General features: G+C 66.6%; 50 protein-coding genes, 1 tRNA gene and 1 pseudogene (2 of these 52 cut by a window edge). 20 read left to right on the top strand and 32 right to left on the bottom strand.

The genetic code is table 11. From position 1 onward, the window contains the following. On the bottom strand, positions 1–31 hold the 5' portion of the coding sequence (locus KA383_17340) for a PilZ domain-containing protein (GenBank protein ID MBP7747883.1). The gene continues 407 nt to the left of window position 1, outside the view; 31 of the gene's 438 nt are visible here — the first part of the coding sequence; it begins with the start codon at positions 29–31; its stop codon lies off the left edge, out of view. A 460-nt stretch (positions 32–491) separates the two neighbouring features. On the opposite strand from KA383_17340, the gene KA383_17335 reads away from it, so the two are divergent. The 13 genes from KA383_17335 (at position 492) to KA383_17275 (ending at position 11,206) form a co-directional block, all read left to right on the top strand. Then, a complete protein-coding gene (locus tag KA383_17335; protein MBP7747882.1) occupies positions 492–1,541 on the top strand; it encodes an HDOD domain-containing protein in 1,050 nt (349 codons plus the stop codon). A gap of 132 nt (positions 1,542–1,673) precedes the next feature. Then, a complete protein-coding gene (locus tag KA383_17330) occupies positions 1,674–2,858 on the top strand; it encodes a hypothetical protein (GenBank protein ID MBP7747881.1) in 1,185 nt (394 codons plus the stop codon). Between the two features lie 208 nt (positions 2,859–3,066). Next, a tRNA-Gln gene (locus KA383_17325) sits at positions 3,067–3,138 on the top strand. A gap of 183 nt (positions 3,139–3,321) precedes the next feature. Continuing rightward, the gene (locus KA383_17320) at positions 3,322–4,266 is read left to right on the top strand and encodes a ribose-phosphate pyrophosphokinase (GenBank protein ID MBP7747880.1); all 945 of its coding nucleotides are present in this window, start codon (positions 3,322–3,324) and stop codon (positions 4,264–4,266) included. Positions 4,267–4,325: 59 nt separating this feature from the next. After that, positions 4,326–4,976, top strand: a complete 651-nt coding sequence (locus KA383_17315; protein MBP7747879.1) for a 50S ribosomal protein L25 — start codon at positions 4,326–4,328, stop codon at positions 4,974–4,976. Positions 4,977–4,978: 2 nt separating this feature from the next. Then, on the top strand, positions 4,979–5,608 hold the full coding sequence (locus KA383_17310) for an aminoacyl-tRNA hydrolase (protein ID MBP7747878.1): 630 nt from the start codon (positions 4,979–4,981) through the stop codon (positions 5,606–5,608). Further along, positions 5,605–6,078, top strand: coding sequence for a 30S ribosomal protein S6 (gene rpsF, locus KA383_17305; protein ID MBP7747877.1), 474 nt, complete (start codon positions 5,605–5,607; stop codon positions 6,076–6,078). Before KA383_17310 ends, rpsF begins: the two co-directional genes overlap by 4 nt. Positions 6,079–6,177: 99 nt before the next feature. Then, positions 6,178–6,642: a single-stranded DNA-binding protein gene (gene ssb, locus KA383_17300; GenBank protein MBP7747876.1), complete on the top strand. Its 465-nt coding sequence runs from the start codon at positions 6,178–6,180 to the stop codon at positions 6,640–6,642. Between the two features lie 29 nt (positions 6,643–6,671). Then, positions 6,672–6,932: a 30S ribosomal protein S18 gene (gene rpsR, locus KA383_17295; protein ID MBP7747875.1), complete on the top strand. Its 261-nt coding sequence runs from the start codon at positions 6,672–6,674 to the stop codon at positions 6,930–6,932. A gap of 29 nt (positions 6,933–6,961) precedes the next feature. Continuing rightward, a complete protein-coding gene (gene rplI, locus KA383_17290; GenBank protein MBP7747874.1) occupies positions 6,962–7,498 on the top strand; it encodes a 50S ribosomal protein L9 in 537 nt (178 codons plus the stop codon). Then, positions 7,416–8,933, top strand: coding sequence for a replicative DNA helicase (gene dnaB, locus KA383_17285; protein MBP7747873.1), 1,518 nt, complete (start codon positions 7,416–7,418; stop codon positions 8,931–8,933). The genes rplI and dnaB overlap by 83 nt, the downstream gene beginning before the upstream one ends. 271 nt (positions 8,934–9,204) lie before the next feature. After that, positions 9,205–9,783 carry a hypothetical protein gene (locus KA383_17280; GenBank protein ID MBP7747872.1) on the top strand — a complete coding sequence of 193 codons (579 nt, stop codon included), beginning with the start codon at positions 9,205–9,207 and terminating at the stop codon, positions 9,781–9,783. 46 nt (positions 9,784–9,829) lie between these two features. Next, on the top strand, positions 9,830–11,206 hold the full coding sequence (locus tag KA383_17275; GenBank protein MBP7747871.1) for a diguanylate cyclase: 1,377 nt from the start codon (positions 9,830–9,832) through the stop codon (positions 11,204–11,206). 123 nt (positions 11,207–11,329) lie between these two features. On the opposite strand, the gene rfbA is transcribed toward KA383_17275, so the two are convergent. From rfbA to KA383_17260, 3 genes are all read right to left on the bottom strand, one after another. Then, positions 11,330–12,202, bottom strand: a complete 873-nt coding sequence (gene rfbA / locus KA383_17270) for a glucose-1-phosphate thymidylyltransferase RfbA (protein ID MBP7747870.1) — start codon at positions 12,200–12,202, stop codon at positions 11,330–11,332. Positions 12,203–12,208: 6 nt separating this feature from the next. After that, a complete protein-coding gene (rfbB, locus tag KA383_17265) occupies positions 12,209–13,282 on the bottom strand; it encodes a dTDP-glucose 4,6-dehydratase (protein MBP7747869.1) in 1,074 nt (357 codons plus the stop codon). 231 nt (positions 13,283–13,513) lie between these two features. Further along, entirely contained in the window at positions 13,514–15,817 is a 2,304-nt protein-coding gene (locus tag KA383_17260; GenBank protein MBP7747868.1) for a hypothetical protein, read from the bottom strand. 413 nt (positions 15,818–16,230) lie between these two features. Here KA383_17260 and KA383_17255 point away from each other — a divergent pair, with 413 nt between their 5' ends. After that, on the top strand, positions 16,231–17,340 hold the full coding sequence (locus KA383_17255) for a DUF3616 domain-containing protein (protein MBP7747867.1): 1,110 nt from the start codon (positions 16,231–16,233) through the stop codon (positions 17,338–17,340). A gap of 94 nt (positions 17,341–17,434) precedes the next feature. On the opposite strand, the gene KA383_17250 is transcribed toward KA383_17255, so the two are convergent. From KA383_17250 to KA383_17205, 10 genes and pseudogenes are all read right to left on the bottom strand, one after another. Next, positions 17,435–20,188 (bottom strand): hypothetical protein, encoded by a 2,754-nt coding sequence (locus KA383_17250; GenBank protein ID MBP7747866.1) that lies wholly within the window; start codon positions 20,186–20,188, stop codon positions 17,435–17,437. 224 nt (positions 20,189–20,412) lie between these two features. Then, positions 20,413–21,456, bottom strand: coding sequence for a prepilin-type N-terminal cleavage/methylation domain-containing protein (locus KA383_17245; protein ID MBP7747865.1), 1,044 nt, complete (start codon positions 21,454–21,456; stop codon positions 20,413–20,415). A gap of 297 nt (positions 21,457–21,753) precedes the next feature. Continuing rightward, on the bottom strand, positions 21,754–22,503 hold the full coding sequence (locus KA383_17240) for a hypothetical protein (GenBank protein ID MBP7747864.1): 750 nt from the start codon (positions 22,501–22,503) through the stop codon (positions 21,754–21,756). A gap of 7 nt (positions 22,504–22,510) precedes the next feature. Next, positions 22,511–23,629 (bottom strand): aminopeptidase, encoded by a 1,119-nt coding sequence (locus KA383_17235; GenBank protein MBP7747863.1) that lies wholly within the window; start codon positions 23,627–23,629, stop codon positions 22,511–22,513. A 1,447-nt stretch (positions 23,630–25,076) separates the two neighbouring features. After that, complete coding sequence (locus tag KA383_17230) at positions 25,077–26,378, bottom strand: PhoH family protein (protein ID MBP7747862.1); 1,302 nt, start codon at positions 26,376–26,378, stop codon at positions 25,077–25,079. A 62-nt stretch (positions 26,379–26,440) separates the two neighbouring features. After that, positions 26,441–28,545: pseudogene (locus KA383_17225) on the bottom strand (ABC transporter permease). Further along, positions 28,542–29,666: an HlyD family efflux transporter periplasmic adaptor subunit gene (locus tag KA383_17220; GenBank protein ID MBP7747861.1), complete on the bottom strand. Its 1,125-nt coding sequence runs from the start codon at positions 29,664–29,666 to the stop codon at positions 28,542–28,544. Before KA383_17220 ends, KA383_17225 begins: the two are co-directional and overlap by 4 nt. A gap of 89 nt (positions 29,667–29,755) precedes the next feature. Then, complete coding sequence (locus KA383_17215) at positions 29,756–30,457, bottom strand: tetratricopeptide repeat protein (GenBank protein MBP7747860.1); 702 nt, start codon at positions 30,455–30,457, stop codon at positions 29,756–29,758. 111 nt (positions 30,458–30,568) lie between these two features. After that, on the bottom strand, positions 30,569–31,456 hold the full coding sequence (gene sucD, locus KA383_17210; protein ID MBP7747859.1) for a succinate--CoA ligase subunit alpha: 888 nt from the start codon (positions 31,454–31,456) through the stop codon (positions 30,569–30,571). Positions 31,457–31,511: 55 nt separating this feature from the next. Beyond that, entirely contained in the window at positions 31,512–32,360 is an 849-nt protein-coding gene (locus KA383_17205) for a hypothetical protein (GenBank protein ID MBP7747858.1), read from the bottom strand. 139 nt (positions 32,361–32,499) lie between these two features. On the opposite strand from KA383_17205, the gene KA383_17200 reads away from it, so the two are divergent. Both KA383_17200 and KA383_17195 read left to right on the top strand, forming a co-directional pair. Beyond that, on the top strand, positions 32,500–33,795 hold the full coding sequence (locus KA383_17200; protein ID MBP7747857.1) for a 3-deoxy-D-manno-octulosonic acid transferase: 1,296 nt from the start codon (positions 32,500–32,502) through the stop codon (positions 33,793–33,795). 318 nt (positions 33,796–34,113) lie between these two features. Continuing rightward, positions 34,114–34,548 carry a hypothetical protein gene (locus KA383_17195; protein MBP7747856.1) on the top strand — a complete coding sequence of 145 codons (435 nt, stop codon included), beginning with the start codon at positions 34,114–34,116 and terminating at the stop codon, positions 34,546–34,548. Here KA383_17195 and KA383_17190 read toward each other — a convergent pair. The 14 genes from KA383_17190 to KA383_17125 all read right to left on the bottom strand — a co-directional run bounded on the left by KA383_17190 (position 34,536) and on the right by KA383_17125 (position 49,775). Next, positions 34,536–36,164, bottom strand: coding sequence for an NADH-quinone oxidoreductase subunit N (locus KA383_17190; protein ID MBP7747855.1), 1,629 nt, complete (start codon positions 36,162–36,164; stop codon positions 34,536–34,538). The two genes, KA383_17195 and KA383_17190, sit on opposite strands and share 13 nt — an antisense overlap. Then, positions 36,161–37,831, bottom strand: coding sequence for an NADH-quinone oxidoreductase subunit M (locus KA383_17185; protein MBP7747854.1), 1,671 nt, complete (start codon positions 37,829–37,831; stop codon positions 36,161–36,163). The genes KA383_17190 and KA383_17185 overlap by 4 nt, the downstream gene beginning before the upstream one ends. A gap of 111 nt (positions 37,832–37,942) precedes the next feature. Then, positions 37,943–40,024, bottom strand: a complete 2,082-nt coding sequence (nuoL, locus tag KA383_17180) for an NADH-quinone oxidoreductase subunit L (protein MBP7747853.1) — start codon at positions 40,022–40,024, stop codon at positions 37,943–37,945. Between the two features lie 30 nt (positions 40,025–40,054). Continuing rightward, the gene (nuoK, locus tag KA383_17175; protein MBP7747852.1) at positions 40,055–40,369 is read right to left on the bottom strand and encodes an NADH-quinone oxidoreductase subunit NuoK; all 315 of its coding nucleotides are present in this window, start codon (positions 40,367–40,369) and stop codon (positions 40,055–40,057) included. Then, positions 40,366–41,040: an NADH-quinone oxidoreductase subunit J gene (locus tag KA383_17170; protein ID MBP7747851.1), complete on the bottom strand. Its 675-nt coding sequence runs from the start codon at positions 41,038–41,040 to the stop codon at positions 40,366–40,368. Before KA383_17170 ends, nuoK begins: the two co-directional genes overlap by 4 nt. 114 nt (positions 41,041–41,154) lie before the next feature. Then, positions 41,155–41,757, bottom strand: a complete 603-nt coding sequence (locus tag KA383_17165) for an NADH-quinone oxidoreductase subunit I (protein ID MBP7747850.1) — start codon at positions 41,755–41,757, stop codon at positions 41,155–41,157. A gap of 11 nt (positions 41,758–41,768) precedes the next feature. Beyond that, positions 41,769–43,073, bottom strand: a complete 1,305-nt coding sequence (gene nuoH / locus KA383_17160; protein MBP7747849.1) for an NADH-quinone oxidoreductase subunit NuoH — start codon at positions 43,071–43,073, stop codon at positions 41,769–41,771. A 21-nt stretch (positions 43,074–43,094) separates the two neighbouring features. Next, complete coding sequence (locus KA383_17155) at positions 43,095–44,696, bottom strand: (2Fe-2S)-binding protein (GenBank protein ID MBP7747848.1); 1,602 nt, start codon at positions 44,694–44,696, stop codon at positions 43,095–43,097. Positions 44,697–44,768: 72 nt separating this feature from the next. Next, positions 44,769–46,220 (bottom strand): NADH-quinone oxidoreductase subunit NuoF, encoded by a 1,452-nt coding sequence (nuoF, locus tag KA383_17150; protein MBP7747847.1) that lies wholly within the window; start codon positions 46,218–46,220, stop codon positions 44,769–44,771. 2 nt (positions 46,221–46,222) lie between these two features. Continuing rightward, positions 46,223–46,726 (bottom strand): NAD(P)H-dependent oxidoreductase subunit E, encoded by a 504-nt coding sequence (locus KA383_17145; protein ID MBP7747846.1) that lies wholly within the window; start codon positions 46,724–46,726, stop codon positions 46,223–46,225. A 172-nt stretch (positions 46,727–46,898) separates the two neighbouring features. Then, positions 46,899–48,158 (bottom strand): NADH-quinone oxidoreductase subunit D, encoded by a 1,260-nt coding sequence (locus tag KA383_17140; GenBank protein ID MBP7747845.1) that lies wholly within the window; start codon positions 48,156–48,158, stop codon positions 46,899–46,901. A gap of 63 nt (positions 48,159–48,221) precedes the next feature. After that, entirely contained in the window at positions 48,222–48,755 is a 534-nt protein-coding gene (locus tag KA383_17135) for an NADH-quinone oxidoreductase subunit C (GenBank protein MBP7747844.1), read from the bottom strand. A gap of 4 nt (positions 48,756–48,759) precedes the next feature. Further along, positions 48,760–49,389 carry an NADH-quinone oxidoreductase subunit NuoB gene (nuoB, locus tag KA383_17130; GenBank protein MBP7747843.1) on the bottom strand — a complete coding sequence of 210 codons (630 nt, stop codon included), beginning with the start codon at positions 49,387–49,389 and terminating at the stop codon, positions 48,760–48,762. Then, positions 49,359–49,775 carry an NADH-quinone oxidoreductase subunit A gene (locus KA383_17125; GenBank protein MBP7747842.1) on the bottom strand — a complete coding sequence of 139 codons (417 nt, stop codon included), beginning with the start codon at positions 49,773–49,775 and terminating at the stop codon, positions 49,359–49,361. The genes nuoB and KA383_17125 overlap by 31 nt, the downstream gene beginning before the upstream one ends. A gap of 295 nt (positions 49,776–50,070) precedes the next feature. Between KA383_17125 and KA383_17120 the strand changes: the two genes are divergently transcribed. After that, on the top strand, positions 50,071–50,550 hold the full coding sequence (locus KA383_17120; protein MBP7747841.1) for a hypothetical protein: 480 nt from the start codon (positions 50,071–50,073) through the stop codon (positions 50,548–50,550). An 88-nt stretch (positions 50,551–50,638) separates the two neighbouring features. Next, complete coding sequence (locus KA383_17115; GenBank protein MBP7747840.1) at positions 50,639–50,908, top strand: hypothetical protein; 270 nt, start codon at positions 50,639–50,641, stop codon at positions 50,906–50,908. Between the two features lie 126 nt (positions 50,909–51,034). On the opposite strand, the gene hisA is transcribed toward KA383_17115, so the two are convergent. Together hisA and KA383_17105 are read right to left on the bottom strand one after the other, a co-directional pair. Then, positions 51,035–51,754, bottom strand: coding sequence for a 1-(5-phosphoribosyl)-5-[(5-phosphoribosylamino)methylideneamino]imidazole-4-carboxamide isomerase (gene hisA, locus KA383_17110; GenBank protein ID MBP7747839.1), 720 nt, complete (start codon positions 51,752–51,754; stop codon positions 51,035–51,037). A 126-nt stretch (positions 51,755–51,880) separates the two neighbouring features. Next, positions 51,881–52,597: an OmpA family protein gene (locus tag KA383_17105; GenBank protein MBP7747838.1), complete on the bottom strand. Its 717-nt coding sequence runs from the start codon at positions 52,595–52,597 to the stop codon at positions 51,881–51,883. Between the two features lie 252 nt (positions 52,598–52,849). Here KA383_17105 and KA383_17100 point away from each other — a divergent pair, with 252 nt between their 5' ends. Further along, positions 52,850–54,127 carry a PQQ-binding-like beta-propeller repeat protein gene (locus tag KA383_17100; GenBank protein MBP7747837.1) on the top strand — a complete coding sequence of 426 codons (1,278 nt, stop codon included), beginning with the start codon at positions 52,850–52,852 and terminating at the stop codon, positions 54,125–54,127. A gap of 93 nt (positions 54,128–54,220) precedes the next feature. Continuing rightward, entirely contained in the window at positions 54,221–56,707 is a 2,487-nt protein-coding gene (locus KA383_17095) for a hypothetical protein (GenBank protein MBP7747836.1), read from the top strand. 4 nt (positions 56,708–56,711) lie between these two features. Here KA383_17095 and yacG read toward each other — a convergent pair whose 3' ends face one another. Both yacG and KA383_17085 read right to left on the bottom strand, forming a co-directional pair. Then, complete coding sequence (yacG, locus tag KA383_17090; protein ID MBP7747835.1) at positions 56,712–56,912, bottom strand: DNA gyrase inhibitor YacG; 201 nt, start codon at positions 56,910–56,912, stop codon at positions 56,712–56,714. 101 nt (positions 56,913–57,013) lie between these two features. Further along, positions 57,014–57,671 carry the 3' portion of a sigma-70 family RNA polymerase sigma factor gene (locus KA383_17085; protein ID MBP7747834.1) on the bottom strand. Its footprint extends 239 nt past the window's final position, so only the last 658 of its 897 coding nucleotides appear in the window; the start codon falls outside the window, past its right edge — the gene reads right to left on this strand; its stop codon occupies positions 57,014–57,016.

The raw sequence follows: 57,671 nt of genomic DNA, 5'->3' as shown, positions 1-57,671 counted from the left end.
CGGCATCTTCATCCCGAATCGGCCCAGTCATAATGTGGCCCCTACGTGGCCGCGCCGACGCCCGGCCGCACGCCGTTGCGAAGCCGCCGTGCGAACCCGGGGCGCGAGCAACCCGCCCCAGCACGGCGACCGGCCGAGAGGCACACCCCGCCCGTGCGGCCACGCGTCGCTCTCTATGCATCGGCCAGACGGGTTGCAGACTGGACGTGTTCTATCCTGGCAGGAACGTATGCCAGGTCACCAGCTCGCCTGGGCCCGGGCGCGCGCCCCGCCCGGCGCCAGGCATGATTTCTAAGACGTGACCAAGCTCCGCCACCGCCCTATCAACGGCGCGCATGCAGAATGCCGAGATAACGCATATGCAAGGCCCCCGGGGCAGGGCTTCATGGCGGTATTCCAAGCGCCGCCAGCCGCACGATCTTTGCCGGGGGCCAACGGTGCACGGCGTCATTGAGCGCGCAACATTCGACCGCGGCCGCAGAGGAACCTCTATGTCCCTGCTCGACTGGTTTCGCCGTCCCAGGCAACGTGCCGCCATACGGGCACGCCTGCCGTCGCAGCCTGCGTCGGCGGCCACGGCGGTCGCGGATGTGCCGCCGCCAGCAGCGGACGTGGAACTCGATGAAACCACGGAGCCGGGCTGGTGGGAACCCCGGGGCACACCGGTGTTGGTCGCTCCGCCGCCGCACGACGCACTCACCGCCGACGACATCGCGGTGTGCGCGCACCTCCAGCGTGTCCTCGAAAACGCCGAACTCGATCTGCCGATGCTGCCGCAGATCGCGCAGCGCGCGCTGGTCAAGCTGCAGGACCAGAACGTCGATTTCCGCGAGCTCGCCACGCTGATCGGGGAGGATCAGGCGATTTCCGCCGAAGTGTTGCGGGTCGTGAATTCGGCCGCCTATGCGCGCCTGTTCAAGGTGAACCAGCTCGACGCCGCGTTCACCCGGCTCGGGGCCGCGCAGCTTCGCTCGCTCCTCGTGGCCATGACACTGAAGGGCATGGCCATCCGCATCGGCGGCCCGGTGCGTTCGCTGGGGGAGGAACTATGGCAACGCTCGATCGTCTCCGCGGTGCTCGTCAGTGACCTGAGCCGGACGCGCGGTATTCCGGAGGGCGAAGCGTTTCTGGTCGGCCTGCTGCACGATATCGGCAACCTGGCCATCCTGCGCCTGTTGCACGACTGGCAGCGGACACAGGGTGGCAGCGTGTCGCGCGGCCTCTTCGAACGACTGTCGCACACGTGGCACCAGCCGCTGGGTGCCCGGCTGGCCGAAGCCTGGCGATTGCCCGTGCCCCTTCCTGCCATCGTCGGCGATCATCACCGCGCACCGGCACCGGAGGATCCGCTCGCTGGTCACAGGTTGCTGGTGCAGTTCGCGGACGTCGTGTGCGCGCTGCTCAGCTACGGCCCCTATGTCCCCTATGACTTCTTCGCGCTGCCCTGCACACAGGCCTTGGAAATCACCGACACGCCGCCGACGCGCGCCTGGCTCATCGCGCTGCCAGCGCTAATCGCCGAACGCGCCGGCGTGTTCTAGCCGGCCGCGAAGCGCACTTCTTCCCGGCCGTTCGCCGTTCCACCACCTGGATTCCCTGCTGCGGCGACATCGGTTATGAATGCGGGCGGTGGCGACCGGTGTGGGCGAGTCGTTCATCCTCTGAGGATAAAAATGTTGCGTGTTGCCTCTTATGCGGTCCGCTGCGGCCTGTGCACGTGTCTCACGTTGTGCATCAGCGCGGGCGTCACTGTCCCCGGCTGCACTTCGTCGCTGCGTCCGGCGAACACGCTGGCGTACATCCCCGACGCGGTGCGCGCCAACGACGATTCGAATGCCCGCATCGCCTTCAAGACGTGGGTGCTCTACCCCGGACGCGACGTGCTGACGTTCGACCCGCTGGTCCGACTGCTGTGCGGAGACGAAGCCTGGAACGCCGACATTGACCTGGACCGCGGAACTTCCTTTTGCGTGCCCCGCCCGACGATCCCAGCCACGCCGGCGGAGGTGGCGCGCGGCTCGGGCAGCCAGTCGCCGCAGCCGCCGTTTCGCGTGTTGAGCCGCGGCACGGGCGGCGGATCCAGTGGTTTCGTGGGTCGCGACGCGACGGGTCGCAAGTTCCTCTTCAAACTCGACGATCCGAGCTGGCCGGGCCTGGGCACGTCGGCCGACCTAATCGGTGCTCGCATCCTCGGCGCGCTCGGCTATCGAGTGCCGCCCATACACCTGGTCGCAGTCACCGGCACCGGCGACCCCGAATTGGAAGGTCGCCGGGCGTGCGCCGCCTTGTTCATTGAGAACAGCCGCGGGCATTTCCGGTTCGACTGGTTCCGCTACCGGCGCGAAGTCCGGGCGCTGCGTATCGCCAGCGCGTGGATCAACGACGTGGACCGCGGCGGGCGGAACAACCTCGTGGTGGAAGAGGATGGCCGCGTGGTGTGTTACCTGATCGACTTCAACTCCTGTCTCGGGTCCTGGGAGGGCCGCCCCAAGGAGCCCTGGCGCGGCTGGCAGCACGAGGGCGACCCCCGTTGGACGATCCTGCGGACCGCTTCACTTGGGCTGCTGCATCCCGAGCCGGACCCCCGGCAGCCGATCGTCTCGCCCGCCGTCGGACGTTTCGATGCCGAATTCGACCCGCTCGCCTGGCTGCCTCAGTCGCCGAACACCGCGTTCGACCACCTCACACCGGCCGATCTGCGCTGGATCGCCGACCGTATCCGTGCCCTGGAACGCCCGCACATCGAGGCCATCGTCGCGGCCGCCCACCTTCCCCGGCCCGAGGACGCCGCATATCTAATAGAGACCCTCCTCGCCCGCCGGCAACGGATCCTGGACCTGGCCGACGCCCCGCGTTGACACACCGGCCTATCCCCCGGTAGAGTACCGAATTCCGGCTGTCGCCGCGGCCGGAGGTTTCTGCCCGCTCGCACGGGGCACGCGGCAAACGCCGCAGTGGGCCGCCGAGAACACGGCCGGCGGTTCAGGCTTCCGAGCGGGTCCACGACCGTGCTTTCGAGACCCAGGCGGCGAAGCGGGCATCGGAAAACGGAACCGATCGTCCCGTTACCCGGTGGTGTAATTGGTAACACACCAGGTTTTGGTCCTGGCATTCCTGGTTCGAGTCCAGGCCGGGTAGCTTTTTGACGGAACCCGCGGGCGCGGTTCGGCCGCCTCCCGAACTTCCGTCGGAGCCGTTGATGGACGCCTTGCGGATTGTTGCCGAGTCTCTCGCCGCCGCCCCGGATGCGCCGCGCTGCCACTCCGGCACGCCGCGAAGAACGGCGCGGGCGCCGGGCCCGGCGTTTCCCGGAGTGCTCGCATGACAGATCTGCGCATCTACGCCGGTCGCAGCAATCGTGCCCTCGCGGAGAAGATCTCGCAGTACCTCGGCTATCCGCTCGGCCGCGTGCAGCTCGACGACTTCCCGGACGGCGAGATTTCGCTGAAGCTGCTCGACGATGTGCGCGGCTGTGATGCATTCATCGTCCAGTCGACCTGCCCGCCGGCGAACACGCACCTGGTTGAGCTGCTTATCTTCATCGACTGCCTGAAACGCGCGTCGGCCAAGCGCATCACGGCCGTGATCCCGTACTTCGGCTACGCCCGGCAGGACCGCAAGGACGAGGGCCGCGTGCCCATCACGGCCAAGCTGGTCGCGAACCTGCTGACGACCGCCGGCGCCGACCGCGTCCTCACGCTCGATCTGCACGCCGCCCAGATCCAGGGCTTCTTCGACATTCCGGTGGACAACCTCTCGGCCGAGCCCGTGTTCTCCGCCTATTTCCACTCGCTCGGCTCCGGCCCACCGACGCTGGTCAGCCCCGACGTCGGCAACGTCAAGCGCGCCCGGGTCTACGCCAACCGGCTGGGCGGCGAGCTGGCGATCATCGACAAGCGCCGGGTCAGCGGCTCCGAAATCAAGACCATGGCCATCATCGGCGACGTACACGACAAGGCCGTGCTGATGGTCGACGACATCATTGCCACCGCCGGCACCGTCGTGCGGGCGGGCGAACTCGTGCGCAGGCACGGCGCCCGGCAGGTGATCGTGGCGGCAACGCACGGCGTGCTCTGCGGGCCGGCCGTCGAGCGACTCGCCGAAGCCCAGTTCGACCATCTCGCCGTCACGGACACGATCCCGTTGTCTCCGGCGGTGGTCGCCCGCTTGCCCCAATTGACCGTCCTGACCGTCAGTGAGCTGATGGGTGAGGCGATACGCAGGATTCACCGCAACGAGTCGGTGAGCAGCTTGTTCATGAAGTGAGGTCGACGCCGTCCGCCGCCCTGCGGGTGGCGGCGGCCCGGCGAACCTGGAGTCAGAGGATGGACATCGCAACGATTCAAGGCGAAACGCGGAAGCCCCTGGGCCACCACGGCAACAAACGGCTGCGGGAGCAGGGGCTGATCCCGGCCGTGATCTACGGCCACGGCCAAGCCAATGAGCTGGTGTCGCTCTCGCTGCACGACACGCAGATCGCGCTCCAGCACATGCAGCACGTCGTCAAGCTGCGCCTGGGCGACCACGAGCAGCAGTACCTGATCAAGGCCATTCAGTACGACCACCTGCAGCAGACGCCGATCCACGTCGACCTGATGCGCGTGGACGTGACCGAGCGGGTCCAGGTCAAGGTGGCGATCGAGCTGCGCGGCCGCCCCAAGGGCACGGCCGAAGGCGGCACGCTGGTGTCGGTGCTCACCGAGCTCGACGTCGAGTGCGAGCTGCGGAACATCCCCGAGGGCATCCGCGTCAAGGTGGATCACCTCGGCCTCAACGAGATGCTGAAAGTCCGCGAGCTCGAGGTGCCCCCCGGCGTGAAGGTGCTCAACAACCCCGACGACATCGTCGCCGTCGTGCATCCGCCGCGCGGCACGACCGCCGAGGAGCTGGGTGAGGCGGCCGCCGAGGGTGCGGCCGAGCCGGAGGTCATCGGCAAGGGTCTGAAGGAGGAAGCGGAAGGTGAAGCCGGAGAGTAGCCGTGAAGCTGATCGCCGGTCTGGGCAACCCGGGCCCGCGTTACGCCGACTCGCGTCACAACATCGGATTCCTGGTGTTGGACGAGCTGGCGCGGCGCTGGGGCGCCGACGTGTCGCGCTACGATCGACACTTCGAAGGGCTGCTCGGCGAGGCGACGGTACAGGGCGAGACCGTGCTCCTGCTCAAGCCCGCGACGTACATGAATCTCAGCGGGCGCAGCGTGGCGGCCACGGCGCGCTACTACAAGCTGCCGGCCGAAGCCGTGCTGGTCATTTACGACGACCTGGACCTGCCGGTCGGCCAGCTGCGTGTGCGGGCCGCGGGCTCGTCCGGCGGACATAAAGGCATGGACGACGTGATCCGGCAGTTCGGTACCGACACGCTCCCGCGCATCCGCATCGGGATCGGGAAGGTGGCGCGCGCCGCGACCGTCGATCATGTGCTCAGCCGTTTCGAGCCGGACGAGCGGCCCGCGATCGAAGCCGCCGTCCAGCGCGCCGCGGACGCCGTCGCGTGTTGGCTCCGCCGCGGCCTCGACGCGGCCATGAACGAATTCAACCGCAAGCAAGACGCGGAGTCGCGTCCCCGGCCGCGCCCGGGCGACCCGCCGTCGGAAGGAGACCCATCTTGAAACGCTACGAGGTGATGTTTCTGTTTGACACCGCGGCCGTCCGTGACTGGGCCGGCATCGAGGAAGAGGTCAAGCGCCTCTGCGGGCGCATCGGCGCCGAGCTGCTGGTGTGCGTGAAGTTCGACGAGCGCAAGCTCGCCTACGAAATCGCGCGCCGCAAGCGCGGCACGTACGTCCTGGCGTACATTGATGCCCCATCGGAGCGTATCGGCGACCTCGAGCGCGACATCCAGCTCAGCGAAGTGCTGCTGCGCGGGATGGTCGTGCGCGCCGAGGGTCTGACCGAGGAGCGCCTCGCCGAGTTGCGCGCCCACCCGGTCGACACGCCGCTGATGCCGCTGGCCGGGGATGGCCGCCGGCATGATGACGATCGGCGCGGCCATGACCGGCGCGGCGGACCGCGTGAGGAAGGCGTGCGCGAGCCCGCCGCGCAGGCCCCCGTCGCGACCGAGGACCCGGAGCTGGCGTAGCCGGCGCCCCGCGTCGCAGTGTCGCGCTCATGGCGGCTGCGAGCGCTGGACGGTTGTGCCGGCGAGCGCGCCGCGATCTTTCGGAGACAGGTGAGAAACATGGCCAGCTTCAACAAAGTCATCCTCATGGGCAACCTGACGCGCGACCCGCAGTTGCGCTACCTGCCCAGCAACATGGCGGTCTGTGAGTTCGGCCTGGCCACCAACCGCAAGTGGAAGGACCGCGACGGCAACCAGAAGGAAGAAGTCTGTTTCGTCGACGTGGCCGCCTTCGGGCGCGGCGGCGAGATCATCAACCAGTACATGACCAAGGGCCGCACGCTCCTCGTCGAAGGCTACCTGCGTTTCGAAAGCTGGACCGGCCAGGACGGCCAGAAGCGCTCCAAGCTGCGTGTCATCGTCGACAACTTCCAGTTCGTCGGCGGACGCGGCGACCAGCCGGGCGCGCCCGGCGCCAGCCAGGAGCGCAATGCCCCGCCGGAAGACCGCGGGCACTCCGGGCCCACAGCCGGGCCGCCCGAAGCCGATGAGCTGCCGCCGGCCGGTGACGATATTCCGTTCTGAACCCCGCTCAGCACAGAGAGGAAACCGCGATGAGTGCTCGTTACTTACCGAAACAGAAGCCCCGGAAGCGGAAGACCCGGCGGACCACGGAATCGACGCGGTTCCGGGCGCCGCGGCTGAAGCCCGAGGAAATCGACTACAAGGACGTGGCCATGCTGCAGCGGCTGACCAGCGCCCAGGGCAAGCTGTTCTCGCGCAAGCGGACCGGCCTGGACGCCAAGTGCCAGCGCAAGGTGGCGCTTGCCCTGAAGCGCGCCCGCTTCCTGGCGCTGATGCCCTACGTGACGTGATCTGCAACCCCCGGACGGAGAATTCAGGCATGCGCTTGCTCTTGCTACAAGACGTGCGAAAGCTCGGCCACCTCGGCGACGTCGTCGAGGTCAAGGCTGGTTACGCGCGCAACTACCTGTTGCCTCAGCGGCTGGCGACGGAGCCGACCGAGGAGAACATCCGCGCCATCGAGGACAAACGCCGCGCTGCCGCGGCCGAACGCGCCCTGCGCTTGAAGCAGTACGCCGACCTCGTGGAGCAGCTCAAGGACGTGTCGGTGACCATCGAGGCGGCCGCCAATCCGGAAGGCACGCTGTACGGCTCGGTCAGCGAGAAGGACATCGCGGCGGCCTTGAACGCCCAGGGCTTCCCGGTGCGGCCGGACCACGTTATGCTCGATGGGCACATCCGCACCCTCGACACTCGGATGGTCAAGCTCGAGTTCGCCGACGAGATCACCGCCGAGATCAAGGTCTGGGTCGTGCGGGAAGGAGGCACGCCCGATGGCAGCGACGCCGGCGCAGCAGACACCGACGACCGGGACGCCGACGCCGCCGACCTCGACGACGACGGGGACGGCCGCTAGCCCCAGCCCCGCCCTCGAACGCCTCCTGCCCCAGGACATCGAAGCCGAGCGCGCCGTGCTCGGCGCGATGCTCCTCGAGCGGGAGGCGATCGGCGAGGTGATCAACACCCTCCGCGAGGCCGGCGCGCACGCCTTCAAACTCGAGAAGCACCAGCGGCTCTACGAGGTCCTGGTCAAGCTCTTCGTCGAGGACCGGCCCATCGACGGCGTCGTCATCAAGGACGAACTGGTCCGGGGCGGCCTGTGGGAATCCCTCGGCAAGTTCGACTTCCTCGGCGGGCTGCTCAACGCCGTGCCTTCCGCCCTGCGCGCCACCCATTACGCCGGCATCGTCTACGACAAGTACCTCCTGCGCCAGCTCGTCGGCGCCGCCCACCGCGTCACCGAGAAAGCCCTCGACAACGACCAGATCGCCCGCGAAGTGCTCGACTACGCCGAGAAGGAGATCTTCGGCGTCACCGAGCGGCGCGTGTCGGGTGAAGCGCAGTTGCTCAACGATCTCATCCAGGAGGCTTTCCGCACCATCGAGCGCCGCGGCAAGGACGCACTGACCGGCGCGCCCACCGGCTTCACCGAACTCGACGAGCTGACCTGCGGCTGGCAACCCGGCGAACTGATCATCATTGCCGGGCGGCCCTCGATGGGCAAAACGGCGCTGGGCCTCAACATGGCGGAGCATCTCGCCATCGTCGAGCAGCAGCCGACGCTGTTCTTCTCGCTCGAAATGAGCCGCCAGCAGGTCGCCCAGCGCATCCTGTGCAGCCGGGCGCGGGTCGATTCGCACGCGTTGCGCCGCGGCCGCCACTCCGCCGCCGACCTCCAACGCCTTCAGCAGGTCGCCAGCGACCTCAGCGGCGCCCCACTGCTGGTCGACGACACGTCGGACTTGACGATCCTTGAGCTGCGCGCGCGGGCGCGCATGGCCCTGCGCCATCACAAGGACCTCCGCGCGATCTTCGTCGATTACCTGCAGCTCATGCGCGCCCCCAAGTCCGAGAGCCGCCAGGTCGAGGTCGCCACCGTCTCCCGCGGCCTCAAGGCCCTCGCCAAGGATCTCAAGGTCCCGGTGATCGCCATGGCCCAGCTCAACCGCAGCCCGGAGGACAAGACCCGCCGCGGCAACCGCCCGCGCATGAGCGACCTCCGCGAGTCCGGCGCCATCGAGCAGGACGCCGACGTCGTCGCCCTCCTGCACCGCGAGGCCTACTACCAGACCGGCCAGGCCCGTGTCCGGCTCGGCGATGAGAATGACGCCGGCCCCGCGGCGGACGACCTCGACGACGCTACCGCCGAGCTGATCATCGCCAAGCAGCGCAACGGCCCCGTCGACACGATCAAGCTGCACTGGAACAAGAGCTACACGCGGTTCGACAATCACATGCCCGGCCACGGCGTGGACTACACCCCCGCGGATTCGCACGGCACCCCCTTCTAGAACCGCCGGCGACGTTATTCCGGACGCGCAGGTCCACACCGGATCCGAGCGCCAACGCCCCGGGGCAACCGCCGCGCGCCGCGTCCGATAGAGCGCGGCGGCCGCCGTGGCCGCCGCGTACTAACCTGCCCGCCCCGTTGCGCTTGCGCGATCGGCAGCCGCCCGCCGCCGCGCCGCGACCAGGCCCGTTTTGACATCGCGCTACGTCGCCGAGTAGTATATCGTGAGAGGATGGTGGGAAGTTTCGAGCGGCGTTCCAAAGGAAACATGCGTGCTTGAGGTCCGCAGCGCGATTCACATCCGCACTGGTCAGCGCGCATTGGTCGAGCTGATCGACGCCTGGCTTCTGCGACACGGCGCGCAGACGCTCCCCTTCGCGGACGTGTATGCCGCGTGCGTTCACCTGCTCAAGCATTACGAGGACATACCAGACCTGGTCCTGGTCGGTGCCGACTGGGTCGCGGCGGACGAGTTCAACATCGTCTCGTATGTCCGCCAAACCTGGTCACGCACGCCGATCGTCGTCTACAGCGCGGACCGCGAGACGCCGCTGTTCGACCTGCTGCCCCTGGTGCTGACCTGCCGTGGCGACGTGGCGGTGCAGCGCCTGCTGGCCGCGTCGCCCACGGATCTGGTCCGCCGCCTGTGTGCCGAGTTGGCCCCCGTAACGCTGTACCCGGCGCAGCCGGAACTGCCGCCGGCACGTCCCGCACCGGCGGAAAGTGCGGCCGCCGGCGCGCGGCCCGCGCTGGTGCGCCCCGGCCGCGCAATGCCTCGCACCGATGCTCCGACCTCCATCCTGACGCCAGAAGAATTGTCTGCCTTGCTGGACACGTCCGAAGAGGGGTAGTGCAGCGGTGATTCGCCACTCGGAGTGGTCCAAGGAAGCCGCGGAGATGCGTGCCAATGCACAGATCCTGGTCATCGGCAGCCCTGCGCTGAGCAGTGCCGTCAGCCAGGCCCTCCCGCGCTGCCGCAGTGTCGCCACCGAGGCGCTGCTCAGCGGCGTGTGGACCGCCGGCCACGCGCAGTTCGACGGCGTCGTTCTGTCGCTGGCCGCGGGGCGCGGCGCGCTGCGGGCCATTTCCAGTCTCCGCGAGCTTTCGCCCCAGCTGCGCATCGTCGTCACCTGCCCCGCCGCCGAGGAACCCCGCGCCCGCGCCGCGCTCCAGGCCGGCGCCGACGATTACGTGCTCGAGCCGCTCACTCCCGCGGACCTGGCCACGGCGCTCGGCCTGGCCACCACGGCGCGACCGCTGCCCGTGCCCAGTCCGTCGACCCCTTCTGTGCAGGAAATCGTCCAGCTCAGCGAGGTCCTCAAGCACCTGGGCGAGGGCTTGCAGGCGACGCTCGACCGTCTCGCGACCATGCTTCGGCGCGTGTTCGATGCCGAATCGGTCACGATCCACGTCGACGACCTGATTGCCAGTGACGGTGCGGCCGGCATGCCGGTGCTCCAGGAACCCATCCACCAGCAGGACACCACCGTCGGCAGCGTCGCGCTCGGGGCGCGTCCGCATGGGACCTACAGCACCGCCGACGCGAGCCGCCTGGCCGACTACGTGCGTTTGATCGAGACGATCGTCGCCCAGGCGCGCGAGCAGGCCCACTGGCAGGAGCTCGCCTGGCGCGACGATCTCAGCGGACTGCGCAACCGGCGTTACTTCGAGCTGGCGCTCGACAAGCTGCTCGCGCGGGCGGCCGCCGAACGGCTGCGCGTCACCGTCGTGCTCTTCGACATCGACGACTTCAAGTCCTACAACGATGCGTACGGGCATGACACGGGCGATGCGCTGATCACCGAGGTGGCGCAGCTCCTGACGCGCTGCTCGCGCGAAGAAGACCTCGTGGCCCGCTACGGCGGCGACGAGTTCGCGGTCGTTTTGTGGGACGCCGAGCAGCCGCGCGTGCCGGGCTCGCAGCACCCCACCGACCCGCTCGCGCTGGCCGAACGGTTCCAGGCCGTGATCCGCCAGCATTCCTTCAAGTGCCTCGGCCCCGGTGCGCCCGGCCCCGTGACGATCAGCGGCGGCCTCGCGTGTTTCCCCTGGGACGGCAAGGAGCGTGCGGAAATCCTGCGCGCGGCCGATGCCGCCTTGCTGGCCGCCAAGCGCGGCGGCAAGAACCACATCGTGCTAGCGGATCGGCGGGCGCCCGAGCCCGCACCACCCGCGGGGGACAGCCAAGCCCCCGCTCAGCCGCCGCACGAGGGTTTCGCGCGCGAGGGCGAAACGCCAGCCGCGCCCGAAGACCAGAGTCCCGCGTCGCCGTGATCCGAAGCGCACGCGCGCCATCCGCGACCGCCGTTCTGCGTCTCTGAGCTCCGCCGTCTGGTTTCCCGTCCTGACGCGGCATCGCGCGCGGCTGCGGAAGTGAACCCCGACCCCGTTGATCCCTCAATGGCTCGCGGTACGCACGAGATAGCGGAGATAGTCAGCGTAGCTGTCGGAAAGCTCGTCAATCAGCGCGGTGAGATGTGGCAGCGTGATGAAGCCCATCCGATACGCGATTTCCTCGGGGCATGCGATCATCAGCCCCTGCCGCTCCTCGACCGCCTGCACGAAATTCGACGCCTGCAACAGCGACTCGTGCGTCCCCGCGTCGAGCCACGCCGTCCCGCGGCCGAAAACCTCCACGCGCAGCTCGCCCCGCTCGAGGTACATCCGGTTCAGATCCGTGATTTCAAGCTCGCCCCGCGGCGACGGCTGCAATTCGGCCGCCAGCCGGCAGACCTTGCGGTCATAGAAGTACATGCCCGGGACCGCGAAGTTGCTGCGCGGCTGCTTGGGCTTCTCGACCAGGCTGATCGCGCGGCGCGACTCGTCGAACTCGACAACGCCGAACCGCTCCGGATCGCGCACCGGATAGGCGAAGATCACCGCGCCTTCGGTAACGGACGCCGCCCGGCGCAGCGTGTCCAGCAGGCCCGTGCCATAGAAGATATTATCGCCCAGCACGAGCGCCGCCGGTTCGTCATTCACGAAGTCGCGGCCGATGCGAAATGCATCCGCCAGTCCGCGCGGGTGCGTCTGCGCGACATACTCGAAGTGCAGCCCCCACTGCCGGCCATCGCGCAGCAGCCGGCGATACAGCGGCAAGTCCTCCGGCGTGCTGATGATCAGGATCTCGCGGATGCTGGCGAACATCAACACCGACAGAGGGTAGTAGACCATCGGCTTGTTGTAGACCGGCAGCAGTTGCTTGCTGACGGCGCGCGTCAGCGGAAACAGCCGCGTCCCACGACCGCCCGCCAGGATAATGCCCTTCATCGCCACCTACCCTCGCTGCGCGTAGTTCTGCGTGATCCAGGATTGATAGTCGCCCTGTGAATGAATCGCCGTCAGCCAGTCCGCATGCCCGACGTACCAGTCGATCGTCTGCCGCAGTCCCTCGGCCAGCGTGAACCGCGGCGTCCAGCCGAGTTCGCGGCGGATCTTGCTCGTGTCCATCGCGTAGCGGCGGTCGTGTCCCGGCCGGTCCTTGACGAACTGGATGAGCTGCGCATGCGGGCGGTGCGGCGCATTGGGAAAACGCGCGTCGAGCAGGGCACAGATCTCGTGCACGATCTCCAGGTTCGCCGGCTGATTGTCGCCGCCGATGTTGTACGTCTCGCCCGGCCGGCCCGACCGCAGCACGCGCAGGATCGCCGCGCAGTGGTCGAGCACGTGGAGCCAGTCACGCACCTGCTGGCCGTCGCCGTACACCGGCAGCGGCTTGCCACCGAGCGCGTTCAGGATCATCAGCGGAATGAGCTTCTCCGGGAACTGGTATGGGCCATAGTTGTTCGAGCAATTGCTGATCGTCACCGGCAGGCCGTAAGTGTGAAAGTACGCCCGCACCAGATGGTCGCTCGCGGCCTTGGACGCGGAATACGGCGAGTGCGGATCGTAGGCCGTCGTCTCGCGGAACGCGGGATCGCCGGGCCCGAGCGAGCCGAACACCTCGTCCGTCGAGACGTGGTGGAAGCGCACGCCGTCGGCACTGTGCTGTCCGCCCAGCCAGTGCTGGCGCACCGCCTCGAGTAGTGTGAAGGTCCCAGTGATGTTGGTCTCGATGAACGCCGCGGGGCCGGTGATGGAACGGTCAACGTGGGATTCGGCCGCGAAGTGTACGACCGTGTCGATGTCGTGCTCGCGCAGCAGACGGTCGACCAGCGGGCGATCGCAGATGCTGCCCTGCACGAAGGTGTGCCGCGTGGCGTCGGGGAGGTCACGCAGGTTCTCAAGGCTGCCGGCGTACGTCAGTGCATCCAGGTTGACGACACGCACCTGCTTGTCCTGCTCCAGCAGGCAGCGGACGAAATTCGAGCCAATGAACCCCGCGCCGCCGGTGACCAGCACGTTCCGCATCGAGTGTCCCTCGCTGTCGGGCCCGACGTGGCCCGGAATCGACGCGGAGTATACGGGTTGCGCACAAGAATGGATAGAAGCGTGGCACGGTCAGGCGCAGCCAGACCGTGGGCGCGCTATACCCCGGCCGGGCAGACGCCGGTGCCACCGGGCCCGGCACCGCCACCCCAGGTTCGGACCGCTGCGTTCGCGCGCGCCCTAACGCCGAGGGCCCGTTCCGACCCGCGCAGGCTACTGTGCCGTCAGCAGCGCCACGAACGGGTTGATGTCGCCGAAGCTAACCGTGCCGTCGTCGTTGACATCCGCCAGGTTGATATCGCAATCCGGATACATCGCAGTGTACGTATCTGGGTTGGCCAGCGCGAGCACGAACGGGTTGATATCGCCGAAGCCCACGACGCCGTCGCAATTGAGATCGCCTAGCAACTCCGGGCAGCCGGACGGGTCGGCCGCCCAGATCTGCACATCGTCGACGTTCCAGCCGCAATAGCGCCAACCACCGTCGGTCGTACCCATCGTCCAGCGAAGGTACACGGTCGCCTGGTTGTTGGCCTGCGCGGAAATGTCGAACTCCTGGTACACCCACGCCCCGTCGTCCACCGTCGCCGTGTTTTGCCACAAGTTGGTCCAGGCAAGACCGTTGGTGCTGATCCGCAGGTAAGCGTGATCGTACAACGGCTGCTCGACGCCGAGCCAGCGATAGAATCCCAACCGCGGCCCCGTCACCCCGGAGCAGTCGATCGCCGGCGTGGTGATGCTCATCTCGGCCAGGTTGTTGGCGTAGTCGCCGGCGAGGTTGTAGCCGACGACGTTCGTGCCGGTGAAGCCGACGTTGGGATCGTTGGAGCCGTACTCGCCGCCGCCGCCGGTCGGATCACCCCAGGCCCACTGGTTCGCCGCCGTGTTGGGCGATTTCGTCCAGCCCGGGTTGCTGTCCATGTTCGCGCTGTAAATCGTGACGATCGGCTCCGCCGCCGCATTGTACGTCGTCTCTGGTGCATCCGCCGGCGAGTAGTTCACGATGCCGGTCGTCGTCGCGGCCGACAAGTAGTAGTACCGTGTGAGACCGCACGTCGTCGCCGGCAGCGTCGCCTCATACAGACCGCTGCCGAGCGACGTCAGTGTGTACTCCGTGAACGCGCCGCTGCTGCCGACGCGCGTGAACAAGCGCGGCGAAGCCGTGTCGAGCGTCGCCCCCACCGCCACGATGCGTACCGGCACCGTCTCCGGCGTGTCCGGTGTGAGACGCGTCGGCAGCCCATTCGGGAAGCCGATCTTCACGGGGCTGGCGGCCCATTCCGCGAGATACACCGCCGCCGGGAAGTTCTCCTCGCAAGTCGGAATGATCTGCTCCGGCGGAAGCTCGAACTGGTAGGTGCCGGTATCGCGCAGCTCGATGGTGAACGAGAAGATGCCCTGCGTCGCGTAGTACCAGTCGACGTCGCCACCGCTCGCCTGGTAGATCGTCGAGTAGATCGGCCCGTAGCCGTACTCCATGCCGTGCACCGCCTTGATCAGGTCGTGCTGCCCCTCGTTGAGCTCCATGAACAGCGACTGGTCCGGCTCGGGCGGCAGGGCGCTGGTGTAGCCGTACGGTGACATGATGAGTTGGGAGTAGCTGTGATAGCTCTGCGTCACGACGATCTGCGGGTTGGCAATCGTGAAGTCGCGCATGGCCGCGGTCTCCGGCTCGGAAAACGCCGCCGTGCCGCGATACAAGTCACTGCAAGGGTCGCTGCTGGAACCGCCCCCGCCCCAGCCGGTCGCGTAGTTGCGATTGTCATCCACCCCGTAGCAGCCGCCGCTGTTGAGGCGCCGGTTCTTCCGCCAGAGTCGATTGTTCGTCCAGCAGTACACGTACCCGTCGAGATTGACGACGGGGATGACGAAGAACTCGACGCGATTGACCAGGGACTGGATCGTGGGATCAGTTTCGTACGTATAGACGAGCTTGTCCGCGATCCACATGGGCACCATCACCGAGATCCATTCGCGGGCGTGGTGGCAGCCGTTGAACAGGATGGCGGGCTTGTTCGTGCCCGGCCCGCTGATCCGGACGCCGTAGATGTGGCGGCCCTGCAGCGTGGTGCCGACGTCGATCAATGAAACGAGGTCGGGCCGGTCAGCAACCATGGCGTTGAGCTTGGCATTGACCGCGTCGAGGTTCTTGTAGTCACTGAACCACGCCGGGTCGCGCTCGTCGACCGCCGGCGCACGCGCCAGGCGCTCGCGCTCGGCATCGATGTCCTTTTGAATGTTGTCGTTGAGCACCTTGAACGGCACGCCCAGGGCCTGCAGGCCCGGCATGGACTCGGGCGGGATGACGTAGTCCACGAGGCCGGGCCCTTCCGCGTCACTCATCAGCAGCGCCCGCAGGTCGCGCAGTTGGGCCACCTGCTCGGTCGTGGTCGTGTAGACGCGGACCAGTTTGTGCTGGTCGTAGCGCACGACGGTGTCATCCTCCTGGCCCCATGCGACACACGACAACACGAGCACACCGAGAGCGACCCCAAGCATCCTCTGCCAAGACGACATTGCTCGCGACCTCCTGGTTGTGAGACCATCAGCGCACAAGGAACGTGGCACCGGCTACCATTCTAACCGGCCAGTGAGCAGCCACGGCAGGCAAATCGACCGTTAAGCGACAGGAATCGCCGGGGTGTTATCGGACGCTTCCCTCCGGTTGAATCATTGAACCGTCATGGGGTTGCGCAGCCTCCCATCCACCCTGCCCACCACCCGAGGCGGTCGCGCGCAGCGCGCGGGGTCTGGACAAGGACCCGAGACACACAAACGCACCCTGTCGCAGGACCCTGCGGCGGCAGACTACAACCCTCCCGCGACCCTGAGCGGACGGTGATGTCAATACGCTTGACGATCTGGCGTGTTGCGGCACACACTGCGAGCTCAGGCGACCTGTCGCCTACTGCGCGCCGAAGACGATCGAGATGCGAATCGGTTGGTCTGCGTTGGTCTTGCTGCTGTTCGCCGGGGCTTCATTCCCCCAGGTCACGACCGCGCCAGGCGTGCTCACCGAGCCACTTCTGTTTCGCGGCTCATGCGATGCTTCCGCCGCCGTCGCGTTGACCGACGATTCGCTGGTTGTCGCCGACGACGAGAACAACACACTGCGCGTGTACCGATTCGTGGATCGCGCGACGCCGAGCCGCGCGTTTGACCTCAGCGCGCATCTAGCCGTCGAAGCCGGGCATCCCGAGGCGGACATCGAAGGCGCCGCCCGCGCCGGCGACCGCATCTACTGGATCACCTCCCACGGCCGCAACAAGGACGGCAAGCTGCGGCCCAATCGCTATCGCTTGTTCGCCACGCAGCTCGAAATCCAGGGCGATGACCTGTCGCTTCGACCTGTCGGCCGACCGTGCCTGACACTTGTCCAAACGCTGCTGACGACGCCCCTTGGCCGAAAACTCGCCCTAGACGAGGCCACGCGCTTCGGCGAGCGCTTGTCCAAGAAGGAACGCGAGAGACTCGCCCCCAAGAAAGCCGGCCTCAACATTGAAGCCCTCGCTGCCTCGGCCGACGGCAACACGCTCTACATCGGGTTTCGCAATCCCCTGCTCGTCGGCCCGTCGTCCAAGCGCGCCATCGTCATCCCTTTGAACAACGCTGCGGACGTTCTTGAGCGGTCGCAGACCCCGCAATTCGGCAGGCCGCTGCTCTGGGACCTGCATGACAGGGGCCTGCGCAGCATGGAGTACTGCCCCCGACGCAAGGCGTTTCTACTGATCGCCGGCGGCACCGACGAAGGGGGTGATTTCGCGCTCTACCGCTGGTCTGGCGATCCCATTGAACCGCCGACACTCGTCCAGACCATCCACGTCGATCTGCCGAGCTTCAAGCCGGAGGCCCTCGTCCCGTTCGCTACTCGCGATGACGTGCTCATCCTCAGTGATGACGGCAGCATCCGGGTTGCAGTCACCGGCCCCAGTGACTGCATCGACCCAGTTGAATACGATGCGGATGATCGCACTTGTGAGCAGAAATACCTCCGCGACCAGTCCCGCAAGACCTTCCGTGCCATTCGGTTGCCGCCATAAGTCGCGCGACGGTTGCTGCGCCAGCGCAAAGATTCGGCCGGACGGCGGTCAGCGCGGCCGTGGGATCAAGGCAGCCGCGTGCCGCGAGTGGAAGCTAATTGCACTGGATCGGCAGTGCGCTCGTGCTGAGCAGCGACACGAACGGATTAATGTCGCTGAACGCCGGGTAGGCGCCATCTTCGTTGACGTCACCGTTCTGTGGATTGCAGCCGGCGTAGGTGCTCACCCACGTCGCGTTGTTCGACAGGTAGAGCACAAACGGGTTGATGTCCGCGAAGCTCACCTGCCCGTCGCAGTTCAGATCGCCCACGCAGGCGCCACAGTTCTGTACGCCCGGACAGGCGCAACCCATCAGCGTCTCGATCCGAGCGAGATCGTCGCAATCCACGCGCCGATCGTTCGTCAGATCGCTGCTCAGGTCGATCGCGACGGCGTCGCTGAGGTTCAGCCAGTCGCCGAAGTTCATGTCGATGTACTCGGCATCGTCGCAGTTCACGGCACAGTCATATCCGCCCGGTGTGGCCCCTGGGGCGGTGTACGGCATGCCCGCGACATCGGCGGCGGACGCGCCGCGCACCCACGGACGCACGTGGCCGCCGCAATCGTAGATCGTCGTGTTGAAGAAATTGTCGTCGCCGGTGAGCGCGAACCAGGCGTCATCAACCGCCACGAATGCGTCCCAGCGGTGCAGGCCGCAGCTGTCGCCGCTGACGAGCGCCAGACCGTCGCAGAAATACCGCACGTCGCGGCAGTCAAAATTGCCGTCGCCATTGAAGTCGCCGATGATGTCGAGGCACAGCGTGGTCGCGGCCGACGGGACCGCTGCGCGATACGTCGTCCAGGGGAAGCCCTGGCCACTGGCGTTCGGGGTCACCGCGTTTGGGTCACTGCCATCCCACAGGGGATCCAGCACGTAGCGGTCGTAGATCGCAGCCATCATGGCTGGGATGTCGTTGATGTTGCGCTGACCATCCTGGTTGAAATCACCCGCCAGCCGGTTCGGCTGCGGGAGCGGACTGGCGACCGTCGTGCCGCCGAGATTGCGATAGCTGCTACCATCGCCGCCATCGCTGTAGCGGCCGTCCGGCGGGTAGTTGCAATCACAACCGCGGAAATCGGCGTCGCCGGCCTTTGGCCACACCAGTCCGGGGGGATTGAAATCCGGCAGCGTGTAGTCGCTGGCCTTGGCGCGCACCGGGCGTACATACATGTTGCTGTACGCGCCGTACGTTGGGCAGTCGCCGCCGACGCCCAGACCATTGTTCTGCAGTGTCCACTGTCGCAGGGTCGGCAACAGACCAGGGTTCGTCTGGAGACTGCACGGATCTGTCGCCTGCGGTAGGCAGGTCAATGCCGGACGAAGGAAGTAGTCCTTCGCGAGCAGTTCGCCCGGCATGAAGTAGCTGTCCGAGCCGCCGGGCACCGCCTCGGTTGCGGCGATGCTGGCCAGGATGTTCTGCAGGTAATCGGCCGCCGCCTGGTTGCTCATGTACGCCGGGCTACTGGGGTCCGTTTCCAGCGGATCCCCGACCGTTGCAAAGGTCTCATCGCCGCCGATCGGATAGCCGCTGTTCACGTCGCAGTTGTAGAGCACGTTCTGAATCGTCGGACGCACACATTGCGTGCCGCCGCGCTCGTCGAAGACCAGGCCGAGGATCTCATACTTGCCCGCGATAGCGTCGCCGACCGCGCGGCTGCTGCCCGCGAGGCCCGTGTAGCCGATCGCCAACCGGCTGTTCTTTACGACGTCTTCCATAATGCCCGACCCGCCCGCGTTGCCCACGCGGAAGTGCGGCCCCAGCAGCGTCAGCTTGCCGTTCTCATGCTTGGCGCCGCAGTTGTCACCGCGGCCCCAGCTCGGGTCGATGCACAGGCTGTTCATCGCGCCGTTGCGGGTACCGGAGCCGGCATCGCGCGCCAGGGCGACGAGGTTCTCACCGGTCGGCATGCGGCCCGTCAGGAACAGGTGCTTCAGCTCACTTTCCTGGATGCAGCCGTGGGGCGGGCAGGCCGTATCGCTCTGAATGGCGCCGGGGTTGGCGATGAACGCAATAGGCACCCAGGCAATCGGCGTATCAAAGACGGTGAGCGCGTCCGGGCTCGCCGTATTGAGGTTGAGGCACAGGCTCGGATTTGTACTGTCGCACAGGCTCTTGAGCTTGTTGCTGCTGGTCGCGCCGCAACACGCCCATGAAGTGGTCGGATTCAGCCCATAGCCCGCCTCGGTCGGCTTGCGATCGTATGCCGGTGTCCCCGGTTGCGTCACAAACCAGGTCGTCGGCACGTCCATGACGGCAATGTCGATCGACGTCTGGGCATATAGAAGCGGCGTGCAGTTCGGGTGCGTCTCGCCGCAGCCCGCGATGCTGACGCAGCCGACACCCGTGTCGGCGTACTTCACCGTGTTGATAAAACCGTAGTCCGACGGCGTCGTTTGCGGGATCAACCCCTTGAGCGCGAAGTCACGCAGTTCCGCCAGGCCGTTGCCGGAGCCGACGCCGCGCGCGTTGACAATCCACACCGTGCTCGCCGGAAAGACACAACTCCCCGCGGGATCGAACGCCGGGGCCAGTTGATCGACATACGACGCGAAGTCGCAAGGATACATGTGGTAGCCTGCGAACGGCGCCGCCTGGCAGTCGTCGAAAACGTATGGGCTGGTGACGTCCGCCAGGATCTGGTCGCTATCGACATTGATGTAGTCGTTGGTCGACGCCGGCTTGGTGAAGAAGTCCCTGAACAGCGTCGCGCCGCTGATGTTGACCTGCATCGGGTCGGCCAGCGCGGCCGACGTGAGCACTACAAGCGCGCACATGGCGCTGCAAACGATGCTACGCATGCTTCTCATACTCTGATTCCTCCTTCGTCGTCGCGTTCTTGCTGGATCTCGCTTTGGTCTTGCTGACATTCACTTGCATCGTGCACAACGCTGCTTCCTGCCCTCCGGGAGTCTCCGGTGCATTCGACGCTTCAAGCCGGGCCTGCGTTTGGCGACACGGTTCCTGGCGCGACACAGCCTGTCCCGTGTTGCGTTGTGTGCAGCCAGCGTGGGTCTGGTCGGGCGCCGCGGACTTACTGACCGATCAGGACTTCAGTGTTCGAGCCGGTCAGGCTGTAGTAGGCCAGGCCCCATTCACGCCGCTTCATCGTCTCCAGGATCGTGCGCCGGGCCACGCTGCCGTCGGTGAACAGGAAATTCGTGGTGCCGCCCAGTGCATCTCCGCCCGGGTGATGGCGCCCGACCGCGTTGATCTCTGGGCCACCAACGCCGTCGATGACGCCGTACATGTCTTCCAGCGCCGCCGTCGGCAACAGCCCGTAGTTAACGACGCCGGGCTTGCCGTACGTAAACCCGCCCGCCACGGAGGCGTCGTATTCGTCCGCGCCGCTGCCGATGTTCCAGAACGCGGAAACCGGCCGGTGGCTCTTGCTCAGGAAGCCGCCGCCCTCCTGCACCGCGGACAACTTCCAGTTCTTGTTCAGCTCGGTGGCCAGAACCACGCTGCGGCCGCCCTTGATGCGGCTCTCGTTGACGCATTGATTGCGGCGCTCCTGGTTGCCGGACAGCGTCGCCGTGAACTTGTTGCGCGGGACGATCGCCGCATTCGCCGTATACGCCATCCGGCGGGCCTGCTTGTCGGTGATCGCGCCGGGCGGCCCGCCGCCGTCTTGGTCCGACTGCCCGCTCTCCCAGTCGGCGGCTTCCGCGCCGGGGTTCGTCCGGGGCGCGCCGCCGTTGGGAATATCCGGGCAGGTGAACAAGCTTTCCTTCACAGCGCCGCGGTTGTAGAGGAACCACGACCAGTGCGAGTAGCCGTAGGGATGGGCCTGCGTCTGCAGCGTCGGCGACCAGGCGCCATCGGTGTCGTGGGGGTAGACGTACGCCGGCGGGTAGATCCCGCCGTTGTCGGTGAGGTAGCCCGCAAAAGCGATCCCCACGTCGCGCATGTTGGCCGCGCATTTCACGGCCCGCGCCTGCTTGCGCGCGCCGCTGAGCGATGGCAGCAGAATTGAGATCAAGAGGGCGATGATCGCCACCACCACGAGCAGTTCGATGAGCGTGAAACCGTGCCGCTTTCCCGTCCTGCGTCCGTCGCGTGACCTCTGAGCATCCATCTCGCTGGCCTCCACTCTGGCTCCCGGGCTGAGCCGCCTTTGTAGCCCCCAATGGTTAGAACACGCCGCGCTATCGTGTGAATTTACGATTCGATCGCTGTCCTTGCGGCGGTCCGGCCGTGGCCGGCAGGGAACCCACCGTGGCTTCACGGCGAACACCCCACCGCGGCAACACGTCCGCGTCGTTGTGTGCGGTGTCACCCCCGAGTGTTAAGGCTGAATGCCGCGCGCGCTAAATGGACGAGAGAATCCTGTTAAGCGCACTTCGATCCTTCAACATGACGGCCGCAGCAGCGGCTAAAAGCCTTCGATCCACGCGTACCACGGCCCGGCGATGTGGTCGTAGTAGTCCTCCCCGACGACCGGCGGAGCCTGCCCGGGCGAATACGCGAAGCCCCCGGTGTGCAAAAAGCCCGTGCCGCGGACGAGGAAGCGCATGCCGCCCGGCAGTCGCTCAACCCGCTCGACAGGATACGTGCCGACCCAGTGCCCAGCGACATCGTTCGGGTCGACCGTTCCGCTGACGACGCGAGCCGCCAGGCGGTCCAGCGCACCGCGCGATAACTCGAACCGCAGACGCAACGGCACGCGGGCGCGTACCAGCACGATGACAACCGCAATGGCAACCGGAACAACCGCCCAGCGCCAGGCACGCACCATTGCGTGACGGTAATACACGGCCGCCGCTATCGCGAGCACAAGCCGCATCAGCCACACGAGGCCCAACACGGCTAGGCCAAAGTAAGCCAACAAATCGAACAAAGAATAGCCGCCGGGCACACTCACACTCACGAGCGTAAGCAGGGCGAGCAGCGTCAGGCAGGCCAGCATCGGCCAGCCCGGCGGTCGCAGCAGCCGCTGCGCGAACCAGCCCGGCACGCGCCCCAGGTACATGGTGCGCGGGTCCGCCGGATCGAAGCCCCTCCCGCACTCCGGGCAACGCGGCTCCGTCAATCCGCGGAGCGGGTACATGCACGCGCGACAGCGGGCCGGCGAGTCTTCCGGCAACACGGCGGGCGCGCTATTCTCCCGCTCAAGGTCCGTCACCGTGAGTTCACTTTAGTGCGTCAGGATTGAGCCCCTGCAGATCCGGCGTGACGAACAGCCCGTCGCGGCGTACCAGCTCGCCGTCGAAGTACATCTCGCCGCCGCCGCGCTCCGGCGTCTGGATCAGCACCATGTCCCAGTGGATTTCACTCTTGTTGCCGTTCGGGGCCTCGTCGTACGAATTGCCCGGCGTCAGATGTATGCTGCCCGCGATCTTCTCGTCAAACAGAATGTCCTTCATCGGCCTGGTGATGTACGGGTTCAGACCAATCGCGAATTCGCCGACGTAGCGCGCGCCCTCGTCGGCATCGAGTACTTCGTTCAGCTTCGTCGTGTTCGAGCTGGTGGCCTCGACGACCTTGCCCTGCTTGAAGACGAGACGGATGTTCTCGTGCGTCTCGCCGCGGTAGAGCGTCGGTGCATTGAAATGAATGACGCCGTTGATGCTGTCGCGGACGGGCGCGGTGAAGACCTCGCCGTCGGGAATGTTGAGCTTGCCGTCGCAGGGAATCGCCGGGATACCCTTGATCGAGAAGGTCAGGTCCGTGTCGCGCGGGCCTTTCAGGCGGACGACGTCGGTCGCCTCCATGCGCTGCTTCAGCGCCTGCATCGCGCAGCCCATGCGCGCGTAGTCCATCGTGCACACGTCGAAATAGAAGTCCTCGAACCCCTCGGTCGACAGGCCGGCGAGCTGGGCCATGCTCGGGTGCGGCCAGCGCAGCACGACCCAGCGCGTCTTCGGCACGCGCACCTCCAGGTGGACGCGTTTCCAGACCGTGCGCTCGTAAACCTTCTGCTTCTCGGCCGGCACGTCGGACAGCTCCGAGACGTTTTCGTTGCCGCGTGCCCCGATGTAGCACTGCACGCTCTCCATCTGGTGCCGCTCGATGTCGGCCATCAGGCCGAATTGCAACTCCGTGGCGGCGTTCATCAGGGCGCGATTGATCCGGTTGCTCTTGAGCATCACGAGCGGGTCGGCGCCGGCCGCGCGCGCGAGCCGCACGCATTCAATCGCGAACTCATGCGGAACATCGATGGCTTCGATCAGGATCTTGTCGCCGGGCTTGACGGCACAGGAGTAGTTGACGAGCACATTGGCCAGCTTCGTGATGCGCGGGTCGGTCATTATGACTCCTCGTTGCATTCAATGGAGGTTGAATTGGCGCGTAAGAGGACGCCCACGGGGCCATTATGCCGTTCTGCGGCAATGCTGGCCACCCTGGCAGCGCGCTTCTTGTCCGCGCAGCTCGATGGCGTGGGGTAGATGCGATCGGCGTGGGTTCCGCGACCAGGGCGCATGAAAAACGCGACGTGAGGCCGGGGGGTGCTCGTGCTGCCCTTCAGAGTATTCGGTTGCGTTGCTCGCTGCGGGACGTTGCCGCCGCCGCTGCGTCCTCTCGGAATTAGCTGCTCGTTCAGAGTTCTGAGCCCGCCGAAGTATCGCGGTTATTGGTTTCGCGATCCCACTTTGCCGTTGGCCGTTTCCTCGGCTGTGTGGTTTTCCTTCACCGGGCCGCGCTGACCACGTTAAGCGACCAGTGCACCCTCTCTTCGAGTTTCGCCTTCCTCCAGAGTCTTGCCCAACACAACCTAGCCCGCCAGCCGCAGCCGGCAAGCTCCTCTCATGGGCTTCTGCTCCCTGCAGCACTCGAAGGTTCGGAGGTCCACTGTCCGCGGGCGTTGCCGGCGCCCGCTACGTTCCGCCCTCAGGGTTTGGTTACCCTCTCGGCGGCTTACTCCCTCCGAGCCCGTGCCGGCTTTCTTTCGCGCCGGCGGCGCTCTTGGGATTCGCCCTTCGGAGCTTTCTCCTCGCGGAAGGTATCCCACGCGTTTCCGCATGGAAGGACCCACATACCGTTTGACCAGTCGGTGCTCCCGCCGCCGAAGCGATGGGCCGGCCCAACAGGCCCCGGTTTCTGGGCTTTGCCCCTTCCGAGAGTCCCTGGCGACCGACGCAGGATTAGTACGCCGACCGCTGGATGCTCCCTTGGGCTTCGCCCTTCTAGGGTATGCCGGCGGGAACCTTGCCCGGGATTTCGCCCGGACTCCTCCCACGCGCTTCGCCGTTCCGGCCTCGCAGCCGACCCGGCCGGCGCCCCGGAGTCTCGCGGACTCCCGCTTGGCCCCACCCGACTCCCCGGCAAGCCAGGGGACGGACGGGACAACCCTTCTAGGGTTCTCGCACCAGCACGATCCCGAACGTTCAAGCGAGCAGCCACCCGGGCTATTCGATTCACCTTGCGCCGCGCCGCACATTGCTGCCGGCCGCCGACGCGCTTTGAGTGGCCCTGCCTCGCTCTACCGGAGTCGCTCGGGATACGCCTGAGGTGCCGAGCATCTCGCGACCTCAACGTCGCACAGTAAATATAGCACGGACCTCGTTTTGCGTCAACAAAAAGCCGCGCGCACGGCGTCGTGACACCCTGTGAATTGCAACTTACGAACGGCTGATAACCAGTAAGTGCTTGCAAGAATTGCGCTAGGAATCGCCAGCGCGCGCACAAATTCTTTCGCTAAAACGACGTCCTCAACAAGTTGTGCACGGAGTGTGCACCGTGTTGTCCACCGCGAAATCACAGCAGATTCGCCGCTAATTCCGCCAGTGTGCTCCGCTCTCCCTTCCGCAACTCGACATGTGCCGCAACCGCTTCATGCGCAAACCGGTTGATCAGGTAAGTGAAACCGTTGCTGTTGCGATCGACGTACGGATTGTCGATCTGCCACGGATCACCCGTCAGCACGATCTTGGCAGCCTGGCCGATACGCGTGATCACCGTCTTGATTTCCAGCGGCGTCAGGTTCTGTGCCTCATCGATCACCACAAAACGCTTCGCGATGTTGCGCCCGCGGATGTACGTAAGCGGTTGTATCTCAATCAGCCCGGCGCGCGTCAGGCTGGCGGCATCTGCATGCCCCTTCATCGGGCCGCCCACATCCAGCAAAAACTCGATCGTATCCGTGACCGGTTTCATCCACGGCGCCAGCTTGCTCCCGATGTCCCCCGGTAGATACCCCAGGTCACGCCCCACCGGGACGATCGGCCGGCACACCAGGATGCCGCGATACAACTTCTTCTTGAATGCGAGATGCATCGCCGCCGCGAGCGCGAGCAGCGTCTTGCCGGTGCCGGCCTTGCCCATCAGCGACACAAGGCAAATGTCGTCATTTACCAGGGCGTCGATGGCGTAATACTGCTCCTTGTTCCGCGGACGCACCCCCCATAGCCCACCTGACGGATCATGGAGGGCCACGATCTGTTCTGCGCTCGGGTCCTTGCGCGCCAGCGCGGTCCCCTTCTCGCCGCCAGCCACCCGCAGCAACAGATATTCATTCGGCTGCAGCGTCGTGCCCGGCAGCGCGAGCCGCCCATCACGCCGAAACGCTTCCATCTGCTCCGGCGTAACCGTCATTTCCTCATCACCGGTGGGCACGTCGGTCAGCAGGACGTGATCGGATTCGTAATCCTCAGCGCGCAGGCCGGCGGCATCCGCGCGTATCCGGAGGTTGATGTCCTTCGTGACGATGACGACCGGCGTGCCCGGTTCCGCCTCATGAACGGAACGCGCGACGCGGAGAATCTCGAGGTCTGCCGGTCCGGTGCTGCCCTCGAGTACCCGGTCCGGCTCGCAGTAGACGCGGAGCCGGCCGCCATTGTCCAACTGCACGCCGGTCGCCAGGCTCTGCCCGTTCCGCAGGCCGTCGAGCAGGCGAACGACGGCGCGGGCGCTGAAGCCGCGGTCGGTGGGTTCCTTCTTGAAGCGGTCGAGCTCGCTGATGACGCCGACGGGGATGATGACGGTGTTGTCGGCGAACTGGAATATCGAGTGTGGATCGTGAATAAGAATATTCGCGTCCAGGATGTAGTTCTTTCGCATAGCGCCAGTTTAACGACCGACCCCTTGATTACAAGAAACCGGACCGCCGGAACTGTGTCGTCCTAGTCGAGGTGCTTCTGGAAGCGTGCCACGCTCACGGTCAGGATGACGGAGCTGCAGACCAGCAGACCCAGCACGTGCGTCCACAGGTCGGCGAGGCTGGCCGAACGCAGGATGATGCCGCGCAGGATTTCGATGAAGTACGTCACTGGAATCACGAAACTGATCCAGTAGATCGGCGCCGGCATGGCTTGCCGCGGAAACACGAAGCCCGACAGCAGGATCGACGGCAGCATGATGATGAACGCGAACTGAATTGCCTGGAGCTGCGTGCGCGCCAGCGTGGAGACCAGCAACCCCAGGCCCAGTGCCGTGACCAGGAACAGCAGCGACAGCACCAGCAAGAGCAGCAGGTCACCGCGGATCGGCACAGCGAACACGAAGACCATCACGCACAGTACGATCAGCGTCTCGATGATGCCGATCAACGCGTAGGGCACCAGCTTGCCCAGCATGAGCCCGGCCCGCCCGACGGGTGTGACGAAGAGCTGCTCCAGCGTGCCCAGTTCGCGCTCGCGCACGACCGCGAACGACGTCAGGAACAGCGTCACCAGTTGCATGATGATGCCGATTAACCCGGGAACGAAGAAGTGCGAGCTGCGCAGGTCCGGGTTGTACAGCAGGCGGGGACGAATCTCGATCGGCAGCGCCATCCGCCCGCTGGGATCGCGCGCCGCCGCCAGTTGCAGGTTCTCCGCGAAGGCCGTCCCACGCCGCAGCGACATGTTCAGACCCAGCAGGGCCGCACCGTTCTGCGCCGTCGTCGCGATCTGCGAGTCGCTGCCGTCGATCAGCACCTGTACCAAGGCCTGCTGACCGCGCAGGAGGCAGTCGGTATAGTCCGGCGGAATCCGGATCCCAACCTTGGCCTGGCCCGACGCGAGCGCATAATCGAAGGCATCCTCGTCGTGGACGTCGCCGACGATCTTGAACTTGCGCGAGTTCGCAAACGCCGCGATCAGCTCGCGACTGTCGCTGCGCCCGTCGAGGTTGTAGACCACGCTCGGGATGTCGTCGATCGTCGTCTGAATTGCATAGCCGAAAACCGTGAGCTGGAACACCGGGATGACGAAGGCGAAGAACAGCGTGAGCGGCTCGCGGCGGATATGCGCGAACTCCTTGAGCAGGATCGCGACAAAGCCGTTCACGACGCCCTCCGCCGGGCTTCCTGCCGGCTCAGCGTGACGAAGACGTCCTCGAGCGTGGGCGCGATCGACCGCAGCTCCACGGCCGCGCGTGCTTGCCCCGTGGCCGCAACGAGCTGGGCATCCGAAGCTTCGTTGCCCACGAGGACGTGTACCGTGTCGCCGACGAGCGTCGCGTCGTGCACACTCGGCACCGCCCGGATGCGCGGCAGCACGACCGTGGGCTGCTGACAAATCAGCTCAAGCCGGCGCGTCCCCGCCGGGGTCACGTCCGCGAGCTGCTTCAGCTCCGCCGGTCTGCCGCCGACGATCAACCGCGACATGTAGATGTAGCCCACGTGCGTGCAGCGCTCCGCCTCGTCCATGTAGTGCGTCGTGACAAAGAGCGTCGCACCCCGGCCGGACAGCTCAAAGAGCAGGTCCCACAGCTCGCGGCGCGCGACCGGATCGATACCGGCGGTGGGCTCGTCGAGGAACAGCACGTCGGGCTCGTGAACCAGCGCACAGGCGAGCGCGAGGCGCTGCTTCCAGCCGCCCGACAGCGTGCCCGCGATCTGCCGCGCGAACGGCCCGATGCCGCACAGCGCGAACAGCTCGGCGATCCGCGCACGGATCTTCTCGCGCGACAGCCCGTAGATGCGACCGTAGAATTCCAGGTTCTCCGTGACGCTCAGGTCGGCATACAGGCTGAACTTCTGCGACATGTAGCCGATCCGGCGTTTGACGGCTTCCGCCTGGTGCGCCACGTCGAAGCCCAGCACGCTGCCACGCCCGGCCGAGGGGCGCAGCACGCCGCACAGCATGCGGATGACGGTCGACTTCCCGCTGCCGTTCGGCCCCAGGAACCCGTAGATCGCGGCCCGCGGGACGGCGAAGTTGACTTCATGCACGGCGACGAACTCGCCGAACTTGCGCGTCAGCGCGTCGGCGACGATGACCGGCCGGTCGGCCGCGGCGTTCATCGTTCCGGCTCCAGGAACACGTCTGCCGACATCCCCGCCCGCAGTACGTCACGGCCCTCGTCCAGCACGACCTTCACGCGGAAGACCTGCTTGCTGCGCTCTTCCGGCGTCTGCACGTTGGAAGGCGTGAACTCGGCCGCGCGCGAGATATACGAAATGTGGCCCGCGAAGCGGCGCTGCGGAAATGAATCCACGCGCACCGCCAGCTTCTGCCCGAGCTGCAAATCCAGCCGGTCCTCCGGCACGAACGCGCGCACCCACAGCTCCGAACTGTCGGTGAGAGCAATCACCGGCGCATTCGCGCCCACCAGGTCGCCCGGCCGCAGGTCTACCGCCTCCACCACGCACTCGACCGGCGCCGTCACGATCAGCTCGAGGCGCTGCTGCTCGATGACCGCCACCGCCGCCTGCGCCGCCGCCACCTGCGCCTCGGCCTCGGCGATGTCCTCGGTCCGCGACCCGGCTTCGAGCAACGCCAGCGTTTGCGCCGCCTCGGCCAGGCGCGCCTGGGCCTCGGCCACATCTTCAGCCCGGGTGCCTTCTTCGAGCAGCCCCAGCTCGTCGCGCGCCCGAGCCGCGCTGGCCTCCGTCACCGCGAGCCGGCGAGTGACTTCATCCATTTCTTCCTCGGCGGCCTGGCCCTGGTCAAACAGCTTCTTCACGCGCGCGAAGTCCTTCTGCGCCTTTGTCAGCTCCGCCTCCGCCTGCGCGACGACGTCACGCGCAATGCTCAGTTCCAGTGGCCGCGGACCGGCCACTGCCTTGTCCACCACGGCCTGCGCGCGATCGCGGGCCGCACGGGCCTGCCCGATTTCCTCCGCCCGCGCACCGGCCCGCAAGCGCTGCAGCCGGGCCTCCTGCGCCGCCAGCGCTGCCCGCGCCTGTCCCAACCGGGCGTCGAGGTCGTACGGCTCCAACTCCATGAGCGCCGTGCCGCGTGCGACCTGCTGCCCCTCAACGACGTGCACCGCCCGCACGCGCCCGCCGACCCGCGAGCCCACCCTGATCTGGTGCGACTCGATGAACCCCGAGACAAAGAACGGCGCCGCGCGCTGCTGGCTCCAAACCAGCGCGACCAGGGCCACAACGGCGATTGGAATGACAAGCAAGAGCCGCTTCATGGCACAGATGATACGCGCGCGCCCCTGAATGTCAAACCGCGGCGCAGGCCCTGCATTGGCCGTCCCGCCGGCAACCGGCTGCGGCCCGGCTATGGGGGTTGGACAGACTGCCGCTCTCCGCACGCCGCCCCACACTCAGGGCAGCGTCCGCTCGTGTTGCCCGTCAGGTCATACCGGCAGTGCACACACTGCCCAGGCGCGACGGAGATCCCAGCGCCTTCCACGCGTGCAAATGCGCCCGCGACGCGCTGCATCAGGCTCCGGCTGTCGCGCTCGTCGTAGCCGCGGCGCCGCGCTTCTTCCAACAGTCGCCCGGCTTCCCCCAGGTCCCCGGTTTGCTCGGCCACCCGCGCCAAGTTGTAGTACGGTACGGCATACTCCGCATCAACCGCCAACGCTTCCAGGAACGCCTCGCGCGCCTCAGCGCGGCGGCCGGCGCTGAGGTGTGCCACCCCCAGATTGTTCAAAGCCATAGCCTCGATATCCAGCGTGTGCGCGCCCCACTGCATCGAGATCACGCGCTTGCGCGTCGGATCCCGGCGAACCTGCCCGAGAAAACGCGCGAAATGGGCCGCCGCCGCGTCCCACTCGCCGCGCCCCAGCAGCCGGCGGCCACGGTAGAAGTCACGCCAGCGATGCGACTGGATCCGGCTGGGCAGCAACAGCAGCGCGGCTGCGACCAGCGCGGCAATCAGCGAGAAGTCGGTAATGTAAACGATCCCCACGTACACCGCGGCGACGATCAGCGCCGCGACCAGCCGTGCGACTCTTCCGCGAGTACGCCTGGACATGCCCACGGCCAGCCTCACCCTGCGGAGCCCGTCCCATGGCCACCGCGCCCGCCGCGTCCTCGGCCGGACGACACCAAACGCGGCTCGGCTTCCTTGGCCCAGGCAAGGACGCTACGACAACACCTTCGCCACCGCTTCGCCGATCGTCGCCGGGCTGTCGCTGACCGTCACGCCCGCTTCGCGCAGCGCCGCGATCTTGGACTTCGCCGTGCCTTCGCCGCCGGAGATGATCGCGCCCGCATGACCCATCCGCCGGCCGGGCGGCGCGGTCTGGCCGGCGATGAAGGCAATCACGGGCTTGCGGATGCGCGCGCGGATGTGTGCCGCGGCCTTCTCCTCGTCCGTCCCGCCGATCTCGCCGATCATGACGATCGCGTGCGTCTCGGGATCCGCCTCGAACAGGTCGAGCAGCTCGATGAAATTCAGACCTTTCACGGGGTCGCCGCCGATGCCGACGCAGGTCGTCTGCGCAAATCCGCGCTCGCTGCACTGCCACACCGCCTCATACGTGAGCGTGCCGCTGCGCGAGATGATCCCGACGTTGCGCGAGCCCGGCGTCGGCGCCTGGTGGATGTAGCCCGGCATGATCCCGACCTTGCACTGGCCCGGCGTGATGATGCCCGGGCAGTTCGGCCCGATCAGCAGTGTGCCCTGGTCGTCCAGGTACTTGCGGGCCTTCACCATGTCGAGCGTCGGAATGCCTTCGGTGATCAGCACCACCAGCTTGATGCCCGCGTCCGCCGCTTCCATCGCCGCCTCGGCCGCGGCCGGCGCGGGCACGAAGATCATCGTCGCGTCGGCACCGGTCGCATCGACGGCGGCATGGCACGTATCAAACACCGGCAAACCGTGCTCGGACTTCGTGCCGCCCTTCCCGGGCGTGCAACCGCCCACGATCTGCGTGCCATACTCCAGGCACTGCGCCGTGTGAAACGCCCCCGCCTTGCCGGTGATGCCCTGGCAGATCAACCGCGTCTGCTTATCGACGAGAATGCTCATATCAACTCTCTATGCGACTCCGCTGCGATTCACCCACCGGCCGCGCAGCAGCCGATCACGAGCCACCCGGCGTGCCGGGCGGAGGCGGCGGCGCAATCGGCTGCAGCGTCTCAATCGTTTCGGTGTAACCCGGGGGCACCTTGATCTCGAAGATACTGCCGCTGAAGCCCTGATTGAGCTGTGCGTCGGTGAACGTGATCGTGATGTACGAGTCCACCTTGCCGGTGCCATCGAGTTTGGCGACGCGCACCTTCGTGGGCAGCCCGGCCGTCAACCCCGCGCGATCCACCCAGAAATCAAGCTGCTTGTAGCTCTGCCCCGTGTTCGTCCCCGCCCGCGGCACCAGGAACAGGTGATCCGTACCCGGCGGGTCCTTGTCCGCCGGGGGCAGCAGGCGAACGTCAAATTCGTTCAGAATGTCCGCTTTCTTCTGTCCGAACGGCAGCGGGAAGTAGCCCTGCCCGACCTTGTACGGATTGCCGGGGTCATTCGGCCGGCGGATTTCATGGCGCTGCACGGTCTTGGTGCGCGACTGCAGTTCGACGTACCAGAACCCGTCGAACAGGTGCTGCTCGTCGAGCTTGTCCCGCCGTGTCCCGGAGACCTTCTCGGTGAAGCGGATCATGAACTTGGCCACCGGCTGCGCTTTCTGGTACCAGATCTCGCCGCGCTTGACCACCCAATCCTCTTCGGGGTCTTTCGCGTATTCCTGGCGCCACGCCAGATTCGCGTGGAGATCCGCGACCTCCCGCTCCTCCAGGCGCGTCAGGATCCGATCCAGCGCCGGGTCCAGCGCGGCCGGTTCGGTCGGCGAGGTGCCGCCACTTTGCGCGCTGGCCGCGACGCCGGACAGCAGACCGAGTATGATGACAGCCCAGTTGGCGCGTTTCGAGCGTACGGACATATACGACTGACTCCTGTAGCAACGGCGATGGATTCTACGGCCGCGCCGCCGCCGGGGAAAGCGGCCCGCAGCGCCGGGCGCCGCCTCCGTCGCCCGGCACAGAGGAGCCCGAGTTGACGATTCCGGGGTGACAGAGTTGATGCCACTGCTACTCGATCTGCTGTACGGTCTGCTGGCGCTGGTGCTCGGCGGCCCGTACCTGCTGTATCGCCGGCTGACGCGCGGACCGGGATCCGTCCCGCTGCGCGAGTACTTCGGCCGGGTGCCCGCGCGACCCGTCTCGGCATACTGCGTGTGGATCCACGCGGTCTCGCTGGGCGAGGTCAACGCGACCCGCACGATCGTCGCCGAGCTGCACCAGCGCTCGCCCGACACGGTGGTCGTCATCAGCAGCACCACGCAGACCGGCCGCGACCGCGCGCGGGCGCTGTACCCCAACCTGGTGACCTTTCGCTACCCGCTCGATTTCTCCTGGGCCGTCCGCCAGACGCTCACGCGCGTCCGCCCGTCGGTCATCGTCCTCATGGAGCTGGAGGTCTGGCCCAACCTGATCGAGCTCGCCACGGCCCGCGACATCCCCGTGATCATCGCCAACGGCCGCATCACGGCCGAACGCAGCGTCCGGCGCTTCAATCATCCCGCGGTCCGCTGGCTGGCCCGCCGGATGTTCCGCAAGCTGCGCTGGGTCGGCGTTCAGGACGGCACGTACCGCGCGCGATTCGTCGAGCTGGGCGTCGAGCCGGAACGCGTCGAGATCACCGGCTCGGTGAAGTACGACGCCGCCGATGTCAGCGATCACATCGACGGCCAGGACGAGCTGGCCCAGGCCATGGGGATCATCGTCACGCGGCCGTTGTGGGTGTGCGGTAGCACCGGCCCCGGCGAAGAGGCCATGATTCTTGAGGCCTACGCCAAGCTCAACGCCCAGTTCCCCGACCTGCAACTGGCGATCATTCCGCGCAAGCCCGAGCGGTTCGACGAAGTCGCGCAGCTCATCGTGCAGCGCGGCTATGCCTGCCTGCGCCGCAGCACCGGCGCGCCCCTGCTGCCCGCCGGCGTCACCGAGCCGCGCCCGGTGTTCCTCGGCGACACCATGGGCGAATTGCGGAAGTTCTACGCGCTGGCCACCCTCGTATTCGTCGGCCGCAGCCTCGTGCCGATGGGCGGGTCCGATGTGATGGAGGCGGCGGGCCTGGCCCGGGCGATCCTGGTTGGGCCGCATACCGGCAATTTCGCCGAAGCCGTGAACCTGCTCATCTCCGAAGGGGCTTGCCGCCGACTGAGCGGGCCGGACGGTCTGGCACCGGCGGTGTCCGATCTACTCCGGCATCCGGACCGGCGCAAGCAGATGGGGACGGCGGGCCGGGCGGCGATCCTCAGCCGGCGTGGGGCCACGACGCGGACCGTAGACCAGATCCTAGCGCTGCTCCCGTAACATGTAGACCGCCCTGCGGGCGCGCAAAAAGTAGGGCTGAACAGGCGGCCCGGGCAGGCCCGCTCGTCCAACCCTGGTCCCCCGCTTCCTCCTCCGGAGAAAGCAAGGATGCCCTGCGCGGATGGCGCGCAACCATCCGCGACAGGGCGACTCCTCCTCACTGACACTCGAATATTGTGGCCACGTTCGACCGCCGTGATTTGTCCCGGCAGTCGCAAAACATTGTAGGCCCCGCTTTCTAGCAATGCAACCGCGCACGCTGCATAATGTGGGCGCGCCGCAACTTACCGCGGTGCGGAACGTATGATACGAGCGACGATGACCATTGCACGACCCAACCCGGTTCCGATAACGCTGCTCACCGCACACCGACTACAAACGCGGCGACTCGGCCCGATACTCTGCGCCAGCGCACTGCTGCTGAGTCTCGCGCTGCAATTCGGCTGCCGGCCATCACCCGCCGTGGAACGCCGCATCCAAATGCGCCGCGACCGCGTGGCCGGCACGGCGCAGGCGTTTGGTCAGAGCGAGGCGCGGCGTCCGGAGAAGGTGGCAACGGCGGCGGCGGACGTGCCGATGAGTCTCGAGCGCAGCACCACGCGCCTGCGGCGCAACGCACAGTGGTTCGTGGAGTGGCAGCGGCGCGACGTCCGGCGCTTCCAGGACCGCGGCCCTACCTATCGCGACGAAGCCGGCCGAATGCTCTGGGGCAAGCCCGAGCGGCTGGAGCCAATGTCCGCTTACTTCTTCTGACGCTCTGCGAGCGCCGTCGACGCGTCCATCAGCGGGGCGGCGAGTGTGGCGTCCCACGCGTCCGCGCTCGTCGCCGGCGACGCCGCGACCGCGTGCGTGAGTTCGCGCGTCGCATTCAACCCGGCTGACAGCAACCCGCTGGGGTACAGCGCGAAGATCAGCAGGAGGAAGCCGCAGAGCAGCGCGCCGATGTGCTGCGCTTCGCCCGACACGGCATGCGCCGGTTGCTCGTTCTCATACAGCAGCACCGCGGCGATCACGCGCAGGTAGTACGCTGCCGCCAGCGCGGAATTCAGCACGGCAATGACCACCAGCGCGATCAGCCACGCATCGTGCCCCGGAATGCCGGTCGCGCGCGCCGCAGCCAAGGCACTGCCGAACAGACTCAACTTGCCCCAGAAACCCGGGGTCGGCGGCAGGCCCATCAGCGTGAACAGCGCCAGCACCAGGAGCAGCGCCAACCCCGGATGACGGCGGACCACGCCGGCCACGTCGCGCAGCGTTTCGCAGGCGGCCCCACGCACCCGCAGCACCGCGAGCACGGCGAAGGCTCCCAGGTTGGCGACCCCATACACGACGACGTAGTACAGCGCCGCCGCGGTCCCGTCGCCCATGGTGCCGTAGCCCGTGTCGCCCGCCAGCGGTCCAGCGAGCACACCCACCAGCATGTACCCCGCGTGTGCGATGCCCGAGTAGCCGAGCAACCGCTTGATGTTCGTCTGCCGCAGCGCCAGCACGTTGCCCACCGTCATGCTCACCGCCGCCACGATCCACAGCAGCCAGAACACTGGCGTACCGCTTGTGCTCCATTCGCCGGTCAGCGCCAGAATCTTGATGATCGCCACCAGACCCGCCAGCTTCGGCACAAACCCGAGCAGTCCGGCGACCGGACTGGCCGCCCCCTGGTACACGTCGGCGATGTAGAAGTGCATCGGGACGGCGGCGATCTTGAAAAGCAGCCCACCCAGCGCGAGGACGACGCCCACCGTGGCCAATCCACCAGCGAGCGTACCGGGCTGCCGTAGCGCGTCGGCGACCGCGTTCAGCGTCCCGCTGAGTGACGCCGTGCCCGAGACGCCGTACAGGAAGCTGAAGCCGTAGGCCATGAGTGCGGCGGAGACCGCCCCCAGGTAGAAGTACTTCGTGCCGGCCTCCAGGGCACCTGCGCGGGTGCGGCTGAGCACAACCATGATGTAGGTCGGCACGCTGACCAACTCCAGCGCCAAGAAGAGCATGAGCAGGTTGTCGGCCGGCCCCACGAGCAGCAGGCCGGTGAGCGAGAAAAGCATCAGCGCGAGGAATTCACCCCGCTCGGCTTCGCGCGCTCCGGTCCAGTTCACCAGCGTCAGCAGGATGCCCAGTTCGAGGGCGCTCAGCCGCACAAACATGGCCAGCGAGCCGTAGGCGAGACCGTTGCCCACCGCGTCGGCCGTCCAGCGCGGCAGCCCCAGCACCAGCACCAGCCCGAGCACCAAAACCGACAGCGTGCACCAGGGCGCCAGGCGCCGGCGCGCGTCGCGCGTGGACTGCCCGAGCAGTAACACGATGCAGCCGCCGACGAGCAGCAGGATTTCCGGCCCGAGCGCTGCGAGCGGAATGGGCGGTCCGGCGATCATGGCCGCCCTCCTTCCGGCTCAGGCCCGACGAACACCAGCTCCGCAACCGACGGTGCGGCCGACTCCGGCGCGCTGGCGATCTTGGCCTCTTGCACCCGGTCCAGGATCTGCACCTGTAGCGCCGGGTCGAGCGTGTCCGTAACGACGCGCGGCGCCACGCCGAGCACAATCACGAGCGCGGCAATCGGCGACAGGATGGCGATCTCGCGACCAGTCAGATCCCTCTTCAAACCCGCGGACAGATCGGGCGTGCCGGCCGGCTCGACAACCGGGCCGAACAGCACCTTGCCCGTCGCGTACAGCATGTAGATCGCGCCAAGCAGTATGCCGGTCGCGCCCAGCACGCCGTACCAGCGGCCGAGCACATCCGAGTTGAACGCCGCGAACAGGACGGTGAATTCACTGACGAAGCCGTTGAGGCCCGGGAGGCCGATGCTGGATAGAACGAAGAGCACGAAGAAGAACGCCATCACCGGCATCTGCCGGGCGAGGCCGCCGATCTGGTCGAGGTCGCGCGTGTGGTAACGCTCATAGATCATGCCGACGACAAGGAACAGCGCCCCGGTGCTGAGGCCGTGATTGACCATGTAGAGCACCGAGCCGCTCAGGCCCACGGGCAGCAGGCTGAACATGCCGAGCATGCAGAAGCCCAGGTGTGACACGGACGAATACGCGACCAGCTTCTTCACGTCGCGCTGCACCCAGCAGCACAGCGCCCCGTAGATGATGCCGGCGATCGCCAGGCCACCCATGACCTGCGCCCACGCCAGCGCCCCCTGTGGCACCATCGGCAGGCTGAAGCGCAAAAAGCCGTACGTGCCGAGCTTCAGCAGAACGCCGGCCAGCAGCACGCTGCCGGCGGTCGGCGCCTCGGTGTGCGCCAGCGGCAGCCACGTGTGCAGCGGGAACAGCGGGACCTTGATCGCGAAGCCGCAGAAGAAGGCGATGAACAGCAGCGACTGTTCCGTCGCGCTGAGTTGCCCCAGGGCCAGCGACGAAAGCCGCATGAGATCAAAATCCAGCACGTCGCTGTGCGCGATCTGCGCCGCCCGCAGCGCGAGATACATGATGCCCGCGAACGTCAACACGCTACCGACGAACGTGAACAGGAAGAACTTGTTGGCCGCGTACCGCCGCTGCGGTCCGCCCCAAATGCCGATCAGGAAATACAGCGGCACCAGCGTGAACTCGAAGAACACGTAAAACAGCAGCACGTCGCGGGCGGCGAACACGCCGAACATGCCGGCGGTCAGCGCCAGCAGCCACGCGTAGTACTCGCGCACCCGCGTACGAATCGCCGCGAAGCTGCACCAGATGGATAGCGGCACCAGCAGGCCGGTCAGTGCGACCAGCGGCATGCTGATGGCGTCCAGGCCGATGTGATAGCGCAACAGCACGCCGCTGAGCAGGTCGCCGCCGGCGTCGCTGCGCGTGCCCACCGCAATCCATTCGGCCTTCGTTTCGCCGATCAGTGCCCGCCCGCCGTCCGCGCCGCGCAGCGCCGCCGGCATCTCCACGAACAGCCCCGCCGCGATCAGCAGCGTCACAAACCCGACCGCCAGGGACAGCTTCGGCGCGACCCCCGCGCGCCGCTCCGGCAGCGCCCACACGGCGACCGCCGCCAGCAGCGGGAGGAAGATCAGCAGGTTGAGTCCCAAAGCCGCCATGCGCGTTACGTCATTCTCCGCCCGGATGAGTGGTACGGGGCTCCGGCCAGTTCTGCCGACGGGCGGGACGCCCGTACCATCCTGCACAACACATCACCGTCATACACGATGTCAGCTCACCCAAGTCCATATCAGCAGCAGCACGACCACACCGAGGGCCATGCCGACCGCGTACGTCTGCAGCATGCCGCGCTGTATGAAATGCAGCCCGAACGCCAGCCCGCGCGGCACCGCCGCCACGAACCACACTATGCCGTCCACCCCGTAGTTGTCCGTGCCGAAGAACAACCGCCCCAGGTTGCGGAGCGGCCGCACGAACACGGCGTCATAAATCTCATCCACGTAGTACTTCGCGTTCCACAGGTTCCACACCCGCCCGAGCAACTGCTGGTCGGGTTCGGTCTGCGGCGCGGAGCCGAAGCGCAGCCACGCCAAGCCGATGCCGGCCAGCGCCACAACCGCTGACAAGTACATCAGCCACATTCCGCCATGGCCGTGCTCCGGGTGGCCGATTGTGCTGTGCCCCAGATACGCGTGGAAGAAGCCGTGCGGCTGGAACACGCCCAGAAAGGCTTCGCCCGACCCTGGCGCGAGCATCACGCCGAGATAACCCGCGCACACCGCGCCGACGGCCAGCAGCATCAGCGGTACCGTCATGACCCCGGGCGACTCGTGCACATGCGCCCCCGCCTCGTCCGGCAGGCGCAGCTTGCCGTGGAAGCACAGGAAGAACATGCGGAACGTGTAATACGCAGTCAGGCCGGCGGTCAGCAGCATGATGACGCCGACGACCGTGTGACGCTCGAACGCCGCGTGGACGATCTCGTCCTTGCTCCAGAACCCCGCCAGCAGCGGGAAGCCCGCCAGCGCCAGGCAGCCAACCAGCATCGTCCCGTACGTGCGGGGCAACACGTGCCGCAGGCCGCTGAACCGGCGCACGTCGATCACGCCGCCCATCGCGTGCATCACGCTGCCGGCTCCCAGGAACAGCAGCGCCTTGAACCACGCGTGCGTGAAGACGTGAAAGACGGCCGAATCCGGCACACGACAGCCCAGCGCGACGAACATGAACGCGAGCTGGCTGATAGTTGAGTACGCCAGGATGCGCTTCATGTCGTGCTGCGCCAGCGCCATCGTCGCCGTCAGCACCGCCCCGATCACCCCCAGCGTCAGCACCACGTCGAGCGCGACCGCCGACTGCGCGAAGATCGGCGTGCAGCGGGCCACCATGTAGATGCCCGCGGTCACCATCGTCGCGGCGTGGATCAGGGCCGACACCGGCGTCGGGCCTTCCATCGCATCGGGTAGCCACACGTACAGCGGGAACTGGGCACTCTTACCCACCGCGCCGCACATCAACAGCAGCGAAACCAGCGTCGCCTGCGACATGCCCGCGACCTGGTGCTCAGCCAGGTGGCGCGCGTACTTGAAGACCACCGCGTAATCCAGCGGGTTCTCCCCCGATTGCACATGGCCCTTCAGGAACCAGTACAGCGCGAAGATGCCCAGCGCGAAACCGAAGTCACCGATACGGTTGACGATGAACGCTTTCTTCGCGGCGGCGGCGGCCGATGGCTTGCCGTAGTAGAAGCCGATCAGCAAATAGCTGCACAGGCCAACGAGCTCCCAGCCGAGGTAGAGCAGCACGAAGTTCCCGGCCATCACCAGCGTGATCATCGAGAACACGAACAGGCCAAGAAACGCAAAGAATCGCTCGTAGCCACGCTCGGGGTGCCCATGATGATCGCGCATGTAGCCGATCGAGTAGATGACGATGATAAGGGAGACCACCGTGACGAACAGCAGCATGATGCCCGTCAGGCCGTCGCCGTAGAAATTAACGCTGATCCAATGGCCGCTCTGCAGGCTTTCCCGATCGCCGAGGCTGATCCAGTGGTAGAGCGTGTACGCGAAGCCGGGACGGGGCACTGCGTCACGCGTCGGTTCCGCGACGACAAACGCGGGCGCGGCCGCGGCTGCCCGGACTCCTGGCTCGCCGCCCGAGAGGGAGGGTTGGGTGTGCTGGCCCAGGTCGAGAAACAGGGTCACGCCCAGCACCGCGGACACCGCCACCCCCAGCACGACCGGCCAGTGCGCCCGCTCCGGCCTCTGCCGCAGCGCGACCAACAAGCCGGCGAGAATCGCGCCCAGCAACGGCCAGAACGGCAGCGTCGCGTAGAGCTTGGCGGGCAGCCAGTGTGTTTCAGCCAGCAGCACCGTGTCTCACTCGTCCTTCAGGGCCGACCACGCACCCGCATCCAGCGTCCCACGATACCGATACAAGAGCACAACCAGCGCCAGGCCCAGCGCCGCCTCCGCCGCCGCGACGGCGATCAGGAACAGCGCGAAGACCTGACCGTCCAGCGTCGGCTGGCCGTGCAGCGGATAACGCCCGAGCGCCACCAGGTTGACGATGATGCCCTGAAACATCATTTCCGTGCACAGGAACATGATGATCAGGTTGCGGCGCGTCACGAAGCCGATCAGCCCCAGGCTGAACAGCACCGCGCCGAGCAGTAGGTATGGAACCAGCATCATTCATCCCCCTCTGGCAACGTTTCATTCGCCGGCCGCCGGCGGGCAATCGCGATCGCCCCCACCAGCGCCGCCAGCAGGAGCAGCCCGGCCAGTTGAATCCCGATTACGTACTCGGTCAGCAGTCGCGTCCCAACCCCCTCCACCGTCCCGGCCAGCACCGTCGCCGGCATCGCCGCCGTGCCACTGAACAGCCGCACCGCGAGCAGCGCCAGCAGCGCAAACCCCGCCAAGCAGCCCCAGAACGGCTCACGGGCCTTCGCGTCGTACGGCGCCGGCCGCGACTGCTGTGCCAGCATGATGACGAAGATGTACGTCACGAGGATTGCGCCGGCGTAGATGATGATCAACGCCGCCGCCAGGAATTCCGCGTCCATCAGCAGCAGCAGCGCCGCCACCGCCACGACCAGCAGTACGAAATACAAGGCGCTGTAGACCGGCCGCTTGTGCGTGATCACCCGAACCGCCGCGAACAACGCCACCAGCGCGCAGCCCGCAAAGAGGCCGCGCCCGTCCTGCCCCGCACACAGCCCCACCGCCCCCGCCGCCAGCGCCCCGCCCGCCGCCGCCAGCGTCACCAGCCCCACCCGCGCGCGGCCCGTCCGCCCGCCCGGCATGACCAGGAACAGGCCGATCGCACCCAGCACCAGCGACAGAATCAGCAGGCTCGGCATACTCTCCGGTTTCCACTCGCTGACGGCATCACCCGCGCCGTCATTCGCGGCCCACGCCGCATGAGCCCTTGCTTCTACCCGATCGGCGTGGCCACGGCCAGCACCGGCCGTGCGCTACACCTTCGAATGTGTGTTCGGCTGCGCCACGTCCCTGCTCTGGCCACCGGTCAGGCCGTAATCCGTGATCGGCGGGTTCTTGCGCGGCTTGGACGCCTTCGTCTCCTCGTAAACCTGCAGCAGCTTCTCCTTGTCGAAGATCATCTCCGCTCGCGTGCGGCCCACCAATTCATAATGCGGCGTCAGCTCGATCGCATCGACCGGGCAGGCTTCCTCGCACATCCCGCAATAGATGCACCGCAACTCGTCGATCTCGAACTTGACCGGGTACTTCTCGCGGTCTGGCCACGGCGATTCGCCGGCCTCGATGTGGATACACTGCGCCGGGCAGGCCGTGCTGCACATGAAGCACGCCACGCACGCCACGCGACCATCGGGGTCCTTGTTGAGCCGGTGCACGCCGCGGTAGTTTGCGATGCGCAGGGTGCCGCGGTCCTGGCGCGTGTCCTCGGGATACTGGTGCACGACCGCGCCGCGCCGGCGCAGCATGAACATGTGCCGCAGCGTCGTGCACATGCCGTCCAGAATCTGCGGCAGGTACAGGCGCTCGGCCGGCGTCAGCTTCGGCTCCTGCAGCACGATGATGTCTTCGTCACGCATAGGCACTCACATCACGCCGGACGCACGTCGATGTCCGGCAAGTCGTCCTGCCGGCCGGTCACGGGGCGGCGCGTCCGCGCGGCCGACCACAACATGACCGCCAGCGTCAGGAGGTTCACCAGCAGGCACGCCCACAGGTTGCGCTGCAGCCCCAGCGCCGCCAGCAGGGCCAGCGCGGCGACCAGTCCCACGCCGACCGGCACCAGGGACTGCCACGCCAGCCGCATCAACTGGTCGAAGCGGAACCGCGGGATGGTCCAGCGCACCAGCATGAACACGCCGATGAAGAGCGCGACCTTCGCGAGATAGGCGCCCAGCTTGATCAGCATGGCCCACCACGCGGTGCTGTCGGCCAGCCAGCCCGTGAACGGCAGCGGCGCCCAGCCGCCGAAGAACAGCGCCACCATCACCGCGCTGCCCGTGATGATGTGCGCATACTCGGCGAGGAAGAACATCGCGAATTTCATCGAGCTGTACTCGGTGTGGAAGCCGCCGACCAGCTCCTGCTCCGCCTCCGCCAGGTCGAACGGCGCGCGGTTCGTCTCGGCGAACGAACTGACCAGAATCAGCAGAAACGGCAGCGGGTGCATGAACACGTACCACACGCCGCCCTGCGCCTGCTGCGCCACGATCTCCTCCAGGCGCAGGCTGCCGGTCGTCAGCAACAGGCAGACCAGCCCCAGCCCGAGCGGCAATTCGTAGCTGATCATCTGCGCGGCCGCGCGGATGCCGCCGTAGAACGAGTACTTGTTGTTGCTGGCATAGCCCGCGAGCACCACGCCGTACACGCCCAGCGCACCGACCGCCAGGATGTACAGAATGCCCACATTCAGGCGCGCGACCTGCGTCGAGACGGTCACGTCCGGCGCCCACGGCCAGCGCACGTCGCCGGCCCACGGGATGATCGCGAAGCCGATCAGCGACACGATCAGCGAGACGCACGGCGCCAGCAGAAACAACGGCTTGTCCACGTACCGCGGGATAATGTCCTCCTTGAAGAAGAACTTCATCCCGTCCGCGATCGGCTGCAGCAACCCCCAGAACCCCACGCGGTTCGGCCCGCGCCGGTCCTGCGTGAAGCTCGCGATCTTCCGCTCGGCCAGGATACACACCGCGGTGCTGTTCAGGATCAGGAACAGAATCACCGCCATGACGATGATCGGGAACCAGAACGGATCGGACAGCAAGTCGCGATAGAGCGGGAACGCCGCCACCAGCGCCGCCGCCAGCAGCACGGTCAGCACCGTGGCCCCGCCGATGAAGACCACCGGGTTCCGCAGCAGGCTCTCGATGCGATGGACGGTCGGGTCGATCATGGCTTCCGCTTCATCCGGCGCTCAATGCGCATGCTCCGGCAGCACGCGCGGCGTAAACGCTTCCCCGAATTGCGGCAGCGCGCGGGCCATGGCCGCCCGCACCTTCGCCGCGTTGAACAGTCCGCTCTGCCCGGCCAGCTCGTAGAAGAACTGCCCATCGGCTTTCACGCCTTCCAGCGGGACCAGCGCCCGCGCGAACGGCTGGAGCAGCCCGTCACAATTCATGAATGTCCCCTCGCGCTCGGCCCACGTCGCGGCCGGGATCTGCACATCGGCGCTGGCGTCAAGCGGCGTCGGGAACAGGTCGTGCACGATCAGGAATTCCACCTTGGCGAGCGCCGCCGCGATGTCATCCGTCACCCATGCGTCCGGGTAACCACCTACGACGTACGCGGCCTTGAAGCGCCCTTCGACCGCCTGGCCCAGCAGCGTGTGAAAATCGCACGTCCGTCCGCCGTAATGCTGGATGATAGTCTCGACGCCTCGTCGATTCGGGCATTTCTCCGCCTTGATGACGAAGCCCTTCGGGAACGTCCGGTCGGTACCGACGACGGGCACGTAACCGAGCGCCAACGTCGCCTGCGGCGCGATCGACCGGACGAACTGCGCCAGCAGCCACGCTTCCTCGCAGCTCATCATCGGGCTGAGCACCGCTGCAACCGCCGCCCCCCCGTTCTGGCGGGCCGCCTCGGAGAGACTGGTGCGCAGGATTTCCGGCATCGCCTCCCACGGCTCCGGCCGCAGGCTGTTGATAACGCAGACCCGCGGCTGATTCAGCCGGTCCGGACGATGGACGTGCTTCCAGCCGAAGCGGGCCTCATCGCTGATCCACCACTCGTTCACCCGCTCATTGAAGCGCGGGCGGATGCGGTGAATGCCCTGCTCATTGTGGTCGATCCAGATGGTCTGGCCGCGGCTGTCAACGGGGCTGATCGAGGGCGTCGACTTGAGCAGCCACACGCGCTGCTTGAACAGAAACCCCTTGTCGAGCAGCGCCCCCACCGGGCACAGGTCGACCACGTTGCCCTGCAACGGGTTCGCCAGCGGCTGCCCCGGAAATACGTCGATCTCGCCGCGACTGCCGCGATTCACCACGGCCAGCTCGTGCGCCCCCGCGATCTCGTCCACGAAGCGCACGCAGCGCGTGCAAAGCACGCAGCGGTCCTGGTACAGCAGCGTGTGCGGGCCGATGTCCTTCTTCGGGTTCTTCTGCTTGTCCTCGACCATCCGCGAGGACCCCGGCCCCACCGTCTCCGTGTAGTCCTGCAGGTAACACTCGCCGGCCTTGTCACACACCGGGCAGTCCAGCGGGTGATTGAGCAGGTAGTACTCCATCACGTGCTTCTGGTTTTCGCGGACCGCCTCCGAGTTGAACCGCACCTCCATGCCGTCCCTGACCGGCGTCTGGCACGACGGGAAGAGCTTCGGGGCCCAGACCAGCTCCTGCGTCTTCGGGTGCGGCAGCTTCATCTCCATCAGGCACAGCCGGCAGCTCGCAACCACGCTCAGCCCCGGGTGATAGCAGTAGTGCGGGATGTTCAGGCCCGCTTCGAGCGCGGCTTGCAGGACGGGAATGCCCGCCCGGCATTCGATCGGCTGGCCATCGATGATGATCTTCGGCATCTCTCTCAGCCTTTTGGGGGACAGGCCTCCGGCCTGTCGTCGGACCGACCAGAGGTCGGTCCCCCCACACCGCTAACTTCCCGGGCGCGCCACATCCAGCGGCGTGTGGAACGTCCCGCCCTCATGCCGCGTCGCCCGGCCTTCCAAAACCGGCAACTCATACGCCGCCGCGTTCGTCGCCCGAATCCGCCGCATGGCGGCATCCGGCGGCTGCGCCGCGATGCGCTGCTCAAACTCCCGCCGGAACTTCTGCACCAGCGTCCGCAGCGGCCACGCGGCCCCATCGGGCAGGCCGCAGATGCTCATGCCTGGCATCATGCCCATGTTCTGCGACACTTCCACGATCAGGTCCAAATCCACCACGCGGCCGGCGTCGGCGCGGATGCGCTGCGCGATCTTGTACGCCCACGCGGTCCCTTCGCGGCAGTGCGTGCACTGCCCGCAGGATTCCATCCCGTAAAACCGCGCCACGTTCACCAGCACGTCGCGGATGTCCACGTCCTCCGGCACCACAACCGCCGCCGCCGTGCCGAGCCCGATCAGGTCATAGCGCCGCACGTCGTCAAAATCGAGCCGGCAATCCAGCTCGTCGTAGTCCTGTGTCGGATCGACTGTGTCCGTCGGCGGCTTCGGAAAGACGTCGCCCCGCAAGGCTCCCATCGACAACCCACCGGGAAAGACCGCCTTCACTTTCCGTCCGCCGCGCATCCCGCCGCCGAACTCCGGGGCATAGATCAGATCGCGGACGCGCAGACCCAGCGGCGCCTCGTAGCAACCCGGCCGATTCACCGGGCCGCTGATGCAGTACATCTTCGGCCCTTTCGAGTTCGTCGTCCCCAGCGCCAGCCACCACTCGAGCCCGCGCGTCAGAATGTGCGGCAGACACGCCAGCGTCTCGACGTTGTTCACCACCGTCGGCTTGCGGAACGCCCCTTCGACCGCCGGAAACGGTGGCTTGATCCGCGGCCAGCCGCGCTTGCCTTCGAGGCTCTCGATCAGGCCGGTTTCCTCGCCGCAGACATACGCCCCGGCGCCGCGGTGGATGTAGCACTCCAGGTCATACCCGCTGCCAAGGATGTTCTGGCCGAAGAACCCGGCCGCGTACGCCTCGTCCAGCGCCCGCTGCAGCGTGTGAAATTGCTCCGTGAATTCACCGCGCATGTAGATGTACGCGACCGTCGTCCGGGTGGCGTAGCCGGCGATCAGGATGCCTTCGAGCAGCATGTGCGGATCGTGGTCGATCAGTACCCGGTTGCAGAACGTCGGCGGCTCGGACTCGTCCGCATTCACGCACAGGTACGTCACCTGCCGGTCCTTTGGCAGAAAGCTCCACTTCATGCCCGCCGGGAAGCCGGCCCCACCGCGCCCGCGCAGGTTGGCCTTCTGCACCAGCTCGACGACCTCGTCGGGCTTCATCCGGAGCGCCCGCGCCGCCCCTTCGTACCCGCCCGCGGCACGGTAGACCGCCAGCGCCGTGCTGTTCGGCACGCCGACATGTCGCATGAGTACCGGTTCAAACGCCATCGTCACGCTTCCCTCGGCGCGTCGTACAGCGCGCTCCGCGGCATCGGGAGCTTGTCGTTCTCCGGGTCCGCCAGAATCCGGTCCAGATCCTCCACCCGCACGCACTTGTGCATCCGTTCGTTGATCTGCATGCACGGCGCATGCTCGCACGCCGCCAGGCATTCCTCGGTCATCAGCGACCATTCGCCGTCCGGCGTCGTCTCGTGTTCGCGGATGCCGAGCTTCTGTTGCAGGGCCTCCAGGACAGCCTTGCCGCCCATCAGCTCGCACGTCAGCGACCGGCACAGCACGATCGTCTTGCGGCCCCGCGGGTGCGTCCAGAAATGCGTGTAGAAGCTGACCACGTCCATCACCGCCGCCGGTGAAAGCTCCAGCAGCTCCGCAATCTCGCGCATCGCCCGCAGCGAGACGTAGCCCAATGCATCCTGCGCAATGTGCAGCGCCGGCAGCAGCACGGCCCGCCGCGTCGGATACCGCGGGAAAAACGCGCGGATCTTCGCCTTCACGGCCTCGCTCAGCCCGGGCCCAAGCTCATCCGCCGCCACCTTCGTTCTGTCAACCGTCCGCCACGCCAACCGTGCGCTCCGCCTTCTGATTTCTCACCACCAAGACACAAAGGCACCAGGGAGTGAATCCAACTTGGGTCTTCTCAGTGCCTTAGTGTCTTGGTGGTTCTCTTCACCGATCCAATTCCGCCGCGATGACGTTCAGACTGTTCAGCACCGCCGGCACATCGCTGATCTGGTGCCCGATCAGCAGCTTCGGGAACACCTGGTAATTGATGAAGCTGGGTGGTCGTGTCCGCGCCCGCCACGGCGAGCGGCCGCCATCGCTCACGATGTAGTAACCCAGCTCGCCGTTCGACGTTTCGTTCGCCGCATACGCCTCGCCCACCGGCGGCGTCAGCCCACGATTCGTCATCACTTTCTCAAAGTGATGAATCAGCCCCTCGATCGAGAAATACACCTCGCGCTTGTCTGGCAGGACAACGCGCTCGTCCGGGACGACATTGATCGGTCCTTGCGGCAGCCGCTCCGCCAACTGCTCGATGATCCGGCACGCCTGGCGAATCTCTTCCAGCCGCACGAGAAACCGCGCGTACACGTCCCCGCCATACGCAATCGGCACCTTGAAATCCACCGCCGGCGCGCCCTGCCCATCCCAGTTGTCGGCGTAACACAGGTACGGCTCGTCCTTACGCAAATCGCGCTGCACGCCGCTCGCCCGCGCCACCGGCCCGGTCAGTGACCAGTTGATCGCATCGTCGTGACTGATGACACCGATGCCCTTCGTGCGCTCGATGAAGATGCGGTTGCGCAGGAGCAGCGTCTCGACGTCGCGAATCGCTGGCGGCACGGTGTTCCGCACGAACGCGAGCACCTTGTCCGTCCACCCCGGCGGCGCGTCCTGCGCCAACCCGCCAACGCGCGTATAGCTCGGGTGGAACCGCGAGCCGCTGATCGCCTCGACCAGGTCGTAGATGATCTCGCGCTCGTTGAACCCGTACAGAAACGCGGTGAAGCCGCCCAAGTCCAGCCCGCTCACGCCGACGTTCAGCAAGTGATCCTGCAGCCGCCCCAGTTCCGCCAGGATCGTGCGAATCGCCTTGCAGCGCGGCGTGAGCTCGATGCCCATCAGCTTCTCCGCCGCCATGTGCCAGACGATGTCGTTCGAGACCGGGCAGACGTAGTTCATCCGCTCGACGACGGTGACGTACTGGTTGTAGTCGTGGTGCTCGCCCAGTTTCTCGAAACCGCTATGCAGGAACCCGATATCGGGAATGCAGTTGACGATGCGCTCACCGTCCAACTCGAGCACAAGCCGCAGGGTCGTGTGCGTGCACGGGTGCTGCGGACCGAAGTTCAGCGTCCAACGGTCCTCAGCGCCCTCCTCACGCTCCAGCGAAGTGGGCCGCGCTAAGTCGTAACTCACCGCCATGTTCTGCCTGCCCGAATTCCTGACTCAGGTCTTCCTAGTGCCTTCGTGCTCTGGTGGTGATCCTCAAGCCGTATCCCGTCGCACAACCTCGAAATCCTCGCGTTCGCCTTTCCCCGTCAACGGATAGTCCTTCCGCAGCGGAAAGTCCTCAAAGTTCTGCGGCATCAGGATTCTCCGCAGGTCCGGATGACCGCTGAAGCGGATGCCGAACATGTCGTACACTTCGCGCTCCGGCCACTCCGCCCCGCGCCAGATCGACGTCACCGACGGCAGCTCCGGGTGCGGGTCGTTCACAAACACCTTCACCCACAGCCGGTGATTGTGCGTCAGGCTCAGCAGCGCATACACGACGCCGAACCGGTCCTCGGCGCCCGGGTAGTTCAAGTAATCCACGCACGTCAGATCGCAGAGCTGCTCGAACTTCGTCCGCGAATCTCGATACAGGAACCGCAGCACATCGAGCATCCGCTCCGCCGGTACGCGCACGCAGAGCTGGTCCGATTCCCGTCCGTCGCGATATGTCACGAGCGGCCGGGCCACCAGATTCAACTCGGGGAAACTCGCCTGCAGCGCCTGCACAGCCTCCGCGGTCGCCATGCGCTTAGCTCCCCCCTCCAAAGCCCGCCCCCAGCTCGACTCGTTGCCGCGGCGGCTGCACCGTCAGCCCCAACCCCCGCCCGCGCTCCCGACTCGTCTTCACGCCGTCCTCCGTCACGATCTGCTGGATGAGCATGATACCCTCCAGCAGCGTCTCCGGCCGCGGCGGACAACCGGGCACGTACACATCCACCGGCAGGAATTGGTCAATGCCCTGCACCACCGCGTACGTGTCGAACACGCCGCCGGTCGAGGCACACGCCCCCATCGAGATCACCCACTTCGGCTCGGTCATCTGCACGTAGATCTTCTGCAGTACCGGCATCATCTTCATCACGACCCGCCCGGCACAAATCAGTAAATCGCACTGCCGCGGCGTAAACCGCATGGCCTCGGAGCCGAAGCGCGCCACGTCATACCGACTGGCCCCGGTTGCCATCAGTTCGATCCCGCAGCATGCGGTCGCGAACGGCATGGGCCACAGGCTGTTCCGCCGGACCCAGTTCAGGCCGTAGCGCTTGATGCCGTCCACGAGGTAATCCAGACGCGTCACGGCGAAATCAGGCCCGCCGGTCGCCACGCTGGTCACCTCGGCGGTCCGTTTCAATTCCACCTGAACACCCCCCTTCGCCATTCGTAGATGAAGCCGACGAGCAGGAGGGCGAAGAAGACGCCGATCGCGCCGAGCAGGTACGCCGGCGTGTAACCGGCGTCCAGCAGCGGCTGGGCCCATTCCTGGTGTTCCGGGCCGCGCAGCCGCGGAAAGAGGATCGCCCACGGATACAGGAACACGATTTCGACGTCGAAGATGAGGAACAGAACGGCAATGAGGTAGAACCGCACGTTGAACCGCCGGCGTGTGTCGCCGATCGGTTCCATGCCCGATTCATACGTGGCGTCTTTGACGGGGCCGCGCCGCTTGGGCCCGATCAGGTGTGTGAGCACGAGGATCGCGAGTGCGATCCCCGTCGCCACGATCAGCAGCCACCCGACCGTGGTGAAGTCGCTCTGGGCCAGCATGGATGGGCACGCCGGAAGTCTCATGATCAACTCTGAGTGTAGCCGCGCATTTCGCGCCCGCAACGTGCGCGCCGCATGTGCGCCCCAATCATCGCCTTGAACTACGTTTATCGCAACCCGCCCCAAGGTGATACGGGCATCTTGCCCGTCAAACAGACAGGCGGGGCGCCCGTACCACCCCGTCTCCGTACCACCCCTCCTCCCAAGCACCCGCCTCCAGGCCACCCTCTTCCGACCCACCTTCACCCAACCCCCCTATTCCCGTGCTACTATATGACTTCGCACGGAGGAGCGCATGCGTTGTTGCACCCGCACGGCACCCTTGGCCGGCGTCCTGTTGCCGGCCATCCTTCTCGCCGGTTGCGGCGGCTCGGATCCGGGCACCCTCTCGCGCCAGACGCTCGTTGGAACCTGGCGCGAGGACCCCGCCCTCCTTCAGGCCCGCCCCGGCTCGCCTTCCCTCGTCACGACTGCCCCCCTCCGCCGCGAGCTGACGCTCAGCGCAGACCGCACGTTCCGCCTCTCGGTCTCCGACCCCGACGGCACACCCGTCGAGCCGGCGGAGTTCGCCACCGGCACCTGGCGACTCAGCGGCGCCACGGTGCTCTTCGAGTCCCGGCAGGTCGAGCTGGCCCCGGAGCACGCCCGCTGGCTTCCGCAGCGGTTGCTGGCCTGGCGTCCCGGCCAGGCGGGCCAGCCGGACGTGATCGAGCTGCGCGGCAAGGATGGCCAGCGCGTGGCCTACGGGCGCGTGGTGCCGCCGCCCGGCGAATAGTATTTCTAGACGTTCTTGACTTCAGCCCCCGGCGCGGGTACACTTCGCTTGGCGGACCGCGCCACCGGCCGCTCCGGAGGGAAATCCCATGACCGAAATCGCCCAGGAACTCATGACCCCCGACGAAGCCGCGCGCTGGTTTCGCCGCTCCCTGTCCTGGCTCCGCCAACAAAAAGGCCTGATCCGCCTCGCCGGTCCCGGCGGCCAGCCGCTCTACCACGTCCGGGTCTGCCGGGCATACATCCTCGGCCGCATGCGTAACCTCGCCAGTGAACCCCTGCGCGAAATCCAGCTCGCCGCCCTGGCCAGCGCCTGCGGCCTGGACAACCCGCGCGAAGGCGCCCTGCCCGCGGCCTGACCGCCTTGGTCGGAGCCTTCCGCCCCGCGCTCGGGGGACCGATCTCCGCTCGGCCGAGTCGGAAGACGCTCGACCGGAGGTCGGTCCTCCAATCACGGCGCAGCTTGGCCCCTGTGCTGCCCCCGACTACCCCGCCGCCGCGAAGGCTTCCTTCAGGTCGATCGCGTGCTCGTAAATCGCCCGCCCGATGACGATGCCGGCGAGCTTCATCTGTGCCAGCCGCCGGACGTCCTCCAGGTCGGATACGCCGCCCGACGCGATCACCACCGACGGCGACGCCGCCGCCAGTTTCTCGATCGCCTGCAGGTTCGGCCCCAGCAGCAGCCCGTCATACGCGATGTCCGTGTAGACGAGCGCGGCCAGCGGCCAGCCCGCCGTCGCCCGGGCCACATCGACCGCCGTTTGCTCCGTTTCGTGGGTCCACGCATGCACGGCCAGCTTGCCCAAGCGGGCGTCCAGCCCCAGCGCGATCCGCCGCGCGTACTCTGGATGGTGCACGACCGCTTCGAACCAGTTCCAGTCCTCCAGCGCCCGGGTGCCAACGATGACGCGCTGGGCTCCGGCGCGCAGCGCCGCGTTGATCGCGAATTCGTCGCGCACCCCGCCGCCGAACTGCACGTGGGCGCCGGTCTCCTTGACGATCTGCTCCAGAATGGCGAGGTTTTCGATTCGCCCGTTGCGCGCCCCGTCCAGGTCGACCACGTGCAGCCACTGCGCCCCCGCGCTGCGAAACTGCCGTGCCACTTCCAGCGGATCGCTCTCGTAGTCGATCACGCGGTCATAGCGCCCCTGCACCAGGCGCACACACTTGCCACCCAACAGATCGATGGCGGGCAGAACGTCCATACCGCACACCCCGCAACGCGCCGGCGGCGCGAGAACCCGCTCGCACAGACGAGCGGGCTTCTCACGCCGCGGCGCTGCAACGCCCGGAACACGCCCGGACGCGAAGACGATCCGGTTCGGCGCCGGCTATGGAGTCGTGCTGTCGAACGGGGTCACCGTGCCGCCCGTCTCAGGCGCGCCACGCGGCGGGACCGCGATGATTTCGACGCGGCGATTCTGCTGCTTGCCGGCCCGCGTCGAGTTCGTGGCAATCGGGAAGTACTCACCCTGGCCACCGGCCATCATGCGGCTGGGGCTGATACCCAGGTTCATCAGCTCGCGATAAACCGTCATGCCGCGGTTGCAGCTCAGATCCAGGTTGTCCGTCCAGAGATTCTTGGTCTGTTTGATCGGGTCGGTGTCCGTGTGACCAAGCACCCAGATGGCATCGTTCGGGAACCGCGCATTGATGTCGTTCACGACCTGCTGCAGCTTCGCCCGCGCGGCCGACCGCAACGTCGCCTTGCCCGAATCGAACAGGAAATCCGTGCTCAACTCGGTCCAGGCATACGGACCGGATCGCTTCCAGTCATCTGGCAACTCGACCGCCGGCGGCTTGGACGCCAACTGGGCGCGCAAGTCCGCGTTTTCACGCTCCAGGGCCGCGACGCGGTTCCGCGCCTGGTCACGCTCGCTGATCGCCTGCGCCAACCGCGACCGCAGGTCGTCGTTCTCCTGCTGCAGCTTTCCAATCTGCTCCTGCAACGCCTGGATCCGCAACGCATCGGGGTTTTGGCACCCCGCCACCAGCAGCAACACCACGAGCCCGCCCACCCCGACCGTCATCCGCCGCGCCATCGTCATCGTCTTCTCCTTTTCTGCCTGAAGCAGGCCACCATGCCTTGCGCTCGCCACCCGGAGGTCCGGGCGCGGGTCGGGCTCCGCCCGATGGGGTGCAGAATAAAACGCCCCTCCCCGCGACGCAAGCCATCCCGCTCGCCCGTTGACGGAATCCCCCCTCCCGACTACGCTGCCCGCGGTTGTTACCTTGCGCGACGAGGGCGCCAACCGGTGGGCGCCCGCCCGCGTTGGCGACCGTAGTTCTGGGATACCCCCATGCAGCGTATCCAGTTCTGTCTTTGGACGTTGGCCATCCTGCCCTGCTCCTCCGCCCTGGCCCAGGACTTCATCCCGCCGGTCCCGCTCGCCAACGCCGGCCTGGTCAAGTACTGGCAGCTCCAGCTCCTGCTCGAACCCGACCAGACCATTCAGACCGTCTACCTCATCGATGACCAGCTCTACGCCGGCACTCAGGACGGCTACGTCTTCGCCGTCCACGCCCCCACCGGCGTCCTCCGTTGGGTCCGTCAGATCACCCGCTCGGGCTACCCCGTCCGCCGGCCCTGCCACGCCGGCGAGCAGGTCATCTTCGTCACCCCCAGCGACCTCCAGGTCTACAACCGCCGCACCGGCGAACCGCTCATCCGCACCGACCTGCGTTTTCCGGCCGGCGGCGCGCCGGTGAGCGATGGCGCACGGATCTTCCTCGGCGGCGTCGACCATCGGCTGTACGCTTTCGACGCGCGGACGCATTACCTGGACTGGCGGCTCGTGACGAGCGGTGCGGTCAACTCCACGCCGACGATCCGCGCGGACACGATCTACTTCGCGAACGACGCCGGCGCGGTCTACGCCTGCACGCGTGAGAACAAGACCTTTCGCTGGCAGACATCCACATACGACCAGATCACGGCGGACCTCGTCGTGGACGAGCGCGGCGTGTTCGTCGCCTCGCGCGATTACTCGCTCTACCTGCTGGACCTGAACTTCGGCAATATACGCTGGCGGGCGCGCCTGTCCGGGCCGCTGTATGAGGCCCCGGTCCTCACGCCCGACATGGTATACCAGTACACGCCCGCCGACGGCCTCGTCGCCATCGATAGCCAGACGATTGGCGAGACCGACAAGCGCATTCGCTGGAAGCTGCCCAACGGCCGCACGCTGCTCACGGTTCACAAGGACCGCGCCTACGTCCTGACGCGCGACGGCACCGTTGCCGTCCTGAACGTCGGGGACGGCACCCCGGTCATGGACATTCCCGCGGACGGACTGACGCTCGGCCTGCCCGCCCCTGAAGCTGAAACGGTCTACGTCGCCGGTCCGGATGGCCGCCTGTTCTGCGCCCGGCCCGTGGGCGTGACGCCGCTAAGCAAGGAAGAAATCCTCGCCGCGCTGCAGCCGCCGCGCACCGCCGACGCGGGCGCGACGTCGCGCCCGACGACGCAGCCGGCAGCCAAGCCCGTCGACCGGCTCGTCACCGAGCGGCTCGGGCCCGTGAGCGGCGGCCGCTCCAAGGTCTCCCAGGAATTCAGGCCCGGGAGCAAGCCGGAATGATCCACGGCGGCGAAGCCCGCCGCATGGTGCGCTGCATGTTGGACTTCCACGGGCTGCCCGCTGCGGCGGCCCGTGTGCTTTCTGGGAGATCGCATGAGTGACGTGCGCGAGCCCCGCCGGGCGTTATTGAGCGTGTACGACAAGACTGGTCTCGTCGAGTTCGCCCGCGCGCTGCACGACGAATTCGGCACCGAGCTGATTTCCACCGGCGGCACCGCGAAAGTGCTGAAGGACGCCGGCCTGCCGGTGACGCTGGTGGAGGAAGTGACCGGCTTCCCGGAGATGATGGACGGGCGGGTCAAGACGCTGCATCCGAAGATCCACGCGGCGATCCTCGCCGACCGCGACAACCCCGAGCACATGCGGCAGCTCAAGGAGCAGGGCATCGAGCCGATCGACATGGTGGTCGTGAACCTGTACCCGTTCGAGAAGACGATCGCCAGGCCGGAATGCACGTTCGCCGAAGCGATCGAAATGATCGACATCGGCGGCCCCTGCCTCCTCCGCGCGGCGGCGAAGAACCACAAGCATGTGCTGGTACTGTCCAATCCGGAGGACTGCAACCATGTACTGACGTGGCTACGTGGAGACGGGCTCACCAACGAGGGGTGGGACAAAGTGCGGAGAGACTATGCGTGGCTCGCGTTTGAACTCGTCAGCCGGTATGACGCACGCATCACCGCCTGGCTGACCGACGGCCGCGCGACCGCGGTGCACCTCCGCGCGGCGTGTGACCTGCGCTATGGCGAGAACCCCATCCAGACGGGTTCGGTCTGTGTTCCGGCCAGTGGGCCAGAGCCCGATGCTGACTCCCATCAGTCGCTAGGACATTGGCGGCCTCGCACTTTGCCGTGGGCAGGCTTTGGCCTGAACACAAACGCGACGGAGATGTCGTTCAACAACTACGTGGACGCCACCGCCGCGTTCGAGCTCTGCGCCGAACTGACGCGGACGGGCATGGGGAGAGCAAAGCTCCGCTTTGCTACCGGGGCGGGGACAGCAAAGCTCCGCTTTGCTGCCCAAGGCACATCCCAGCCCCCCGAAACGGCGGAATCTCAATTGTCCCGCCGGGTCCTGTTCGACAGTATCAACGACGACCTCCTGCAGCGCCGCAACCTCCCGCACTGGCAGCGCCCCGGCGCCACCTACTGGATCACGTTCTCATCCGCTATCGGCGACCTCCAGCCGGCGGAGCGCGACATCGCGATGGCCGCTCTGCGACACTGGGACGGAACGCGCGTGGATCTGCTGGCCGCGGTCGTGATGCGCGATCATGTGCACGCGATCCTGGCCCCACGTGAGATTCCCGAGCACCCAGGCGAGTTCTACAACCTCTCGGCCCTGCTCAAGAGCATTAAGGGCTTCAGCGGCCGGGAGATTTCACAGGGGCGGGGCGGCACCGGGCAAGTCTGGACCCGCGAGTCGTTCGACCGGTGGATTCGCAGCGAGAACGACCTGGCGGAGAAGTACCGGTACCTCGCGGAAAACGTCGTCAAAGAGGGGCTCGCGGCAACACCCGGAGAATACAAGTGGTGGTACGCGCTCGATGTACTGGGCATCGGCATCGGGATGCCCGTACGGGAAGACCCACGGACCGCGAGGGGCGCCGGCGCGGCAGCGTCCGGCAAACCGGAGGTTGGCATTTTCCCCTCCTCGAGCAGCAAACCAGAGGTTTGCTCTCCTCGTGAACCGGAGGGTTGTTCTCCCGACAAAGCAGAGCGTTGTGCTCCCCCCGCCGTCTGCTTCATCAAGCACACCAACGCCTGCGGCGCCGCCATCGACGCCGACCCCATTGAAGCCTACCGCCGCGCGTACCTCGGCGACCCAAACGCCGCCATGGGCGGAATTCTCGCCGTCAACTTCCCCGTCACGCCCGTGTTTGCCGAAGTCGTCCTGGAGACCTACGCCCACTTCGGCAAGCCGCTCAAGGACGCCGGCGCACCCTACGCCCCCGGCGGCTTCTTCGTCGAAGTCTGGCTCGCACCCTCGTTCGACGACGAAGCCGTGCGGATCATCCGCGGCGAGGTCGAGGGCAAGCCGAAGAAAGACTGGGGCCAGCGCGTCCGCCTGCTCGCCGTCGGCGACATGGATGTCGAGCCCGATCCGAATGAACTCGACTACAAGCGCATCGCCGGCGGGATGCTCGTCCAGACACGTGACCTCATCGGCCTGAACGAGGACCAGTGGCACGTCGTCACGCAGCGTCGGCCCGACGACGCGCAGATGGACGACCTGCGCCTCGCCTGGCTCGTCTGCAAGCACACCAAGAGCAACGCGATCACCATCTGCCGCGACGGCACGCTCCTCGGCAACGGCGCCGGACAGATGAGCCGCGTCATGAGCTGCCGCATCGCGACCTGGCTCGCGCGCGAAAACGGCCACGCCGAACAGTTGCAGGGCGCCGTCGCCGCCTCGGATGCCTTCTTCCCCTTCCGCGACGGCCCCGACATCCTGATCGACGCCGGCGTAACCGCCCTCATCCAGCCCGGCGGCAGCAAACGCGACGCCGACGTGATTGCCGCCTGCAACGAGCGCGGCGTCACGATGATCTTCACCGGCACGCGCCACTTCAAGCACTGAGCCGTCAGCTATCCGCCGAGGGGTCATTCGGCTTCGAGTCCGCAACTTCCTCCGGCGTCACGTCCCGATCGATCGTGTACTCCCCCTGGAGCCATCGGCCCAGGTCCACCCACTTGCAGCGCGCGCTGCAGAACGGGTACAGCGACGGCAGCGGACCGTCGTACTCCACCTCGCGTTCGCAAATCGCACAGCGGTACCGGCGCATCAAACGCTCCCGCCGCCTTACCCAGCCACCCGCATCATTCTATAAAAAGACCCCCGCGCCGTTCTACAGCTTGGGGGTCTGGCCGTCGTGGATCCCGGCGGCTACATGTATTCCTTCACATACTCCTCGAGCTTCCGCTTCGCCTCCCGCTCGATCTGACGCACGCGCTCCCGCGTCAGGCCGACCTTCTCCCCAATTTCCTTCAATGTCATCCGCTTCCCCCGCCGATCGCTCAATCCGTATCGCAACTGGAGAATCAACGCCTCCCGGTCCGTGATCCGCTCCAGCATCCGCGACACGAACTCCGAATCCGACGCCGTGAAGATCGCGTCAAACGGCGGCGGCGTCCGCGTGTCCTCCAGTGCCTCGTTCAGCGTGTTCTCGCCATCGACCGTCGTGCTGCCCTGCATGCGCGACGTACACGCCTTGATCGCCATCGAAATCGCGCCCGCCTTCCGCGGCGTGATGTCCATGTGTTGCGACAGCTCGGCCATCGTCGGTGGCCGGCCCAGTTGCTCTTCCAGCTCCCGCATCGCCAGCCGCATCTTCCCGATGTTCTCCATCAGGTAGCTGGGAATGTGGATCATCTGCTGTGCGTTCTGCACCGCCCGGCGGATGGCCTGATCAATCCAGTACCCGGCGTACGTGCTGAAGCGCGACCCGACGTCGGGGTCGTAGCGATCCACGGCGTTCATCAGGCCGACGTTGCCCTCGTTGACGAGGTCCTCCATCGGCAGGCCCCGGTTGCGGAAGTTCTTC

It is taken from the genome of Phycisphaerae bacterium, from assembly GCA_017999985.1.
Lineage (GTDB): Bacteria > Planctomycetota > Phycisphaerae > UBA1845 > Fen-1342 > JAGNKU01.
The sequence above is the reverse complement of the archived record's forward strand: the minus strand, read 5'-3'. Positions and strand labels throughout refer to the sequence as shown.

Bases quoted from the DNA above. Each gene is read 5' to 3' on its own strand.
- ssb (MBP7747876.1), top strand. From the start codon at position 6,178: ATGGCCAGCTTCAACAAAGTCATCCTCATGGGCAACCTGACGCGCGAC.
- KA383_17230 (MBP7747862.1), bottom strand. From the start codon at position 26,378: ATGCGAAAGAACTACATCCTGGACGCGAATATTCTTATTCACGATCCA.
- KA383_17105 (MBP7747838.1), bottom strand. From the start codon at position 52,597: ATGACGATGGCGCGGCGGATGACGGTCGGGGTGGGCGGGCTCGTGGTG.
- KA383_17170 (MBP7747851.1), bottom strand. From the start codon at position 41,040: ATGCCGAGCCTGCTGATTCTGTCGCTGGTGCTGGGTGCGATCGGCCTG.
- nuoH (MBP7747849.1), bottom strand. From the start codon at position 43,073: ATGATCGACCCGACCGTCCATCGCATCGAGAGCCTGCTGCGGAACCCG.
- KA383_17260 (MBP7747868.1), bottom strand. From the start codon at position 15,817: ATGTCGTCTTGGCAGAGGATGCTTGGGGTCGCTCTCGGTGTGCTCGTG.
- KA383_17115 (MBP7747840.1), top strand. From the start codon at position 50,639: ATGACCGAAATCGCCCAGGAACTCATGACCCCCGACGAAGCCGCGCGC.
- rfbA (MBP7747870.1), bottom strand. From the start codon at position 12,202: ATGAAGGGCATTATCCTGGCGGGCGGTCGTGGGACGCGGCTGTTTCCG.
- KA383_17315 (MBP7747879.1), top strand. From the start codon at position 4,326: ATGGACATCGCAACGATTCAAGGCGAAACGCGGAAGCCCCTGGGCCAC.
- KA383_17320 (MBP7747880.1), top strand. From the start codon at position 3,322: ATGACAGATCTGCGCATCTACGCCGGTCGCAGCAATCGTGCCCTCGCG.
- hisA (MBP7747839.1), bottom strand. From the start codon at position 51,754: ATGGACGTTCTGCCCGCCATCGATCTGTTGGGTGGCAAGTGTGTGCGC.
- KA383_17330 (MBP7747881.1), top strand. From the start codon at position 1,674: ATGTTGCGTGTTGCCTCTTATGCGGTCCGCTGCGGCCTGTGCACGTGT.
- sucD (MBP7747859.1), bottom strand. From the start codon at position 31,456: ATGAGCATTCTCGTCGATAAGCAGACGCGGTTGATCTGCCAGGGCATC.
- KA383_17245 (MBP7747865.1), bottom strand. From the start codon at position 21,456: ATGGATGCTCAGAGGTCACGCGACGGACGCAGGACGGGAAAGCGGCAC.
- KA383_17095 (MBP7747836.1), top strand. From the start codon at position 54,221: ATGAGTGACGTGCGCGAGCCCCGCCGGGCGTTATTGAGCGTGTACGAC.
- KA383_17120 (MBP7747841.1), top strand. From the start codon at position 50,071: ATGCGTTGTTGCACCCGCACGGCACCCTTGGCCGGCGTCCTGTTGCCG.
- KA383_17275 (MBP7747871.1), top strand. From the start codon at position 9,830: ATGCGTGCCAATGCACAGATCCTGGTCATCGGCAGCCCTGCGCTGAGC.
- KA383_17335 (MBP7747882.1), top strand. From the start codon at position 492: ATGTCCCTGCTCGACTGGTTTCGCCGTCCCAGGCAACGTGCCGCCATA.
- nuoB (MBP7747843.1), bottom strand. From the start codon at position 49,389: ATGGCGAAGGGGGGTGTTCAGGTGGAATTGAAACGGACCGCCGAGGTG.
- KA383_17205 (MBP7747858.1), bottom strand. From the start codon at position 32,360: ATGTCCGTACGCTCGAAACGCGCCAACTGGGCTGTCATCATACTCGGT.
- KA383_17200 (MBP7747857.1), top strand. From the start codon at position 32,500: ATGCCACTGCTACTCGATCTGCTGTACGGTCTGCTGGCGCTGGTGCTC.
- KA383_17135 (MBP7747844.1), bottom strand. From the start codon at position 48,755: ATGGCGACCGCGGAGGCTGTGCAGGCGCTGCAGGCGAGTTTCCCCGAG.
- KA383_17165 (MBP7747850.1), bottom strand. From the start codon at position 41,757: ATGCGTGACGAAGACATCATCGTGCTGCAGGAGCCGAAGCTGACGCCG.
- KA383_17100 (MBP7747837.1), top strand. From the start codon at position 52,850: ATGCAGCGTATCCAGTTCTGTCTTTGGACGTTGGCCATCCTGCCCTGC.
- yacG (MBP7747835.1), bottom strand. From the start codon at position 56,912: ATGCGCCGGTACCGCTGTGCGATTTGCGAACGCGAGGTGGAGTACGAC.
- rpsR (MBP7747875.1), top strand. From the start codon at position 6,672: ATGAGTGCTCGTTACTTACCGAAACAGAAGCCCCGGAAGCGGAAGACC.
- KA383_17235 (MBP7747863.1), bottom strand. From the start codon at position 23,629: ATGACCGACCCGCGCATCACGAAGCTGGCCAATGTGCTCGTCAACTAC.
- KA383_17185 (MBP7747854.1), bottom strand. From the start codon at position 37,831: ATGGCGGCTTTGGGACTCAACCTGCTGATCTTCCTCCCGCTGCTGGCG.
- KA383_17125 (MBP7747842.1), bottom strand. From the start codon at position 49,775: ATGCTGGCCCAGAGCGACTTCACCACGGTCGGGTGGCTGCTGATCGTG.
- KA383_17195 (MBP7747856.1), top strand. From the start codon at position 34,114: ATGACCATTGCACGACCCAACCCGGTTCCGATAACGCTGCTCACCGCA.
- KA383_17250 (MBP7747866.1), bottom strand. From the start codon at position 20,188: ATGAGAAGCATGCGTAGCATCGTTTGCAGCGCCATGTGCGCGCTTGTA.
- KA383_17255 (MBP7747867.1), top strand. From the start codon at position 16,231: ATGCGAATCGGTTGGTCTGCGTTGGTCTTGCTGCTGTTCGCCGGGGCT.
- KA383_17215 (MBP7747860.1), bottom strand. From the start codon at position 30,457: ATGTCCAGGCGTACTCGCGGAAGAGTCGCACGGCTGGTCGCGGCGCTG.
- nuoF (MBP7747847.1), bottom strand. From the start codon at position 46,220: ATGGCGTTTGAACCGGTACTCATGCGACATGTCGGCGTGCCGAACAGC.
- dnaB (MBP7747873.1), top strand. From the start codon at position 7,416: ATGGCAGCGACGCCGGCGCAGCAGACACCGACGACCGGGACGCCGACG.
- KA383_17155 (MBP7747848.1), bottom strand. From the start codon at position 44,696: ATGCCGAAGATCATCATCGATGGCCAGCCGATCGAATGCCGGGCGGGC.
- rfbB (MBP7747869.1), bottom strand. From the start codon at position 13,282: ATGCGGAACGTGCTGGTCACCGGCGGCGCGGGGTTCATTGGCTCGAAT.
- nuoK (MBP7747852.1), bottom strand. From the start codon at position 40,369: ATGATGCTGGTTCCATACCTACTGCTCGGCGCGGTGCTGTTCAGCCTG.
- rplI (MBP7747874.1), top strand. From the start codon at position 6,962: ATGCGCTTGCTCTTGCTACAAGACGTGCGAAAGCTCGGCCACCTCGGC.
- KA383_17190 (MBP7747855.1), bottom strand. From the start codon at position 36,164: ATGATCGCCGGACCGCCCATTCCGCTCGCAGCGCTCGGGCCGGAAATC.
- KA383_17140 (MBP7747845.1), bottom strand. From the start codon at position 48,158: ATGGCGGTGAGTTACGACTTAGCGCGGCCCACTTCGCTGGAGCGTGAG.
- KA383_17220 (MBP7747861.1), bottom strand. From the start codon at position 29,666: ATGAAGCGGCTCTTGCTTGTCATTCCAATCGCCGTTGTGGCCCTGGTC.